The following is a 55,799-nucleotide window of genomic DNA, read 5'->3' as shown; positions in this document are numbered from 1 at the left end:
CGCGATCGGAATGCCCTCGTCGACCAATGCCGCCGCCTGCTCGGGCGTCGCCCGGCCGTGGATCGGCCGGGCGTCGGCATCGCCGAGGTGGATCGCGCGTGCCTCGTCGGCGAAGCGGTCACCGACGCTCTCGCTTTTCTCCAGCAGGCTCTTCTGGATCGCGGCGGCCGCCGCGAGCATCGCCTTCACCGCCTGCGGATCGGCCATCGCAAGGCCGGGAGCGTCGGCGCGCGCTGCAGGCGGAGCGGACGTCGGCGCCGGTTGGCGCGCGTTCGACTTGGCGGACACGGCGGGCGCCATCGGCGCCTTGCCGATCTCGCCCGATCCGCATAGCGGGCACGAGACCAGGCCACGCGCGCGCTGCTGCTCGTAATCGCCGGAGGAACCGAACCAGCCTTCGAAGACGTGTCCCTGCGGCGCGCATTTCAGGTCGAAGACGATCATCCCCTGATCCGCTCGACCGGCGGGATCGGGCGGCGATGACGGATTGCCGGCAGGCGGCTGCGTACCTCGGCGACATGGCCGAGGTCGATCTCGGCAAAGCCGACGCCCTCACCTTCGCCCATGTCGAGCAGGATCTCGCCCCACGGGTCGACGACGAGGCTGTGGCCGAAGGTCTCGCGCCCGTCCTCGTGGCGGCCGCCTTGTGCGGCAGCGACGACGAACACGCCGGCCTCGATCGCGCGCGCCCGCATCAGCACGTGCCAGTGGGCCGCCCCCGTCGGCACCGTGAAGGCCGCGGGTATGCCGAGGATTTCCGCGCCGGCGTCGGTGAGGCTGCGGAACAGGTCCGGGAAGCGCAGATCGTAGCAGATGGCGAGGCCGAGCGGCCCTGCCGGTGTGTCGACTACCAGTGCTCGCTCGCCCGGCGCGTAGCTTGCCGACTCGCGCCAGCTCTCGCCGGTCGCGAGATCAACGTCGAACAGGTGGAGCTTGTCGTAAGAGGCGCGGATCGCTCCGGCATCGTCGATCACGAACGCCCGATTGTTCAGCCGTCCATCCTCTCGCCTGACCGCAAGCGAGCCGAGGTGAACCCAGATGCCGGTCCGGGCGGCCGCATCGCGGACCGCCGCGAGCACGCCATCCTCGGCCTGCGAACGGTAGTTGGGCGCCGCCCGGGCGCGGTCGCGATCGAGCATCCCGCTCATTTCCGGCGTGAACAGGATGGCGGCGCCGCCCGCCGCAGCCTGTTCGACGGCCGCGACGAGCGCGTCGGCATTCCTCGCCGGATCGATCCCGGTTCGGGCCTGGTAGAGGGCGATCTTGGTCATGGCGCCGAGGTGCGGCGCGACAGACCCGCTGTCAATGCCGGCCGATTGCGATACCGCTTCAGCCCGCCTGCAGCAGGGGATCGAGCTCGCCCTGCCGATCGAGTTCGTGGAGGTCGTCGGAGCCGCCGATGTGACGGCCATCGATGAAGATCTGCGGCACGGTGTGGCGTCCATTGGAACGCTCGAGCATCTCGTCCCGCTTGCCCGGGATCTGGGTCACTTCATATTCTTCGTAGGTCACGCCCTTCTCGTCGAGCAGGCGCTTGGCGCGGAAGCAATAGGGGCAGGTGAACTTGGTGTAGATCTCGACGCGTGCCATGAAGATGTCTCGCTGCTGGATATGCGGGCGCAGTGCGGCGACACGCCCGCGCCTGTCAACATGAACACGCGCGGGCGGGAAAATGTCCATTGGGAGGCGCGCGCCCGCCGGAGCGGGCGCCCATGTTTACAAGACGAAGTCGGCGGCGCTGAGCTGATAGCCTGGCGTTGCGACGACCAGGATCGAAAGATCGCCGATGCCGTCGCCATTGACGTCGCCTTCGACCAGCCAGCCGTTCGGAATGCCTGTCGCGGCGCTGGCGCGAAGCTCGCCGGCGCTGTGGCTGAACGCCGCCGCGCCGATGAAGCGGAAAGCGCTGTCGCCATTGCCGGCAGCGCCGTCGGCATCGATCGCCTGAAGCAGGATCTGGTCGCCGGCGGCGAAGTCGCCGATCCGGTCGCGCGCAGCGGCGGTGGAGTCGCTCGCCGCGCGATAGTCGAACAGGTCCTTGCCGGCGCCGCCGGTGAGGAGATCGGCACCGCCATTGCCCCAGATCCGGTCGGCACCGGCGCCAGTGACGATCGTATCGCCGCCGCGGCCGCCCTGGACGCTGTAGCTGCCGTCGGTTTCGCCGGCACCGTTGAAGCTCAGCACCTCGCCGGCGAGCAGCGCCTCGGCCGCGACCACCAGCTGCTGGCCGGCGGCGACGTTGGCGTTGTTCATGACGATGGCATAGGTGTAGGGCGCCGCCGCATTGCCGGAGCTGTCGAGGATCAGCTTCTCGATCGAGACGAGATCGTCGGCCTGGAGGGTGAGCGCGTAAGTGCCGGTCAGCGACACCGTGTCGTTGCCGGCGCCGCCGTTCAGCGCATCGCCATTGCCGAACGCCGCCCCCATGTAGAGGAAGTCCGCGCCGCCGCCGGCATTGACCTGGTCGTTGCCGCCGTCGTCGAGCACGAGCAGGTCGTTGCCCATCAGCACCCGCACGACATTGTCACCAGCATTGAGGCGCACGCCCTGCCCCGTCGTCGAGGTGCCGGTGAAAGTCTCGACATTGGCGGCGAGCACGTAGAGCTGGCTGAAGTCGGTGCGGCTGCCGAGCGCGGTGCGGACTTCGTCCACACCCTCCCCGGCCGCTTCGACGACAACGTCGCCCAAATTGTCGATCAGATAGATGTCGTTGCCGCCGAGCCCGACCATCCGGTCGGCACCGAGGCCGCCGTCGATCAGATTGTTCGCCGTGTTGCCGGTCAGGACCTGGCCAGCGCTGCCGGTGCCGGTCACGTTCTCGAAATTGGCACCCAGGGTGAAGCTCGCCACCGCCACCCGGACCTCGTCGGTGCCGGCATTGGCCGCCTCGACCAGGCCGTCGCTGCCGTCGAAGAAATAGACGTCGTCGCCGAGCCCGCCCTGGAGGATGTCGCTGCCATTGCCGCCGTCCAGAAAGTCGTTGCCGCTGCCGCCCGTGATCGTGTTGGCGATGTAATTGCCAAGCAGGATCTGGCCGGTGGTGGCGGTGCCGACCAGTTCCTCGACATCGGCGGTGAGCGAATAGGACGCAAGCGCGGTGCGGACCCGGTCCGTGCCGTTGCCCGCAGCCTCGACGACGACATCGCCGGCGCCGACGATGTAGACGTCGTTGCCGCCATTGCCGCGCAAGGTGTCGCTGCCGCCGAGGCCGTTCAGGATGTCGTTGCCGGCACCGCCGTCGATCAAATTGCCGAGCTCGTTGCCGTTGAGCGTCTGCCCGGTCGCCGACGTCCCGGTCAGGATCTCGACGTTCGCGGCCCTGAGCGTGTACGCCGCGAGCGAGACGCGGACCTGGTCGGTGCCGGCATTCGCCGCCTCGACCACGATGTCCTCGGCATCGACCAGATAAATGTCGTTGCCAAGGCCGCCGCGCAAAGTGTCGGCGCCCGCACCGCCATCCAGCGTGTCGTTGCCGGTGCCGCCGGTGATGACGTTGGCGCCCGCATCTCCAGTCAGCGCCTGGCCAGCCGCCGACGTGCCGGTGAGGTTCTCGATGTTCGCGGCCGCCAGCGTATAAGCGGCGAACGACACGCGCACCTCGTCGGTGCCCGCATTCGCAGCTTCCAACAAAGCATCGCTGCCGTCGAAGAAATAGATATCGTCGCCGAGCCCGCCCTGCAGGATGTCGGCGCCGCCCGCGCCGTCGAGAATATCGTTGCCGCTGCCGCCGGTGATCGTGTTGGCCAGAGCGTTGCCGGACAGCCCCTGCCCGGTTGCCGCCGTGCCGACCAGTTCCTCGACATTGGCGGCGAGCGAATAGGAAGCAAGCGCGGTACGCACCCGATCGGTGCCGTTGCCCGCCGCCTCGACCACGACATCGCCGGCGCCGACGATGTAGACATCGTTGCCCGCATTGCCGCGCAACGTGTCGGCACCGCCAAGACCATTCATGATGTCATTGCCGGCACCGCCGTCGATCAGATTGCCCACTTCGCTGCCGTTTAGCGTTTGGCCGGTGGCCGACGTTCCAGTGAGAACTTCAACATTGGCTGCCAAGGTATAAACGGCAAGCGCAGTGCGAACCTCATCGGTCCCCGCGTTGGCGGCCTCGACGATCACGTCCCCCGAATTGTCTACGTAGTAGGTGTCGTTACCGCCGAGTCCGACCACTCGATCCGCTCCGGCGCCGCCATCGATGACGTTGTCACCTGCGTTTCCGGTAAGCACCTGTGCGCCGGTGCCGACACCCGTCAGCTTTTCGACATTTTCACTCAGGGTGAAGATTCCTGCAGCAGTACGAACCTCATCCGTTCCCGCGCCGGCAGCTTCCAATATGGAGTCGGCCTGATCGGCGACAAAAATGTCGTTGCCCGCCCCTCCTACAAGCGTGTCGGTACCTTCGCCCCCGTCAAGGATGTCGTCTCCCGCCCCGCCGAGCAGGCGATCGTCGCCGCCGAGCCCGTAGAGCGTGTCTCCGAAAGCGCCGCCACTTATCGTCTGCCCGCCTGCGGACCCCGTCCGGGTCACAGCTGCGGTCGGCATCAAGCCGTAAACCGCGTAGACAATCGATTTTGAACTATCCCTGGCCGCCGCCCCGATAAGGATGTCGGCAAAGCCATCTCCGTTGAGATCACCAGCTTTGGCGACCCTGTCTCCGGCCCACTTCTCGGCGCTCGCACCTTGGATGAAGAAGCCGGCACTATCGGGCAGGCTGGCGAGATCTACGGAGTTCGCAGCGGCCTTGCCAAATATGACATAGGCCCCCCCAGTGTCTTTCCCGGAGAGCCAGTTTTCCCTCGCACCGACAATCAGGTCGTCGAAGCCATCGCCGTTCACATCCCCCGCACCTGCTGCTTCGGTGATGTCACGATCAAGCGGCGAGTGAAGAGCAAACCCACCGGAACCAAGGTTTGAAGGATCGATAGAACCGCCGCCGCGTCTGCCAAACACGACATAAGCCTCATGCTCACTGTTCGTGGCGATCATATCCTTGATGCCGTCGCCGTTGACGTCACCCGCAGCGGCTATCCTGTAGCCATCGACGAAGTGAAAGCCTTGCGATGCGGCAAGTGCTTCGACACTAAGATTACTGAACGGCAACTGCTTTCCAAAGATGACATAATTGTTGAACGCGAAGTCGTCGATAGCGTCACCATTTACGTCCCCGACTGAAAGGAGCTCGGGACTTGCAGCCATATTTGGATCATTGTATCGGGATTCACCCGCAATCATGAAACCGTCTGTGGGCTGAAGCGCGTCGAGATCAACATCCTTTAGCGCACCTTCTTTGCCGTAGACGACCCAAGCACGGTTGAGGATGCTGCTTACCAGAACGTCGTCGTAGCCATCGTTGTTGATGTCGCCGGCCGAGGAAAGGCTCACGTTGAATATATAGGGCACCCCTGCCTTGACACTGCTGTCCATGACGATGCCGGCACCATGCGGAGCCGGAAGGCTCAACGTTCCAGAGTTGGATGGCGCACCGCGGATGAGGTAGGTGTCCCCCGCACTGCCGTTCAGCCATGCATCACCGATAAGCATGTCATCGTACCCGTCTCCGTCGAAGTCTCCGGCAGAAGCGACCTCCACAGAGAAAGAAGGCGATTGCATGAAAAATCCGTCTGTGGCAGCCAGATTGGCAAGGTCGATACCTGCCACCCCCCCCTCCCTGCCGAAAAGGAGGTAAGCGCCGGCAAGTTCGTTTGCTCCGGTATTGCCTTTGCCGGCGACAAGAACATCGCCGAAGCCGTCTCCATTCACGTCGCCAGCAGCAGCAAACGCGTAGTCGAGTTTATCATTGCGCAGAACGGCGCCGCCCGAGCCGAGGCTCGACAGGTAGATGGTCGTCACGAACCGGTTACTCCCCCGGATAGAGGGGCCAAGTAGCAGGAACGTCCACGCGGCGGACACGGTAAATGCCGCTCCGGCGCTGCTCTCGGCGCCAGACGTGCCAGAATTAGACTTCGTTCTCTCTGACGACCCGCGCCCAGCACAGCACCTCGACCTCCGCCGCTCCGGCTCGCTTCAAGGCCTGTGCGCACGCCCCGGCGGTGGCGCCGGTGGTGAAGACGTCGTCGACCAGGATGATGCGGCGCCCGGCGAGCGCAGCCTCGGCTCCGGGCGCAAGTGCGAACACGCCGCGCACCGCTTCGGCGCGCTCGCGGCGGCCGAGGCCGCGCAGCGGCGGCGTGTGGCGGGTGCGGCGGAGGAGGTCGTTGGCGGCGGCGATGCCGGTCCGCTTCGCCAGCGAGGCGGCGATCAGCGCCGACTGGTTGTAGCCGCGGCTCCAGATCCGCCAGCGGTGCAGCGGCACCGGCACGAGCAGCGTCTCCGATCTTTCCACGGACGGCCGGACGTGGCGGACCATCAACGCAGCAAGGGTACCGGCGATGCCTGGGCGGCCGCTATATTTGAGTTTCAGCGCCACCTTGCGTGCAATCTCGCCATAGGCCACGGCCGCGCGGAGGCGGTCGAAACGCGGCGGCTCGCCGAGACAGCCGGCGCATTCGGCGTCGCTTGCGACCGCGAAGGCGAAAGGAAGGCCGCAGCGTCGGCAGCACGGATCCCCGAGAAAGTGAAGCCCGCTCCAGCACTCCAGGCAGAAGCGATTGGGATCGGGAACGATCACGCCGCACGCCGGGCACCGCGGCGGCAGCGCGAAATCGAGCAGCCCTCGAGCGGCAATCGCAGCGCCGGTGCGGACGGCTCCCGAAATTGTCATGGAACCCTTGTCTCTCTGAAGCGCATTTGCCGCAAGCCCCCGATACAGCCTCGGTTCAGCCGAATTTGACCACCCCCGACCCCTCCGAACGAGAAGAACCCGAAAAGGTAGTCCCGCGTGAATTCTGATCTGTTTCTGCTTGCGATTGCTGCCGCCTCTCAGACCGTGTCCGGCCAGGACGCCCCGCCGGAACAGCCGTCGAGCGCGGAATCGCCGACCGTGGGCGTGACCGCTGCGCCGGAGAGCGGCACCGATGTCGGCGCGGCGGCCGCCCCCCAGGCAAGCGCGCCGCCGGCAGAGCCGGCGCCGCAGGAGCCGGATGCGGAGGAAGAAGAGGAGATCGTGGTCACCGGGACTCGGGCCCGCGGCACCGTGGACACCGACATTCCGGCAGAGGTGACCCTCGATCGCCGCGACATCAGGGCTTATGGCGCGAGCAACATCGGCGAGTTGCTGGAGGCGCTTGCGCCGCAGACGTCCAGCGGACGCGGACGGGACGGCGGCAGCCCGGTCGTGCTGCTGAACGGCCGGCGCATCTCCGGCTTCCGCGAGATCCGCAACATCCCCCCGGAAGCGATCACCAGGGTCGAGGTGTTCCCGGAGGAAGTCGCGCTGCGTTACGGCTATCGGGCAGACCAGCGCGTCGTCAATTTCGTGCTGCGTCGGCGTTTCCGCGCGGTCACGGCCGAGCTCGAGGCGGGAGTCGCGACCGAAGGCGGGCGGCCGAGCCATGAAGCCGACATCAACGTCCTGCAGCTGAACGACAATGGCCGCTGGACCGTCGATGCCGAATATTCGAAGCAATCGCCCTTGTTCGAGAGCGAGCGCGACATCGTCCAGGCGACGGCCGGCACGGGCGATCCCGCCGTGCCGAGCCTGGCGCCCTACCGCACCCTGCTCGGTGAGACGGAAAGCTGGGAAATGGCCGCGACGCTCAACCGGACGATCTTCGGCAACGTGTCGGCGACGCTCAACACCAGCCTCGACATCAACAGCAGCGAAAGCCGGTTCGGCCTTCCCTCGATCACGCTCGACGTTCCGGCGGGCAGCCCGTTTGCGCAGCCCGGCGCTGACACCGTTTTCCGCTACCTGCCGACCGCGGGCCCGCTGCGCCGGCTGAACGATAGTCGCGCATTCCACACCGGGCTCGCGCTCAACGGCGACGTCGACCGCTGGCGCTGGTCGTTCACCGGCAACTACGATCGCAACAGCAGCGACAACGTCACCAACCAGGGCATCCTGCCGACTCTGATCCAGGAACGGATCCTCGCAAACGATCCGAACGTCGATCCGCGCGGCGATCTCAGCGACACCCTGTTCCTGGCGCGGCCGAGCGACCGCACGCGCTCGCTCACCAACATCGGCTCCGCCGAGGCGGTGGCGAGCGGCCCGTTGTTCCTGCTGCCGGGCGGGGAGATCAATGCCAGCCTGCGCGTCGGCTTCGACACCCGCGATCTCGAGAGCGAGTCGCTCCGCGCCGGAATCGTCACCACCCGCGATCTCTCCCGCGACCGTACCCACGGCCAGGCCAATATCGACATCCCGATCGCCAGCCGGCGCGAGGGCTTCCTGGAGGCAATCGGAAACCTCTCCCTCAACGCCAATGCCGAGGTCGAGCATTTCTCCGATTTCGGCACCCTGCGCACGCTCGGTGCCGGGCTCAACTGGTCGCCGATCGACATGATCAGCCTGATCGCGTCGATGACCGACGAGGAAGGCCCGCCGAGCATCAGCCAACTGGGCGATCCGGTGCTGCTCACGCCCAACGTCCGCGTGTTCGATTTCGTGCGCGGTGAGACGGTCGACATCAGCCGGCTCGAAGGCGGCAACCCGCAGCTCGTCGCCGACAATCGACGGGTTTACAAACTGGGCGCGACGGTGCGGCCGTTCACCGGCCAGAAGGATCTGACCGTGTCGGCCAATTACACGGACACCAGGATCGACAATCCGATCGCATCCTTCCCGACGGCGACGGCCGAGATCGAGGCCGCGTTCCCGGACCGGTTCGTGCGCGACGCCGACGGCCGGCTGCTCCGCATCGACGCGAGGCCGCTCAATTTCGCCAGGTCCAAGCGCCGCGAGCTGCGCTGGGGATTGAACCTGTCGCTGCCGTTCGGGCCGCAGCCGCAGCCGCGGCAGGGCCGTCGCGGCAGCCGCGACGGCGGACCGCCCGCGGCGCCGGGGGCGGCACCGGCGCCGGGCACGCCGGCGACCGGCGGCACGCCGCCACCGCAAGGGCGCTCCGAGGGCGGGCCGCCGCAAAATGCGGGTCAGGGCCCAGGCGGCGGCCGCGGACCGGGTGGCCGTGGCGGGTTCCGGGGCGGTCGCGGCGGCTTCGGCGGAGGCCCAGGCGGCGGCCGCATCCAGCTAGGGCTGTTCCACACGTGGCGTTTCGAGGATTCGGTGCTGATCCGGCCCGGTGTTCCGGAACTGGATTTCCTCAATGGCTCGGCGGCCGGCAATCGCGGCGGCACGGCGCGGCACCAGATCGATCTCGATGCCGGCGTCTTCCGCAACGGCTTCGGCGCGCGCATCAATGGCAGCTGGCAGAGCGGCACCAATGTGCTCGGCGGCCCCGTCTCCGGCGGCGGCACCCGCAGCGACCTCGCTTTCTCCGATCTCGCGACGATCAACCTTCGCCTGTTCGCCGATCTCAGCCAGCAAAGATCGCTGGTTCGCAAGGTGCCGTTCTTCCGTGGCGCGCGGGTGTCGCTGTCGGTCGACAACGTCTTCAACAGCCGTCCGCGCGTCACCGACGCAAGCGGCACGACCCCGCTCAGCTATCAGCCGGATTATCTTGATCCGCTTGGCCGTTCGGTGCGTTTGAGTCTGCGCAAATTGTTCTTCTGATGGAGGCGAAGATGAAGCTGCTGCTGCCATGGCTCCCTCTCGGGCTCGCCCTCGTCGGCTGCGCCGGACAGGGGGATCCCGCGACCACGCGCGATCAGGAGGCGTTTGCGGGCGAGATCGCCGATCGCACCGCCGGCCCGCCGCAGAGCTGCATCCCGACGCGGCAGAGCCAGGGTCTGGCGATCGTCGATCGCCGCACCATCGTTCGCCGGGAAGGCCGCACCATCTGGGTCAACCGGCTGGAGGCGGACTGTCCGGGGCTGCGGCCGCTGAACACGCTGATCATCGAGGCGCATGGCAGCGAATATTGCCGCGGCGACCTGGTACGCGGCCTCGACCCCGGCACCAGCATCCCGGGCGCCGCCTGTCCGCTGCGCGAATGGGTACCCTACCGCGCCCAGGCCGACTGAGCGGAACTCGCTCCGCGGCAGAGTTCCGCGCGGCTGCAGGGACCGCATGCCCTGCATCGCGGATCACGTACAAATACGCACGTACATCTCCTAGCGTGTGGCCACAGGCGGTCCGCGCTATCCGCATCCCGGTACCAACGAGTGTTTGTTCGGTGCGAGTTGCGTAAGGGAAGCGGTGAGCGGTGCGGCGTATCGGCATCGCTTCTTGGCGGGCCAAGGTCGATCTCGCATCGGCGCGCCCGTGCCGCCTTCCCCCTTCCCTGCTCACGCGTCTGGCCGCCCTCCTTCGGCCTGGCCACGCCGGCAGCGCTCTTCCGCTCCGACCACCGGCGAGGACGAACGATGAAGTTGCTATGCGCGCTCGGCGGCCATGAAGCGGGCGAAATCCACGCCTACAGCGGCGGATATCATTTCAGCCAGTGCCGGCGCTGCGGCACCGCAATGATCCGTCTCGGTGCCGCCTGGCAGGACATTCCGGACGGCCATGCGGTAGTGTGGCGCTCCGGTGTCCGCGTCGAGCGACTTCGCGATGCGGTTGACGCAGATGCGAGCGTCGCCACGACCATCCCGGACCGCGACGGCACGCGCTCGAATGCGGCAAGGCACCCCGCGCCGCCGGCCACGGCGTCTCTTCCCGCCTTCGCGCTTGCAGTCGGCTCCGGCGTCGGGCGCCTGCTCGGCACCCACGGCGCGGCAGAGGTGAAGCCCGAGCAGCGGCTGAACCGTGGCTGACCACTCCATTCAGCCGGAACTCAACCGAATCGCAGGATAAGCAGGCATCGACGGCGGTCGATCTCCCCAGTTGCGTAGCGGGGGTGAGGCCGGTCTTCTCGCGGGAGGGCCGGCCTCTTCGCGTGCTTAGCCGGTTGGCGGAGCATGGCTTTCGCTGCCAACCCCCTCTAAGGCTGCGCGATGAGTCAGGACACGCCGTTCGATCGCCGGCTACGCAGACTTCGCCGCGATCGTGCCGCCGGCCGCTTTGCCGGCGCGGACTATCTTCATCGGCTGATCGGCGAGGATCTGCTCGATCGGCTGGACAGCGTCACCCGCAGCTTCGGACATGCGCTGGTGCTCGGCGCGGCCGACCCGGCGTTCGGTGACGGGCTGAGTGCCCGCGGACTCGCGGTGACTTTCGCGGATCCCTCTTTCGCCTTTGCGCGGGCCGTCGAAGGCGTGCAGTGCGACGAGGATCGTCTGCCTTTTGCCGACGGCGCCTTCGATCTCGTCGTGTCGATCGGTCTGCTCGACACGGTCAACGATCTTCCGGGCGCGCTTCTGCTGATCCGGCGGGCGCTCGTGCCGGACGGGCTGTTCCTCGCCGCCTTCGCGGGCGCCGGCACGCTTCCCAGGCTGCGTGCCGCGATGATGGCCGCCGATGAGGCTGATGGTGGGATTGCGGCGCGCGTTCATCCCCAGATCGACGTGCGCGCGGCGGGCGACCTGCTGAGCCGGGCCGGCTTCGCCCTTCCGGTGGTCGACAGTCACGGCGTAAACGTACGTTTCTCAGGCCTGATGCGGCTGATTGCCGATCTGCGTGCAATGGCCGCGACCAATGTCCTTGCCGCGCGGGCGGGCCGGCCGATCAGCCGCTATGGCCTGGCTGCCGCGATCGCTGATTTCGCGGCGCACGCGGAGGGCGACGGCAAGACGACCGAACGTTTCGAGATACTCCACCTGCTCGGCTGGGCACCGGCGCCGAGCCAGCCCAAGCCGGCGCGGCGGGGCAGCGCCACGACCTCGCTGGCCGCGGCGCTCAAGCCGCGCTGAGCGGCAGCAACGCCTTCAGGATCGGGATCAGGGGAATGTCCGCCGGCGGCATCGCCAGCGCGCGCATGTCGTCCGGCGATACCCAGTCGATCGCCGTCGCATCGAGCGCTTCGGGGGTGCCCCGCCAGCGGCGACAGACATAGAGCAGGAGCAGCATGTGCCGGCGATCATTGTCGGCGCTGGCGAAGGTCGCAGGCGCCAGATCCGCCGCATCGACCCGGATGCCGAGCTCTTCGCCGAGTTCCCGCACAAGCGCGGCCTCCGGCCGCTCGCCGGGCTCGACCTTGCCGCCGGGAAACTCCCACAGGCCGGCCATCGCCCGGCCCGGTGCGCGTTGCTGGAGCAGGATGCGGCCGTCGGCGCGCACAAGGGCGGCGGCAACTACCGTCATCGTCGGGATTTTTTCCGGCAAGCGTCGCCTTCCTAGGAAAGTGTTAACGTCGCTGTTCTATCCCGATACGCGAATGCATGCGCGCAAAAGGATGCCGACGTGAAGCGCTGGGTAGCAAAGCTGGTCCGGGACGAGAAGGCGGCAACAGCCATCGAATATGGCATGATCTGCGCCCTGATCGTCGTCGCCGGCATGGTGGCGATGGGCTCGGTCGGCGGCAGCACGATCAGGATGTGGAACACGGTGTCCAACAACGCCACCCAGAACATGTAGTCCGTGCAGGACCGGGGTTCGCGCTAACGTTTTCGAAACCTTCACTCCCTAAAAACGCAGCATGCCCACGTGATTACGGGTCGGGGGCATGGAAGTGTGGACTTCCGAGCGCTTTGGAACAGGAGACCGGACATGATGTTTATTCGTAAGCTGATCAAGAACAACAAGGGCGCGACCGCCATCGAGTACGGCCTCATCGCCGCCCTCATCGCCGTTGCCGCCATCACCGCGATGAAGAGCGTCGGTGGCAGCGTGACCAGCACGTTCAACAACGTGAACAACGGCCTCAAGAACACCTAATGGTGTCGGCGGCGGCGCGGCCGCCGCGGGGCAAAAGAGGGGGCGGCGAAACTTCGGTTTCGCCGCCCTTTCTCGTTGAAGCCTCGGTAGCGAGGATCGCCCAGCGTTGCGCGGTCAGCGCGTGCCGTAGACCACCAGTTTGACCTTCTGCCCCGGCGAGAGGCTGCTGTTAGCGGCGAGCCCGTTCAACACCCGAAAACGCTCGAGCTTGAGATCGTCATAGGCCATGCGATTGGCCAGGCTCTGGACGGTGTCGCCCGACGCTACCGTGACCACGTCGATCACTCTCGGCCGGATCGCCGCCGCTTCCGCCGCACTCAACCGGCCCACCGACTGGACCATCGCTTCGAATGGCCCGATCCCGGCCCCCGCAGGCGTGATCAGGGCAAAATGATAGGCGCTGTTCGCGCTCCATTGATAGGCGACGATGGTGAGGTCGACCTCGCCCGACTGTGTAGAGACGCGGGCCGTGGAATAGGCGGCCGGAATGCCTCCGATCGTGGTGGTGCGGGGTTGGCTGAAATTGACCCTTCCCTGCTGGCCGACGACCGACTGGAAGGCGGCGGCGACGTAATTGGCCATGCTGCCGTTGAACGCGCTGCCGGTGAACTGGGCCTGGCCGCCCTGGCCGACGATGCTGAGCGCATTGGTGCCGTTCTGCATGCCGTATCCGTCCGGCACGGTGAAGCGGAGCCGAAGATCGGGATGGCGGAAGGTGCGGCCATCGATCACGCCCTGCCGCGGATCGTCGTCGACCATGATGCCGTCGATCTGGGCGAGGAACTGGTCGCGGTTGCGCAGGCCCGTTGTGCGTCCGGTGGCGCGGGCCTTCTGTGTCGCGCGAGTCACCCGTTCCGAGCTCAACGGATGGGTTCGCGCCCAGCTCGGCGTCGAGCGTTCATCGTTGCGGCCGGAGGCGCGCGCCTCGAGCGAGGTCGCTGCCCCCAGCGAGCCCAGGAACTGGGCGGAGGCGAGCGGATCGTAGCCGGCGGCGGCGATATAGCGGACGCCGAGATCGTCCGCTTCGAGCTCCTGGCTGCGCGAATAGCTCAGCACCAGCCCCTGGCTCACCTGTCCGGCGAGCTGGCCGAGCTCGCTCGATCCGGTCAGCACCGCAGCGCCCACCGAAAGGATCTGGCTGAGGATGCTGGCGCGCTGGCGCTGCTTGCTGTGGCGCGCGGCGACGTGGCCGGCCTCGTGGCCGAGCACGGAGGCAAGCTCCGCCTCGTCGTTCATCAGCCCGATCAGCTGGCGGGTGACGTACAAATAGCCGCCGGGTACGGCGAACGCGTTCATCACGGGCGAATTGAGCGTGGTGATGCGGAAGGCGTTGCCGCCGCCCGTGATGTTGCTCTGTGCGGTCACCCGGGAGCCGACCGAGCGGACGTAAGCGGATCGCGCACTGGTGTCCTCACCGCCGAATTCGGCGACGATCTGTGGATGCTGCTGCGCCGCCTGCGCCGCGGAACTCTGCGAGATGCTCCGGGTGCGGCCCTGCGACTCGGCGCCGCTCGCGACCAGAGCCGTCACCGAGACAGCCGTCACCGACAGCGTCATCAGCGCCTTCACCTTCATCCTCTCCCTCCTCACGCATACCGACAATTCGTCGCAAACGAACGGGGCAGAGCAGGAGAAGGTTCCTTTCGCCGCCGGAAGGAGTCCGGGCTCAGCCGATTGCGAGATATTTGGCGCGGCGGTCGGCGAGCAACTGCTCCGGACTGAGCGCGCTGAGAGCGTCGAGTTCCTCGCCGAGCGCGCTGCCGAGCGCCGCGATCGCCTCGGCTGGGGCGCGGTGGGCACCGCCGAGCGGCTCGGCGACGATCCGGTCGATCACGCCCAGTTGCTTGAGATCGGCGGCGGTGACCCGCATCGCTTCGGCGGCATCCGGCGCCTTCTCGGCGGTGCGCCACAGGATCGATGCACAGCCTTCGGGCGAGATCACGGCATAAACGCTGTGCTCCAGCATCAGCACGCGGTTCGCGGCAGCGATGGCGATCGCGCCGCCCGACCCGCCTTCGCCGACGATCGCTGCGATGAGCGGCACCTTGAGCGACAGGCAGCGCTCGGTCGAACGGGCGATCGCCTCGGCCTGGCCGCGTTCCTCGGCCTGGACGCCGGGAAAGGCACCGGCGGTATCGACCAAGGTGATCACGGGCAGGCCGAAACGGTCAGCGAGTTCCATCAACCGGATCGCCTTGCGATAGCCCTCGGGCTTGGCCATGCCGAAATTGTGCTTGAGCCGACTGGCGGTATCGTCGCCTTTCTCGTGGCCGATCACCACCACCTTGCGGCCGCCGAGACGGCCGAGCCCGCCGATGATGGCTTCGTCCTCGCCGAAATTGCGGTCTCCGGCGAGCGGCATGAAATCGTCGATCAGGGCCGCGACGTAATTCTTGAAGTGCGGCCGCTCCGGGTGCCGCGCGACCTGGGTCTTCTGCCAGGGTGTCAGCTTGGCATAGGTCTCGCGCAGCATCCGGTCCGATTTGGCGCGGAGGCGATCGATATCCTGGTCGATATTGATCTCGCTGTCCTGAGCCGTCTCCCGCAGCTCGTCGATGCGGGATTCCAGTTCGGCGATCGATTTTTCGAAGTCGAGATAGCTTGCCATAAGCGGCCGGGAGTTAGGGCGCGCCGGGCGCCGCGTCAACGCGTGCGTCCGGTGCGACGAAGTGCGGGAGATCGGCGCCCGTGCATAGGGCAGGAACGGCGCCGCCGTCCCCGCCCTCCGCTTCCAGTCTTACATCTTCACGGTCGCCCGGGCGTAGAGGTAGCGTCCCGGGAGATCGTAGACGGTCGGATCGAAATTGTTGATGTCGCAGGTCACGCAGCCCGGCGCCTTGGTGTCGAACACATTGTTGACGCCGAGCGCGAAGCCGAACCGATCATCCTCGCCGGCGCTGATCCGGAGCTGGAAATCGGTGTAGAAGCGCGCCTTCATGACGTTGCCGCCCGCCTCCTTCAGCTTCGACACGTAGCGACCGGTCAGCGAGACGCCGTAATTGGCGAGATCCCAGTCGAGGATGCCGACCGACTTCCATTTCGGGAAACCCTGTGACGGGCTGCCCTGCTCGGTGCCCTCGCGGCTGATCACCTGAACGCCGTCGGTGATCGGCACGATCACGTCGTAGTTGAGCAGGAAGGTGTTGTTCCAGGTGATGCCGAAGCGCCCTGCCCCGGTCTCGCCGGTGCGATAGGCGAGATTGACGTCGATGCCGTCGGTTTCGACCGCGGCGATGTTCTGCAGCAGCCCGAGCACCTGGGTCAGCTGACCCGCACCGGCGCGGGTAACGAGCGCGCAGGCGGCGGGATCGTTGTCGACGATGCAGTTGGTGACGGTGACTTCCGCATCGACGGTCTGGACCGCCCCCCGGATCTTGATGTCGTAGTAATTCGCCTCGAGCGAGAAGCGCGGCAGGAAGGACGGGCTGAACACGCCGCCGAACACCCAGCTCTTCGAGGTTTCCGGCTTCAGATCCTCGTTGCCGCCGACCAGCACCGAGATTTGCGGGTTGGCCTGCTGATAGGATCCGTTGGCGGGAACGCCGGCCGCGATGCAGTTGGTGCGCACGGTCGCGTCGTTGGCGAAGTGGCGCGCCGCGGTATTGTCGGGGTGCGAGGAGCAGGGATCGTCGAGCTGCTGATCGAAGCGCGACTGGGTGCCGAATAGCTCGCCGATCGACGGTGCGCGGAAGCCCTCGGCATAGGAGGCGCGCAGGCGCAGGTCCTTGATCGGCTTCCAGTTGACGCCGCCCTTGAACGTCGTCGTCGATCCGGATGTCGAATAATCGGAAAACCGGACGGCGCCGTTCAGCTCGAGCAGCTGGAAGAAGGTGCGGTCCGACAGCAGCGGCGCGTTGAGCTCGGCATAGCCCTCCCAGACCGAATAGCTGCCACGGGTGGGACGGGCGGGAATGTCGGAACTGAAGCCGGCCGCGACGATCGGATCCGGATCGAAGCGCCCGCTGAGATCGCGATATTCAACGCCCGCAGCAAGGCCGAGCGGGCCGCCGGGGAGATCGAACAGGCTGCCCGAAATGTTGCCGGTGAAGTCCCAGGTCTCCTGCTCGCTGCTGTCATTCTGCACGAAGGTGACGAAATCGAGCATCGGCTGGGTGATCGATCCGGCCCCGCCGAACAGGTTGAACGGCACGCACGGCGCGGTGCAGGCGGCGAGCGGACCGAGGGCCTGGCGAAGCTTGCTCGAATCGATGTTGCCGAACATCTGCTGCTTGGCCTTGTTGCGGCCGTAGGTTCCGTTCAGGTCCCAATACCAGTCGCGCTCGCCGATCTGGAACTTGCCGTCGAGCGTCGCCACGCCGTAGATCGTCTCGACCTTCTGGTTGAAGCGGCGCGGCCCGCCTTCGACGAAGCGGCGATAGATGAAGTCGGTGTTGGTGGCGTCGAGTGTCACTCCGAACGGATTGTAGGGATTGGTCGCATCGACGGTGGTGGCGTCGAGCACCGGCGTGATTCCCGCCGCGACTCCGACGCCGAACGGCAGCGGCGCCGCTCGGTTGCTCGACTTGCGTTCGTTCCAGATCCCGCGCAGCGAGAAGTTGATGTCCGGCGTCACTTCATATTTCAGATTGGCGAAGGCGCCGTAGCGCTCGATCGGGATCTGCAGATAGTTGAACGGACCGAAGTTGAAGCGGTCGTCCGGGCTCACGAACGGCCGGAAATCGCCCGGTGTTGCGGGGCGCCCGAGGACGGGGGCGTTGAGCGTCAGATCCTGACCGAACACGGCGTAGCGTCCGTTCGGCAGGAAGCCGGAGCAGCCGCCGTCGGCGCAGCTGTTCGAATAGGGCGCCGGGAAGCGCGAGATGTCGCGGGCACCGGCGGAGATGCCGCCCGACTTGACGTAATTGCCGCCGACGACGAGTTGCAGCGGGCCATCGCCCTTGTTGCCCCAGCTCAGCTGATAATTCTGGGTGGTGCCGTCGCCATGGTCGGTGGTGCCGATCTGGGCCGAGGCGAGGAAGCCGTCCTGACGCTTCTTGGTGATGATGTTGACCACCCCCGCGATGGCGTCGGAGCCATAGATTGCGGAGGCGCCGTCCTGGAGCACTTCGATCCGCTCGATCGCGCTTTCAGGGATTGCATTGAGGTCGGTCGAGCCGGGGACACCGCTGGCCGAGGCGCCGTTGACGAAGCGGATGCCGTCGACCAGCACCAGCACGCGCCGCGAGCCGAGATAGCGAAGGTCGATCTCGGCCGCACCGGCGCCGACGCCGCCGCCGTCGGGCGGGTTGCCGAGATTGCCGCTATTGTTGAACTTGCCGTTGAGGCCGCCGCCGGAGCTTGGGAGGCGCTGCAGCACGTCGTTGACGGAGTTGAGCCCGGTCTTGGCGATGTCCTCGCCGTCGACGAAAACGATCGGCGAATCCTGCGACAGGGGATCGCGGCGAATGCGCGAACCGGTCACCACGATGGCGTCGCCCGATTGCTCCGCGCTGGGCCCCGCCCCGCTTTCGGGATTTTCGGGCGGAAGCGTCGACTGTGCGAACACGGTCGAAGGCACGGCAAGGGTTCCGGCGATGAGTGCGAGCGAGGCGCAACCGTAACGCAGATGCTTAGGCATATACTCTCCCCAAGGGCTTTACCGCCGGCGGATCGGCGAAGCTCTGGATGTAACACGCGCAGGGGGAAGGTACGGAAGAGCAACGCGACCGGCCGGGTGCAATGTGCGGCACTTTTGCTGCGCATTGTTGCGCTAAAGTGACAGTTGCGCTTCAAGACCAAAAGTCGATGTCAGTTGCGGATGCTTGCGCGCATTTGCCTAGCAGCGATACTGCACGTCTCTTTGGAGGCAAGGGCAAGTCTTTGCGGAGACACGATTATTCCTGACATTCACCGGAATTGGATCGTGTCTTGAGAGCAATCTCGGACTAGCCTGCGGGCACAACGCCGGCTTCATCCTCTTCTTGCCGGCGACCTGCCGCCTTGCCGGCCCCGGCCATGGCATCGGTGAGCGGGTGGCGGCTGTTGACCAGTTCGACGAGCCGCCGGCTGTCGACATGGGTGTAGATCTGGGTGGTGGCGATATCGGCATGGCCGAGCAGCAGCTGCAAGGCGCGAAGGTCGGCCCCGCCCTCCAGCAGGTGGGTGGCGAAGGCGTGGCGAAGCACGTGCGGGCTGATCCGCTCCGGCGGCACGCCGGCGGCGGCGCCGAGCGCCTTGATCAGCTGATACAGGCGGACGCGGCTCAGATGCGACTTGCCCGACGGAAACAGCCACAGGCTGTCGCGCGGCACGTGCGCCGCCCATTCGGCGACGGCTTCATGGGCGCGGTCCGAAATCGGCACCAGCCGTTCCTTGGTGCCCTTGCCGCGCAGGATGAGATAGGGCCGACCAGGCTGCAAGGCATGGCGCGGCAACGACACCAATTCGGTCGCACGAAGCCCCGAGCCGTAGAGCAATTCGACGAGGGCGCAGAGACGCAGATCGAGTGTTCCGCCATGCTCCCGCTTGCGCCGCTCGAGCTCCGCGAACAGGGCGTCTATCGCGCCATGATCCAGCACCTTGGGCAGCGGCCGCGCGCCGCCGGGGCGCGGCAATGCGGCGGAGGGATCGTCGGCGCGGAAGCCTTCGTCCTGCAGGAAGGCGAAGAAGCGCCGCAGCGCCGCCGACTTGCGCGCCACCGTGGCGCGCTGAAGATCGAGCCAGGCCTCGGCGAGGGTGTTCAAAGCCGCCGCATCGGCAGCCGACAGCCGGCCGTGAAGCAGCTGCGAGGCCCCGCGCAGATCCCGCTCATAGGCGAGCAGGGTGTTGCGCGCGGCGCCCGCCTCCGCCGCCATCATCTCGAGGAAGGCAGCGATCAGCTGCCGATCCTCGCCGACCTGGCTCACAGGCGGGTCATCGCCTCGGCCGCGATCATCCGCGCTTCGTAATCCAGGCCGACCGCACGAAGCGCGTGCACGATCTGGTAGAGATGCCGCGGCGGCACGCCCTGCCAGCCGCCGGTCTGCATGCCGATCGCGGCGAGCAGAGCGACGGTGCCCGGCTGCCGGTTGCGTGCCGCCGCGGTGATCATCTGCGCCCAGCGGTTGCGCGGGGCCGGATCGACCCCGAGCGCTGCGGGATCCTCGAGCCGGCCGAGGCCGGCAAGCGCGGCGACCAGCATCTGTCCGCGGACGCTGCCCTGATCGTCGATATAATCCTCGACCCGGCTGCGGCTGGTATCGACCACCGGCCCCGGCGCGCCGACCGCCAGGATCGACCAGGCGCGATTGCCGTCGCTGCCCATCCCGTCGACGATGCTCGCCCAGGCCGAAGCCCGCCGATCGAAGCCGGCGCTCATTGCCGACGCGATCAGATCGGCGGCCCGATCGCTTTGCGACGGCAGCGCCGGGATCTGGGCGGCGGCGGCGGCGGTCAGGATCAGCCGGCCGTAACGATCGCCGCCGATCGCCTCATTGTCCCACAGGCCGCGGATCGCATCGATGCGCGCATCATAGGTGCCGGCGACATAGGCCTGCCGCAGCCGGCCAGACACGCTTCCCTCGATCTCGGAGGGATCGAGGCCGTCGCCGATCAGGCTGTAGATGTCGACTAGAGCCGCGTTCGAGAAGACGCCGATGGTGGCGGCGGTCTGCGCGGCCTTGAGACGCTGATCGAGCGGGACCATCGGCGCCCGCGCTTCCCAGGCGCTGACGTGCGCGCCCGCGCCCTGCATCAAATTGTCAGGAATCTTGAGGCCGGTGGCGCTGGCCAGGCCGAAGCGCCAGCTGTTGATGCCGTCGACCCCGTCCCACTGAATGGTGACGGCCCGCCGCGTGTCGGTACCGGCGCCGACCACCTTCTCCGCCAGCAGCAGATCGATATTGTTGCCGCCGAGCCGCCGCCGCTGCTGATCGATCAGCTGGCTCGCCCGTGACGCCTCGCCGCCGAGCGCGGCGCACATCGCGTCGGCGAGCGGCCAGAAGCGCTCTTCCGTGACGTTGCGGCCGGGGCCGATCAGCGGGCAGAGCGCGGCCGGATCGGCGGTGGCGAGCGCGGTCTGTACGGCGACCGTGAACATGCGCGGCGTGTAGCGGTCGACGTCGACCGCCTGGACCAGCATCCGCGCGCTGTCCGCCTCGCCCATCCGCAGCAGCAGCCAGGCACGCTCGGCGATCCAGTCGACGTCGTTGATCTGACGCGGCGTCGGCACTTCGGAGAGCAATGCCCGTCGCAGCAGGATCGACGTCCAGCGCGACGGCAGGGGCGCGTTGAGCCGGCCCATCAGACCGGTCAGCAATCGGCCGTGCGCCGTGCCGAACGCCTCGAAGCCGAGCCCCCAATTTTCGGCGCGAAGCGGGCCGACGACGCTGGTCGGCCGCCGCGATTCCTCGGGGATCTCGATCGGCGGCACGATCTCCTGCGCGGCGAGATCCTGGAGATCCTGCGCGGCGGCATTCTCGACCACCGGAGCATCGGTGGTCGCAACCGTGGATTCGCGCGCCACGGGCGGCGGGGTTCCGGCCGGCGCGCCCGATTCCTCTGTGCCGGGCGCCTCGTCCGGCGGTGTCGCCGGCTGCGTGCCGGGATCGCCGAAGCCCGGGGGCAGCAGCGATTCCGGGCTGCCGCGCTGGCCGAGCGCCGGGATCGCGAAGGCGAGCCCCGCCGCGCCGGCGGCCAGCAGAACTTTACTGCGCCAGCGCTTCATTCGTGACGTCCTGCTCGATGCGCTGCGTCGGCACTTCGGTATCGACGGTGCTGAGCCAGACGAGAAAGCCCACCAGAAGGACCAGCAGAGCGATGAGGATCATGGGAAGCGGCGACTTGCGACGGCGCGTCGGGGCAAAGGAGGATCTGCGCATGGGCGGCCTTTTGCCCCACGAGGCGGGGGCATGTATAGCCCCCGACGCCATGCCGGATACGCTTCCCCGTCCCGACCGCTGCATCGTGCTCGTCGGTTTGATGGGCGCGGGGAAATCGACTGTCGGCAAGAGGTTGGCGAAACGCCTCGGCCTCGGCTTCGTCGATTCGGACGAGGAGATCGAGCGCGCCGCCGATCGCACCATCTCGGAAATCTTCGAGCGATTCGGCGAAGCGAGCTTCCGCGACGGCGAGCGCCGGGTGCTTGCCCGTCTGGTCGCCGGCCCGCCCAAGGTGATCGCAACCGGCGGCGGCGCGTTCATGGACGATCGCACCCGCGGCCTTATTCTGGAGAGGTGCATCGCCATCTGGCTCGATGCCGATGTCGCCACCCTGGTGGATCGGGTCGGCCGCCGCGACACGCGCCCCCTCCTCTCCGGCAAGGATCCGGGCGAAGTGCTGGAAAAGCTCGCCGCGATCCGCAACCCCGTCTATGCGCAGGCCCATCTTCGCGTCCGCAGCCAGGCGATGCCGCACGAGCGGACGGTGGAGCGGATCATCGAGGCGTTGAACGAGCGAGAGGGCGGGAATTGAGGCAGGTCGAAGTCGGGCTTGGGGAACGCAGCTATCCGATCGTCATCGAGAACGGGCTGCTCGATCGCGCCGCCGAAATGCTCGGGCCTTATGCGCGGGGCGGCCGTCTCGTCGTCGTCGCGGACGATCGGGTGTGGGCACGCCAGGGGCCCCGCCTCCAGCAAAGCGGCTTCGAAATCGATCTCGTCACCATTCCGGCCGGAGAGGGCAGCAAGAGCTGGGAGATGCTGTCGACTTTGGTCGATCGTCTGCTCGAACTCGGGGTCGAGCGCTCCGATCACGTGCTTGCGCTCGGCGGCGGCATGGTCGGCGATCTCACCGGTTTCGCGGCGTCGATTCTGAAGCGCGGCTGCAATTTCGTTCAGGTGCCGACGACCCTTCTCGCCCAGGTCGATTCCTCGGTCGGCGGCAAGACCGCGATCAACACGCCGGCCGGCAAGAACATGGTCGGCGCCTTTCACCAGCCGGCCGCAGTGCTGATCGATCCGGCCACGCTCGAGACCCTCGATCCCCGTCAGCTCCGCGCCGGCTATGCCGAGGTGGTCAAATACGGCCTGATCGGCGATGCCATATTCTTCGACTGGTGCGAGAAGAATGCACACGCCCTGCTCGCCGGCGACGTCGATGCGCGGCTGCATGCGATCGAGACGTCGGTCCGCGCCAAGGCGGCGATCGTCGGCGAGGACGAGCGCGAATTGAGCGGCCGACGCGCCTTGCTCAATCTCGGCCACACGTTCGGCCATGCCTTCGAGGCGGAAGCCGGCTTTTCCGACCGCCTGCTGCACGGCGAGGCGGTGGCGCTCGGCATGGCGATCGCCTTCCGCTTCTCGGCCGAGCGCGGCCTCTGCCCCGCGGCCGATGCCGACCGGGTCGAAGCCCATCTCGCCGCGATCGGCCTGCCCGTCCGCAGCGATCTCGGCACGCCCGCCGGCCTCGTCGCCCATATGACTCACGACAAGAAGAAGAGCGGCGGCCGGGTCCCCTTCATCCTCGCCCGCGGCATCGGCCAGGCGTTCGTCGACAAGAGTGTCGAGCTCGCCGAAGTGGAGGATTTTCTGAGGCGCTGGCGCGGCTAGGCTGCCTGGGAATTGTCCTACTGCGAGTGCCCGAACACCCAGCGTCGATGAATGCCGAACGTAAGCAGCGGCGTCACGAGCACGCAGGGGAGCAGCGGCAGCCAGACGGGCCCGTGCATGGGACCGGTGATCGTCCAGGTAAATGCGGCATTGAGGAGCATCCCACCGGCCTGAACGAGCAGGAAGCGAACCGCGCTCCCGGAGGTGCCGCTGCGATTGCCTGCGAAACTCCACCGCCCGTGCAACACGAAGCCGAATGCGGCGGCGGCGAGGAAGGCGGGCGGCACGGCGGCGGTCGCCCATGACGGTGGCAGCAAACCAGCAAGCCAGAGATAGACGCCGGAATAGAGTATAGAACTCAGGCCGCCGACAATGCCGTAGCGGATCAGTTGCGCGGCAAGAGGGGTCGTGGAGCTCTTCACACCCGCTCGGTCGAAGCGCTCACCCGTCGACGACCTGTGCCGCCGAGTCGACTCCCTTCTCGGCGTCGGCGAGGCGATTGTCCGGCGTGAACATGCGTTCGCGCAGCGCGTGGAGGTTGCCGGATCGGCTCTGGCTCTCCAACCGCTCGCGGTCGCGGTCGCGATATTCCTGTTCGACGCGGCTCACTTCATCGGGCTCGAACCCGAAGGCGGTCAGCGCCTCGCGGCCCATCAGCACCGCCGATTCGAACACTTCGCGCACGGCGAACTTGATGTCGGCGGCACCCATTTCCATCAGATGGAGGCGATCGAACGCGCGCACGAAGATCGCGGCTTGTGGAAAGGCTTCGAGGATCGGCTCCAGCCGATGCGCATTCAGCCATTTGCCGTCGAGGCAGAACAGGATCGCCCGCACCTCATTGGCGCCGGCGAGACGGAGCAGGTCCAGCCTGGTGCCGTCGCCATAATAGACTTTGAGCCCGAACGAGCCGCTGACCTCGATCTGCGACGGCTTCGAATCGATCAGGGTAACGCTGATCCCCTTGGCCATCAGCATCTGGGCGACGGTCTGGCCGAAGCGGCCATAGCCGACCACGATCGCACAGGAATCGGGCGAGCCCTCGGGGCCGTCGAGCCCGTCGCCATCGCCGGCGCGGCTGCGTCGGTCGAGCCAGTCGTTGACCATCATCAGGAACGGGGTGGAGGCCATCGACACGGTGACGACGGCCGCGAACAACGTCGCGGCTTCGGGCGCGATCAGCGCCGCGCTCTGCGCCGCGGCGAACAGCACGAACGCGAATTCGCCGCCCTGGCTGAGCAGCAGGCCGAGCTTCAGCGCCTTTCTGCGCTCGACCCCGAACAGACGGGCGAGGCCGAACAGCAGCACCGCCTTCAAGGTGATCAAGGCCAGCGCCATGCCGATCACGAACAGCGGCCTGGCGGCGATCGCGTCGAGATCGAGCAGCATGCCGACCGCGACGAAGAACATGCCGAGCAGGATCGATCGGAACGGATCGATGTCGGCTTCGAGTTCGTGCCGGTAGGGCGAGTCGGCGAGCATCACGCCGGCGATGAAGGCGCCGAGGGCGGTCGACAGGTGCAGGCTCTCCATCACCGCCGCGCTGGCGAGGACGATGAACAGGCCGGCGACGATGAACAATTCGCGCTCCGCCACCCGGCCGACGAGGCGGAACAGCGGATTGATCAGGAAGCGCCCGGCAGCGACCAGTCCGACGATGGCGCCGATCGTGTAGCCGGTCAGCTGCAGGCCGGTCGGAGCGTTGGGATCGACCGGGGCCCGGGAGAGCGCGGCGATGATCGTGATCAGCGGCACGATCGACAAATCCTGAAACAGCAGTACCGAGAAGGCGCGCTCGCCGTCCGGCGTGTTGATCGTGCCGTCCGAGCGAAGGCTCGGCAGCACCTGCGCGGTCGAGGAGAGCGCCAGCGGCAGCCCAATCGCGAGCGAAGCGGCGACGCTGAACCCGGCCGCCACGTAGATGAGGCCGCTGATCGCCAGGCCGCAGACGGTGACCTGGAGCAGGCCGAGCCCGAAGATATCCTGCTTCAATCGCCACAGCCGTGCCGGATTGAGCTCGAGCCCGACCAGGAAGAGGAGCAGGACGATGCCGAAATCGGCGATGTGGAGCATCTCCTCGGGCGCGCTGATCAGGGCGAGGCCGTCGGGGCCGATCAGAGCCCCTGCGAGTAGATAGCCGAGCACCGCGCCGAGGCCGAAACGGCGGAACACCATCACGAAGACCAGCGCAGCGCCGAGAATGATGACGCCGTCCCGAAGCACGAGCTCGGCGGCGGTGGCGGCCTGGTGCGCTTCCATCAGGCCGCTCCCGCCGCTGCCGGCGCTGCCGCCGCGGCCTCTTCTGCAGCAGCGGCGGCGGCCTCGAAGGCGAGCAGGATCGAGGCATGGCGGGCGGCGAACGGCCGCGCCACGGCGAGACTGTCGAGGCCGGGCCAGGCGCCGGGATCGCCGCGATTGCCGGCGAGAAAGGCGGCCAGCGCGTCGCGCGCAGCAGCGAGCTCGGCCGGCGTTGCGCCGACAGCATGCGCGCCCATCAGCGCCGCCGAGGCCTGACCGAGCGCGCAGGCCTTTACCTCCTGCCCCAGAGCCCCGATCCGGCCGTCCGGCCCGAGTTCCACGTCGACCACCACTTCGCTGCCGCACACAGGCGAGCGCCGGCGCGCGCTCGCCTGCGGCCGCTCGAGCCGACGCTGGTGCGGAATGGAGGCGGCAAGCCGCAGGATGTCGCGATTGTAGAGAGGCGTGGTCACCCGCCGGCTATAGAATGCCCCCGGTTGCGGCGCCACCCGCCCAAAGGTGTAAGGATCGCGCTCCCCCGCGACAAACGCCGAAATGCCGTTATGCTCCCCGCACAGACCAGGGAGATCGCATGCACCGCAAGCTCGTCATCGCCGCCGTCCTTGCAACCCTTGCCGCCGCGGCGCCCGCCGCGCCGCGCGAGGTGGCGATCGACAGCGGCCGAATTCGCGGCGCGGTGGAGGGCGGCGTGGCGTCGTGGAAAGGCATTCCTTTCGCGGCGCCGCCGATTGGGGACCTGCGCTGGCGGGCACCGCAGCCCCCGGCGAAATGGACGGGCGTGCGCGACTCCACCGCTTATGGCCATGATTGCATGCAGCTCCCCTTCCCCAGCGATGCCGCGCCGCTCGGAACCGAACCGGCCGAGGATTGCCTGGTCGCCAACGTCTGGGCGCCGGCGAACGCCAGGGCCGGCGGGAAGCTGCCGGTGATCGTCTGGATCTACGGCGGCGGCTTCGTCAACGGCGGCTCCTCGCCGCCGACCTATTCCGGCGCCAACCTCGCCCGCCAGGGCGTGGTCTTCGTCAGCTTCAATTACCGGCTCGGCCGGTTCGGCACCTTCGTCCATCCGCAGCTCGGCGCCGAGGGCGAAAGCAACGGCAATTTCGGCTTTCAGGACCAGCTTGCCGGCCTTGAATGGGTGAAGCGCAACGTCGCTGCGTTCGGCGGCGATCCCGGCAACGTCACCCTCATCGGCGAAAGCGCCGGCGGCATGTCGGTCAACACGATGGTCACCTCGCCGCAGGCGAAAGGCCTGATCCACCGCGCGGTGGTGATGTCGGGAGGCGACGGCAGTGCGCGGGCCGAGGGCGGTGCGGCCGCGGCGCAGGCGGCGAGCGTCGCCTTCGCCGCAGCGAAGGGTATCTCCGCCGACGATCCGCAGGCGCTCGCGAAGCTGCGGGCGCTGCCTGCGGCCGACATCGTCGACGGCCTCAATCTCGAAACCTTCTTCGCGCCCAAGGCGCCGCCCCGCCCCTTCGCGAGCCCTTATGTCGACGGCACGCTCGCGGTCGATGTCGGCGTGGCCTATCGCAGCGGCGCATTCGCCCGCATCCCGATCATGATCGGCGCCACCAGCAACGATATCGGCGGCCCCATCGGCTACATGATCGCCGGGGCCCGCAGCCTGGCGGGCACGATCGCGGCCCATCAGGTGCCAACCTACCATTACCGTTTCTCCTACGCGGCGGAGTCGCTCGGCAAGACGGGTGCCGATCATGCCAGCGACATCCCCTTCTTCTTCGACACGCAGGCGATCAAATATGGCGACAGGACCAGCGCGCGCGACAATCGGGTCGGCAAGACGATCAGCGCCTATCTGGTGAACTTCGCCAAAACGGGTAATCCCAACGGCGCCGGCCTCCCGCAATGGCCGGCTTATGATCGGGCCGACGACCGGCTGCTCGATTTCGGCGCCGACGGCCGCGCAAGCGCAGCGAAGGATCCGCTCGCAGCGCAGATCGACGCCGCCGTTCGCTGAGCCGCCCTCAATTGCCGGCGACGTCCTCCAGCGGCCCGCCCATGCCGTTATATTGGCCGTCGCCGCGGACCATCGCCAGCGCTTCCCCCGCGGCCGGCGAAAGCTCGATGACGTGAACCGAGGCACCGACCTTGGTCACGCCGAACAGCAAACGTGCAAATTCCTTGGGCAGGCGGATGCAGCCGTGCGAGGCGGGATGTCCCGGGATCTGGCCGGCATGGAGGGCGACCCCGTCCCAGGTCAGCCGCTGCATGAACGGCATCGGCGCGTTGTTGTACTTGTTCGAATAATGCTCGCGCCGTTTCTCAAGGATGTCGAACGTGCCGACCGGGGTCCTGTGACCCGGCTTGCCGGTCGAAACGGTCGACACGCCGATCAGGCTGCCGCCGCGATAGACGAAGGCGCGCTGCAGCGGGATGCTGACCACGATCTCGACCGGCCCAGCAGAGGCGCGCTCCGGTGCCCACAGGAACTTGCCGGGACGCAGCGACGCTTCTTCCTCGAACGGATCGGGCGCGACGGGTGGAACGGCAGCAATCGGGGCCGCTGCGATCGGGACGACCGGCGACGGCGCGGCGGCGGCGACGCCCGGCTGCGGCATGTTCGCCACGACGGGACCGGCCGTCTGGGGTGATGCCGACACCGGTGCTGATGGGCTCAGGGAAGCCGTGTCGCCGGGTTCCTCCGTGTAGGCGGCGTAGATGGGAGTGAAACTCAGCAACATGGCGGCGATTGCGGCGAAACTGCTTTGAACGACGACCTGGCTCATCTTGTGATCTGCAAGCGGGTCTTCGTCCCCGCCCCTTTCCTGCGGCCGGAATGGCCTTGGGCGGGGGCTCTAGGCGCGAGTCGTTGCGGCGTTGTGCCGCGCAACATCCATAATGGTTTCGATTGTTTCAGAGCCGGGTCGAGCGCCTGCTCAACCGCGCCCCGCCGCTGTCCTCGCTACAGCAGAAGCGGCGCTTGCGACTTCCCGCTCCGCCTGGGTGAAGCCATAAGCCGGGACGATCTCGCCGGCGCGGTCGACCACGCTGCTCCACTCCGTCGCCAGCTGCTCGCCCGCGTCTACGCCGCCGCCAATCTGCACGCCCTGGGTCAGCGTCACATGCGCGGCGGCGAAGTGGCCGGCGCCGGCGCAAAGAATGGCCCGGCTGGGCGCCTCGTCGCCAACCAGCGCCATCAGGCCCGGGCTGACCAGTTCGGGCGCGAGCAGCCGCAGATCCTCGTTGGGCAGCACATCCTGGGTCATCCGGGTGGCGGCGGTCGGCGCCAGGCAGTTCACCCGGATGCCGTATTTCTCACCCTCGATCGCCAGCGTCTGCATCAGTCCGACCAGCGCCATCTTGGCCGCGCCGTAATTTGCCTGGCCGAAATTGCCGTAAAGACCGGACGAGGAGGTCGTCATTACGATCCGTCCGTGCCGCTGGGTGCGCATCGTCTCCCAAACTGCCTTGCTGCAGACGGCAGCGCCGATCAGATGCACGTCGACCACCAGGCGGAATTCGTCGATGCTCATCTTGGCGAAGCTCTTGTCGCGCAGGATGCCGGCATTGTTGATCAGGATGTCTATCCGGTTCCATCGGGTGAGGGCCGCTTCGACCATCTGGGCCACTCCAGCCTCGTCGGTCACCGAAGCGGCGAACCCCAGCGCATCGCCGCCTGCCGCGACGATCTCGGCAACGACGGCGTCGGCAGCCTCCTGCGAAAGATCGTTGACGACGACCCGCGCGCCCTGCCGCGCCAGGTAGAGCGCATGGGCACGCCCGAGACCGCAGCCTGCCCCCGTCACGATCGCAACCCGTTCCGCCAGTCCCATCTTCACCTCCCATGCGTGATCTCGCACAGTTAGCCGCCGATATGTTCACTATCAAGAGAGCTAATATCACGCGCGCGCCGACGTGGTTGGAGCACGCCCTACTTCTTGCAGATGGCGAGAAAGCCGGCGGCCATGAACGAGGCCATGCGGTCCTTGACTGCGACGAAGTCGTCGGAATGGGCGAGGCCGCCCGATAATTTGTCGATCCGTCCGGTCCTGGCGAGCGTCAGCATCAGCGCGCCGGTGACGAAATGATAGCCCCAGAAGATGTCTTCCTCGGCGCAATCGGGCAGGGTGCGTTTGAGCAGCCCGATCAGCCGCAGCACGACCGGATCGAAATGCGCGTCCATCAGGTCCGCGCCCCAGTGCGGCGTGTTCGCGACCTGGGCGGTGAGCTGGGCGTAATTCTTCCAACCCTCGCCGCCCTCGATATAGGTGTCGAGATCGGTGTCGAGAAAGGCCCTTAGTGCCCCTTCGACGGTGGGTCTGGCGCCCGCCTCTTTCTCATAGGCGTCGAGCGCCTGCATCCGGCGCTCGCTGGTGACGATCGCGCGGCGTGCGAACACGGCGTCGAACAAGGCTTTCTTGTCGTCGAAATAATAATTGAGCAAAGTGTGGTGGACGCCCACCTTCTTGGCGACGTCCTTCAACGTCACGCCGTAAAGGCCGTGCTTCGAAAACAGATCTTCCGCCGCATCGAGGATCTGCTCCATCGTCTCGGCGCGTTGTTCGGCCTTTCGCGACCGGCGGATTGGGGTGGCACTGTGCGTCACGTCCACGTCTTTCCCGTTTGCCGCCGGAGACGTCAACCCGCCGCAGATGTTCACACGCTTGATAGTGTACGTTGACACGCGCCGCCCCCCGCCACATGATGCAGGCAACGACAAGACGCGGCCGCCGCGGGAGAGAGGAAGCGTGGAGATGGAGGCGCCCGACCGCCGACGCTGGATCGTGCTCGTCACCCTGACCTTCGTCTACGTGCTCAATTTCCTCGATCGGCAGCTGATCGGAATTCTCGCCAAGCCGATCCAGGACGAGCTCCAGGTCAGCGACGGCCAGCTCGGGCTGATCGGCGGGCTCTATTTCGCCTTCTTCTATTGCTTCATCGCGATCCCAGTCGGCTGGCTCGCCGATCGTACCAATAGGGTGGGCGTGCTGTCGCTCGCCTGTGCGATCTGGAGCGGCGCGACGATCGCCTGCGGCCTCGCCGCCTCCTATCCTCAGCTGGTCGCGGCACGCATGGTGGTCGGCTTCGGCGAGGCGGGCGGTGTGCCGCCCTCCTACGCGATCATCACGGACACCTTTCCGCCGGGCCGGCGCGGCACCGCCTTCGGCGTCTTCAATCTCGGGCCGCCGATCGGCGCCGCACTCGGCATCGCCTTCGGCGCCTCGGTCGCCGCGGCGTTCGACTGGCGCGACGCTTTCGTCGCGATTGGCATCGTCGGCATCGTCGCCGCGATCGGCGTTCGCCTGATCGTCCGCGAACCACGGCGCGGCGCGACCGACGCCGCGCCTGCCGACGCCGCGGCGGAGAAGGCGCCGTTCGTCGGCACGATGAGGATGTTCTTCACCCACAGGCTGCTGATGCTCGCCGCTCTGGGCAGCGGCGCCACCCAGTTCGTCACCTACGGCCTCGGTAATTTCGCGGTGCTCTTCCTCATCCGCGAGAAAGGCATGACGTTGGAGCAGATTGCGATCTGGTACGCGCTCGTCGTCGCGATCGGCATGGGCGCCGGCATGATCGTATCGGGGCGGGTGATCGATCGCATGACCCGGGTGACGCGCACCGCTTATGCGACCGCCCCTGCCGTGTCGCTGGCGATCGCCCTGCCTTTCTACCTCGGCTTCGTCTGGGCGCCGGACTGGCCGCTGGCTTTGGTGCTGCTGACCGTGACCATGTTCTTCAACTATTTCTACCTGTCGTCGGCGGTGGCTCTGGTGCAGGAGGAGGTCGCGCCCAACCAGCGCGTCCTTGCCGGCGCGCTGCTGCTGCTGGTGATGAACTTCATCGGCCTCGGCCTCGGGCCGACCTGGGTCGGCGCGGCCAGCGACTGGTTCGCGGCGCGCGGCACGCCGCACCCGCTACAGGCCGCGCTCTACACGCTGACCCCCTTCTACGGCGTCGCCATCCTGCTCTTCCTGTGGCTGGCCCGCAATCTTCGCATCCGTGACCGTCTCTCCGGAAAGGCACAAGCATGACTCGTACGCTCGCCAGCCTCCTCTGCCTCGCTTTGGCCGCCCCGGTCGCCGCCCAGGCAGCGCCGCAGGTGGATGCGCCTTCGGGCGCGGTGCAAGGCACGATCGAGGGCGACATTCGCGCGTTCAAGGGCATCCCCTATGCGCTGCCGCCGGTGGGGCCGCGGCGCTGGCAGCCGCCGGCGCCGATGCCGCGCTGGCAGGGCGTCCGCGCCGCCACCCAATTCGGCGCCGCCTGCATCCAGCCCGAGAATCGCGTGCCGTCGGTCTATTCCCCCGACGTGCCGCTGCCGACCAGCGAGGATTGCCTGACGCTCAACATCTGGGCGCCCGCCGATGCGCGCAAGGCGCCGGTCTTCTTCTGGATCCACGGCGGCGCGCTCGTCTCCGGTTCCAGCCGCGAGCCGATGTACGACGGCCGTCGGCTCGCCGAGCAGGGGGTGATCGTGGTCTCGATCAACTATCGCCTCGGCGTGCTCGGCTGGCTCGCCCATCCGGCGCTCAGCGCCGAGACGAAGCAGCGCGTCTCCGGCAATTACGGCCTGCTCGATCAGATCGCGGCGTTGACCTGGGTGCGCCACAACATCGCGGCGTTCGGCGGCGATGCCGGCAACGTCACCATCGCCGGGGAATCTGCGGGCGCGCTCAGCGTCATGTACCTGCTCCAGTCGCCGCTGGCGCGCGGCCTGTTCGCCAAGGCGATCGCCCAGAGCGCCTACATGATCTCGATGCCCGAACTGAAGAAGAGCGTGCACGGCGCGCCGTCGGGCGAGGCCGCCGGAACCATGCTGGCGAGCGCCCTCCAGGCGCCCGATCTCGCCGGCCTGCGCGCGATCGACGCCCAGAATCTCGCCAATCGGGCCGCCGCCGCCGGGTTCATGCCCTGGGGTGTGGTCGACGACATGGTGCTGCCGGAACAGATGGTCGACACCTTCGATGCCGGACGCCAGGCACCGGTGCCTTTGCTCGCCGGCTTCAACCAGGGCGAGATACGCTCGCTCACGATCCTGGCGCCGCCCCCGCCCGCCACGGCTGCCGTCTACGAGAAGGAAATTCGCGCGCGCTACGGCGACCTCGGCGACGCATTCCTGCGCCTCTACCCGGCCGCCAACTACAAGGAGAGCATCCTCGCGACGACCCGCGACGCCCTCTACGGCTGGACCGCCGAGCGGCTCGCCCGCAAGCAAAGCGCGCTCGGCCAGCAGGCTTTCCTCTATCTTTGGGATCACGGCTATCCGGCGATGGACGAACCCGGCCTCCATGCCTTTCATGCCAGCGAGCTTCCTTATGTGTTCGGCACGCTCGACGGCACCCCGCCGCGCTGGCCGAAAGTGCCCGACGCCGATCGCCCGCTGTCCGATGCGATGATCGGCTATTGGACGAGCTTCGCCCGCACCGGCGTGCCGCAGGCGCCGGGTGCGCCGGCCTGGCCGGCTTACGGCAAGGAGGGCGCCTACATGCGCTTCGCCGCCGCGCCCGAGCCCGCCATTGGTCTGATGCCCGGAATGTACGACCTCAACGAAGAGGTGATGTGCCGCCGCCGCGCCGAGGGGAAATACGGATGGAACTGGAATGTCGGTCTGGCCGCGCCGAAGCTTCCGCCGAAGCCGGCAGCCTGCGACTGATCGGTCAGCGCACCGCCGTCGCCGCGATCCGTCCCTCGGCAAAGTCGGCGCGCAGCCGGTTCTTGTCGATCTTGCCCGATGCGGCGAGCGGCATCGCGGCGACTTCGGCGACCTCGGCCGGGATCCACCAGTCGGCGACTTTGCCGCGGAGCAGGTTGAGCAAGAGGCCCGGATCCTGCTTCGGCCCGGTCTCGACGATCAGCACCGGCCGCTCGCCCCATTTGACGTCGGGCCGTCCGATCACGGCGACGTGGCGCACCGCCGGATGCGCACCGACGATCGATTCGATCTCGGCCGGATTGATCCATTCGCCACCGGACTTGATCAGATCCTTGGCGCGGCCGCCGATGGTGAGATTGCCCTCCTTATCGATCACCGCGAGATCGCCGGTGTCGAAATAGCCCTCGGCGTCGAGCAGGTCGGCATCGCCGCGAAAATAGCCGTCGGCGACGCTATGTCCCTTGACCTTGAGATGGCCGAGCACGCCGCGCTGCGGCTCCAGCCTGGTGCCGGCGGCGTCGGTGAGCTTGAGGTCCAGCCCCAGCGGCGGTCGCCCCGCACCCGCCCCGCCCGCCGGGGGCGCGATCGTTCCAATCGGCGACAATTCGGTCATTCCCCAGCTCGTCTGCACCGCGGCGCCGAGCCGCGCCTCCAGCCGCCGCAACAGGGCGTCGGGGCAGTTCGAGCCGCCGATCAGCACCCGCTCCAGGCTCGGCAGGCTCTCGCCGCTTTGCTCGAGATGGTCGGCAAGACCGAGCCAGATCGTCTGCACGCCGACCCCGACCGTTACCCCCTCGTCCCGGATCAGCCTGGCGAGGCTGGCGCCGTCGATCGCCCGCCCGGGCAGCACCAGCCTGGTGCCCGCGGCCGGTGCGGCGAAGGGCATGCCCCAGCCATTGGCATGGAACATCGGCACCGCCAGCAGCAGAACGTCGCGCGCGGTCAGCGCCACAGCATCGGCCTGTAGGGCCCGCAAGGTGTGCAGATAATTGGAGCGATGGGTGTAGACGACGCCCTTGGGGCGACCGGTCGTCCCCGACGTGTAGCAGAGACCGGCGGGTTCGTTCTCGTCGAACCCGCCCCAGCGAAATGGGCGTCCGCGGGTCTCGAGCAGCGTCTCGTAGCGCCAGAGCAAAGGCGGCTGCGGCGCCAGCGAGGCCGGCGACGGCGCCGCGTCCATGACCACCACATGGTCTACCGACGGGCAGTGGGGCAGTATCGCGCGCAGCAGCGGCATCAGATCCTCGGCCACGGCAAGCACCTTGTCCTCGGCCTCGTCGACCATCGCCGCGAGTTGCGCCGCGGTCAGCCGCGGATTGAGCGTATGGCAGACGAAGCCCGCCCCCATTGCCGCATAATAGAGTTCGAAATGATGCAGGCTGTTCCAGCCGAGCGTCCCGATCCGGTCGCCTTGCATCAGCCCCAGCGACGCGAGCGCCCCCGACATCCTGTTGCTGCGCGCGCACAAGGCATCATAGGTGGCCCGCTCGATGACGCGCCCGCCGTCGGCCTCGACGACCTCATGGCCGTTGAACCACTTGGCGGCATGGTCGAGGAATTTGTCTACCGTCAGACCGTAAGGCTGCATGAATACTCGGACGTTCGGGGGAGGAAGCGGCCGCCGTTACCGCGGAACCGGCGGCCGGGGACGGATCAGAAGGTCTTCAGCAGTTTCACGCCATATTGGCGCGGCGCGCCGGCGAAATAGAGGCCGCTGTTCAGCGAGGCTGGGTAATGCTGGTTGGTGAGGTTGGTGCCGTAGGCGGTCACCGTCCAGGTCCCGTGCTGCCAGGCGAGCTGCGCGTTCAATATGTTGCGCGCCTCGAGCCGGTCGCCCCGCGCCGGATTCTCGAACAGGGTCGCCCACTGATTTCCGATATGGCCGAAATTCGCCCGCGGGGTAAGACGATCGCCATTGCCGAGCGCGATCACATATTCCGCGCCGATGTTGAACGTGACGTTCGGCGCATAAGTCTGCCGGCGCCCTTCCAGATCGATGCAGGTGATGCTCTCCGGGCCCGTCTGCGGATTGCAGGGAAGCACGCTCGGTCCCCGCGGATCGGTGGCGAAGAAGCTGCCGAGATCGCTGTGCAGCAGGTTGACGCCCGCATCGAGCGTCAACCCGCCGAACCGGAATTCGGCCTCGGCCTCGAAACCGTAGATCCTCGTCTTGTCCTCGACGTTGAGCTCGATGCCGAAGGTCGGAAAGGTCGGATAGCCGATGATGACCTGGAAGTTCTTATAGTCGTTGTAGAAGCCGTTGATCGTGGTGCGGACGTGCCCGCCCGCCCAGTTCGCCTTCCACCCGGCTTCGTACGAGGTCACCTTCTCCGGCTTGAAGGGATCCGGAAGGCCGAGCCCGACGGGGACGTTGAGGCCGCCGGGCCGGAAGCCGGTGGCGACGAAGCCGTAGAGATAATGGTCCGCCGTCGCCCGCCAGCCGAGCGAGACCTTGTAGGAAAAATCATCCGACTTGGTGGTCTGGTCGTCGCGGATCGGCACCCCGAATTGCAGCACGTCGACATGGTTGGTCGATCGGCTCGCCGTGTAGCGGCCGCCGATGTCGAGCTTGAGACTCGGCGTGATCGCGAAGCCGATCTGTCCGAAGGCCGCCAGCGAGCGCGTCGGGTTGGTGCCCTGCAGGGCATATTCGGTGAGCGGATTGCCGGGCGGCGTGCCGATGATGAACTGATAGGGTTCGAGGAAAAAATATTTGTTCCACAACCCGAACGCACCGGCAAGCCAGGTGAAGCGCTGATCGTCCGGTGAGATCAGGTTGAACTCCTGGGTAATCTGGCGCTCGTCGACGCTGTCGAAGAAGGTGTTGTTGCCGGTCGCGGTGCCGTCGAGGTCGGCCCGGTACATCGTGTTGGCCTTCTGGTAGCTCGACACCGAGCGGAGCTTCAGCCGGCCTGCCGTCTCATATTCTATCTTCAGCACCGAGCGGATGAACTTGTCCCGCGCCGCCTGCGGCGTATTGGCGGTGATGTCGAACAGGTCGCGATAATTCGGGTTGGGCGTCGCACTGCCGACCGGCAGGAACTTGAACTGGTTGCTGAACGGGCTCGCCGGATAGGCGCCGAAATCGAGATAGCCGAGATCGGTCTTGGACAGGATCGACAGCCGGTCGGTCGGCTTCCAGAGCAGGCTCAGCCGACCCGCTGCGATACCGAGCTTGCCCTTGTTGTAGGGGTACGCTGCGCCGCCGGGACCGGTGATGTCGTAGAAACTGTCGCGGCGCTGCCCGTAGACGGAGACCCGCGCCGCCAGCGTGTCGCTGATCGGAAGGTTGACCGCGCCCTGGGCGCCGGCGTCGTTGTAATTGCCGTAGCTGACGTTGACATAGCCATGGACGCCGCCGCCGATGATCGGGTCGTTGGTGTTGACGAACACCGCGCCGCCGGTGGCATTCTGGCCGACGATCGTGCCCTGCGGCCCCCGCAGCACCTGGATGTTGGCGATGTCGTAATAAGGCTCGCCCTGAACGTAACCGGGAAAGGTCGGCACGCCGTCGCGATAGGTGATCACGCCGGTGGTGGTCTGCGTATTGTGCTCCGCCTTGCCGATGCCGCGGACGTTGAAGTCGTTGCCCTGGCCGAAATTGTTCACCACGAGGCTCGGCATCGCGAATTGCAGCGCGTCGACATTGACGACGCCCTTATTCTCGAGCTGCGATCCCGACAGCACCGACGCCGAGATCGCCGTCGTCATCAGATTCTCCGCACGCCGCTGCGCGGTGACGATGATCTCGTCGTCCTCGACGGCCGCGGGCGCCGCTGCGCTCTCGTCCTGGCCGAAATCCGCCGAACGCTCCGCCGCGCCGGATCCGCCAGGCTGCGCCGACGCAGCCCCGGCCCAGGCAATCGCAAGCGCTGAAACGCCCAGCCAAACGCCACGATCGTTCATGACACCCTCCCTTGCTTCTCTCTCCAGCCGCGCTCTTCGGCACGTTCCGGAAAGATGCAGGAAAGCGATCTCTTCCGCAACACTAATTCTCTTCTGAGTGAATATCCGCACGCCACCAGGAGACTGAACCTCGGTGCCACCCGCGGCCACGACCTTCTTGTTCGGGCGGTTCCTCTGTCGCCGAACGCTTCGGCAGCACCTCGACGCAACCGCGCGAACGCCGGTGAACAACGAGATTTCTCGCGCGCCGCGCACCAAAATCCACTAGTATTGGAGGCTGCCAAGGGCGCCGTTCGGACGGTACGCCGACGCAACCGGGACGAGGAGCGATGTCATGAACGGCATGGGCGCACCGGATCGCGCCAAGTGGATCCCCTCCCGCTACCACAAGCGGGGTCATGCTCTGACGCCTCTCCGCCTCGCGGCGGCGCTCCTTGCGCTGGTCGCCGGCCTCGGCGCTCCAGCCGTCGCGGCCGCGTCGTCGCCCCAGACCTTCCGTGATTGCCGTGATTGCCCCGCCATGGTCGCCCTTCCCGCGGGACGGCTCGCGATCGGATCGCCGGAGACCGAAGTCGGGCGGCACCGCAATGAAGGCCCGCAAAGAGAGCTGCAGATCCGCGGGCTCGCCGTCAGCGAGACGGAAGTGACCAGGCGGCAGTTCCGCGAATTCGTCACCGCGACCCGGCGCAAGGTGCGACCCGGCTGCGACACCCATGGCGACGGGCGCAATGGCAATTGGGATCCGGTGCCTACCGCGTCCTGGATCAATCCCGGCTTCGCCCAGAGCGACGACCATCCGGTCGTCTGCGTGGCTTGGCATGATGCGCGGGATTATGCGGCGTGGATCGCGTCGAAATCGCGCCAGCCGTACCGGCTCCTGCGCGAAGCCGAATGGGAATATGCGGCGCGCGCCGGAACAACGAGCGCCTTCTTCTAGAGCGACGTGCAGGATGCCACGTGCCGATACGCCAATGGCGGAGACCGCAGCCTCGTCACCACCCTGCCCGCTTGGTCGCAGGCGATCGCCGTCGCACAGGCGGAAGGCGAACCGGGTGCGAGGCTGCTGGACTGCACGGACGGGTTCGGCTTCACTGCCCCGGTCGGCCAGTTCGAGGCCAATGCATTCGGGCTGCACGACATGCTCGGCAATGTCTGGGAATGGGTCGACGATTGCTACCGGGAGGGCGCCTACGAGCATCTCGCCTCGGACGGCACCCCATCGTCACGGCCGAACTGTGAAAAGCACCGGACTCGCGGCGGGTCCTGGGACGACTATCCCATCGACCTGCGCGCCGCCCGGCGAACCATCGGGCTTGGTGCCGAGGCGAGGCGGAACGACACCGGGTTCAGGATCGCGCGCGACCTCGGGCGATGACGAATGGCGCACGCACCGCATCCGCACCCGGGCGTAGCGCGCTGTTCTCGCATCGAACCCGCGGCCCGTGCAGCGCAGCAACCCGGACAAAGGAGGAGGCCTGGAAATGACAGACGAGCGTGGCCCGGTCCTTGCTCTGTATGAATCCCTGATCGGCGCCTGGAATGAACGTGACGCAGGGGCCATGGCCGCCCTCTACGCGCCGCATGGAAGCCAGATCGGCTTCGACGGCAGCGCCTTCGACGGCCCGCACGCGATCGAAGCGGCGCTCGCCCCGATCTTCAGGGACCATCCGACCGCCCGTTTCGTAACGATCGTCCGCGAAATTCGCGCGATCGGCTCCGACGCGCTGCTGTTGCGCGCCGTCGCCGGAATGATCCCGCCCGGCGCACGGCAGATCAAGCCCGAGGTCAACGCCATCCAGTCGCTCGTTGCCCACAGGCACAATGGAGCCTGGAAGATCGAACTCTTCCAGAACACGCCGGCGGCATTTCACGGCCGGCCGGACGACGCTGCGGCCCTGACCCGGGAGCTCCAGCAGGCCGCCGATCACCCGCCGCCTGAGCGCCCTAAACGGGGACATCATACGGATTAGCGTCGCACGGTCGCGAAGGCCGTTGCGGCGCACGCCTGCCGGTTGAAGCGCTGAACGCCTTTTGTCCCGAAGCGCGGCCGCAGCCGCTGCCCCCGCACGCAGGCGGAAGGAAGACCCGCCTAGCGGCCCTTGCGACCGGCCTCGGCTGGGCTGGCGATGAACGGCGACACCTGGCGCAGCGCCCGCCGCATCAGCAGGATCGCGAGCAATGCCGAAAACAGCGCCGGCCACAGCGGATTGTCGACGAGCAGATCCATCGATCCGGTGCTGCCGGCCGCAATGATCGAACCGATGAGATAAGCGCGTTCCATGCGCTTCTGATCGCATACTTCTGGTCACGAGTTGGTAACGCCGGAAATCCGTAGCATTCCGTAGGCTCCTGCGTGCTTGGCGGTCCGCAGCAGTCTGACGTCGCTGCGCCCGTGACCCTGAAAAGTTCGGTCAAAGGTAGCCGGAAGCGTCCAAAGCGGCTGCGGTGCGGCTGCAGGCCCTCGCAAGCTGATCTTGCCAAAGCGACCTGTTTGTCGCGGACACAGGTCCGCCGCTGTCGAAGGGTGCGCGTGAAAAAAGTGGCCGAGCGACACGAATGTCGCCCGGCCGGCACGCTTACAAGGTCGATACGCTTACAGGGTCGACACGCGCGACCGCCGCGAGCTGTGGCCGCCGTTACGGTACAGGATGTCGCTCGCGGTTTCGGGAGCAAGGTCAGCGGCGGCGGAGTCCACGGACACGAGGATCCCGCCCCGGCCGAGGCGTTCGCCGTAATAATCGGCGTCTTCCTGATCGATGCCATGCTTCATCAGGGTCTCGTTCAGGGTTCCCGCAGCGGCGCCGGCGGCAGCACCGATCGCCATCGCACCTGGTACGGCGGAGGCGGCGATCGCCCCCGCGGCGACCAGCGGGCCGACGCCGGGGATCGCAAGCGCCGCCACCCCCAGCCCGGCGCCGAGCGCACCGCCGCCCAGGATCCCGCGCAGTACGTTGCCGTGGTGCGCGTGCGATGCATCATCGCTGCCCTCCGGACCGTCGGGCAGGCCGTCGGCACCGGTAACGACCGAGAGCGCCCGATCGGGAACGCCGGCGCTGCGCAGCTCCGCGATCGCGCGTTCCGCTTCGGCGTGGCTGTCGAAGATGGCCGAGGCCAGATGCTTGCTCATGATCTTGTCTCCAGAAATCAACGAACCGACCCGCGGCGAAAAAGGTTGACGATCGCGAGCAGCACGACCGCGCCGATCAGCGACACGAGGACGGACTGGATGCTGAGCTCGCCGCTGGTGATCGGCGCGCCGCCGATCAGCGGGGTGACGATGAAGCCGGCGAGCAGAGCCCCGACGATGCCGACGACGACATTGAGGATGATCCCCTGTTGCCCGTCGGTGCGCATGATCAGGCTCGCAACCCAGCCGATCAGACCACCGACGACAAGAAGCAGAATGATGCCCATGAATGTTCCCTTCGCATGGTGCGTGATGGCGGTGGAAACGGGCGCCCTCGATCGAATGTTCATGGCAGGCAGGATCGTCAGCCCACGGATGTAGTGCCACAGCACCAGGGCCGCTGGTATTCTCCGCCGGAACAGCAGCTGAAGTCGAGCGCTTAGCCTCGATGCCGCCTTCGTCTCCCGTCCGCCACCAGCCGACTTTGCGCCACCTCGAGCAGCTTATGGCCCAGCTGCTCGACGGGGTGATTCTGATCGATCTCGCAGGCACCATCCTCAGTGCCAATGACGCGGCGCTGCGCATGCACGGCGTTCGAACGCTCGAAGCTCTCGGGACGACCGCCGAAGATTATGCGCAGCGTTTCGCATTGCGGTCACGCGAGCATCGTCCGCTCAAGCACCGCGAATATCCGCTCTTCCGCCTCCTGGCAGGCGATAGTTTCCCCGATCTGATCGTCCAGGTGTCCCCGGCGGGTGACGATCAGGTGCGATGGGTCCATCAGGTGCGCGACGTCGTCATGGATGTGGACGGCGGCGATCCGGACTATCTTGCCCTCGTCATCACCGACATTTCCGAGCAGTTCGATGCCGAGGTCCGCTTCAAGGCGATGTTCAACGCCAATCCTGCGCCCGCGATCGTCGTCCGGCTTAGCGACCAGCGGATCATCGAGGCCAATCCCGGCTTCATCGCACTTACCGGCTTCACTCCGGAGCAGCTCAAGGGCAAGACCCTGTTCGGGCTGGATCTGCTCGGATCCGTCTCCGACGCGGAGGGGTTCAGGCAGCGGGTCGACGCCGGTGAGGTCGTGCCGCAATCCACATCGGAGCTGCTCACCGCCGACGGGTCGCGGCGGTTGGTGCTGTTCGCGGGACAGCCGATCGACGTGACCGAGGAGGATGCGCTTCTTCTCACCTTCGCCGATCTCGAGCCGAGGCGTCAGGCGGAGGCGGCGCTCGCCGCCAGCGAGCAGCACTTGGCCGCCGTGTTCGAAATGGCCCCGGTGGCGATGATGGTGACCCGCGACGCCGATCACCGCATCTCCAGGGTCAATGCCGCATTCCGACGCCTCACCGACTATGGCGGCGACGACGCCGTCGGCCGCACCGCCCATGACTTGCAGCTTTGGGAAAGTTCCACACGCCGCGAGGCGCTCGAACGAGCACTGAGCGAACAGGGAAGCATCCGCAACGCGGACGGGCGCCTGGTGTCGCGGAACGGCGTTCCCGTCGACTGCACCGTGTCGGCGGAAACGATCAGCGTCGAGGGCGCACCCTGCGTGCTCTGGCTTTACCAGGACGTTACCGAGCGCCGGCGCAGCGAAGCCGAACTCGCCGACGCGATCGACGAGGTGATGAAGGACGCGAGCTGGCTCAGCCACGCCATCCTCGACAAGCTGGCGACCCTGCGTCGCCCCGAGACTCGCGCGGCCGCGATCGAGCTCAGTCCCCGGGAGCGCGAGATCCTCGATCTGATCTGCGACGATCTGGACGACGATGCGATCGCCGAGCGCCTCGGGATCGCGCGCAACACGGTGCGCAATCACGTCGCCAGGCTCTACGCCAAGATCGGCGTCAATCGGCGCAGCGGCGCCGTCGTTTGGGGTCGCGAACGCGGCATGGGAACGCGTGGGTGAGCGGCAGGATCGACGATCTTGACCCGGTTCGCTTCTCAGGGGCCGGTTCGGCGCTCACCCTTCCCAAATCCGTTGCTGCGTCTTGCCGGACCTATCCGATTGATGATGCGCGGTGTCACAAAGCCTGTGTAAGCCGGTGCGCATGCACCTGAACCTGCTCCAGTCGATCAGCCTCGCCGGCCATGTCGGCACGCCCAATGACGACCGTGTCGGCGCCGCCCGCCAGCACGCCTGGGTGATCGACGGCGCCACCGATCTCGGCCCGGCCGGGCTGGTTGGAACGCAGGGTGGCGCGGCCTGGCTTGCGGGAGAGGCGCAGGCGGCATTTGCGGCGTCGCACGCCCGCTCGATCAAGGCACTGTTCGGCGATGTTGCCGCCCACGTTCTTGCCGCCTGGGGCCGCGACCGCCGGCGGGAGCCGGAAGGCCGATGGGAATTGCCCCTCGCCTCCGCCCTTGCGATCCTCGTCGGCGAAAGCGGCCTCGCGATCGGCTGGCTCGGGGACTGCGCCGCCTTGCTGTGGCGCGACGGCACGGTGATCCGGCTTGGCCCGGCGGCGGACGGCCGTGCGGCCGAAGCCGCCCGTGCCGCAAGCCTTGCCGAGCACGGTCTCGGCAGCGTCAAGCGCTCCGAGCCCATCCTCGAGAATTTGCGCGCGACCCGCGGCCGCCCTGGCCTGCGCGTGCTCAGCGTCGACCCCGCTTTGATCCGGCCCGAATTCGTCCACCTGCCCTGCGCCCCCGGCGACGAATTGCTGCTGATGAGCGACGGCTACGCGACCCTGATCGACGATTATGCCGCATTCGACGCCGCTGGCCTGTTCGCGGCGGTCCGCGCCCGCGGTCTCGCCCAGGTCGGCGTCGAGCTGAGAGCCATCGAGCAGGACGACACCGCCTGCACCCGCTATCCCCGGTTCAAGTCCTCCGACGACGCCACCGCCCTCTGGCTGCGCATCGGGGCTTGAGACACTTCGGGCCCAAGCGCGCAAGCGCATTGCGGTTCGGGACGATAGACGCAATCATGCCGGCAGAAAGCTGCGCACGGGAGTTTCGAACCATGCCGGACGAACCGGTCAAAGGACCTGCCTCTTACTTCCCCTCGATCGAGAAGAAATACGGCCGCCCGATCGCCGAGTGGCAGGCGCTCGTGCGTGCGAACATGCCTGCCAAACATATGGAGCTCGTCGCCATGCTGAAGAACGAGCACGGCATGGGCCATGGCCATGCCAACGCGGTGGTGGCGCACACGCTCGCCGCAGACAAGGCCTGAGCCGCGCTGGATCGGCAGCAGACGGGGACGCTTTATCGTCGGCTCCTCCGCCTTGCTGCCGCCCGAGTTCGGCCGGAGCGGTTCACACCATTTCGCAGCCCGTCGTTGAACAGACATTAGCCGCCGATCCGGTTTGCTCGGTCATTGCTGCGCCCTCACCGATCAGCGCCATGATCTCTGCGCCGAGTTGGAGGTCGGAGAGATGGCCAAAGGTCTGGCGCCTCAAGCGGCCATCCCGATCGATCAGAATCGTCGTCGGAGTCCCCTGCAGGCCGTAGGCGCGCATGGTCAGCGGCGTCGGATCGCCGCCGCCGCCGGGCCGGTCGATCCCAACCGGAAAGCCGACGCGGTATTCATGCAGGAACGCGCGCAAGGATGTCGGCCCCATCGCGTCGTGATGCTCGAAGACGGTGTGGAGCCCGATCACCGCCACATCGCCTGACGGGAACAGGTCATGGACGCGTTTCAGCTGCGGAATGCTGTGCTCGACACAACCTGGGCAGAGCATCTGGAACGCACCGAGCACGATCACCCGTCCGCGCAGCGCGTCGAGCACGAGCGGCCGTTCGGTGTTGAACCATTGGACAACGTCCCAGGGCGGTGCTGCCGTGCCGGCGCCGGTCACCTGATCTCTCCGGCGACACGCCAATACTCATTGGCGGCGGCAATCGTCTGGAAGTGGGTGGCCGTGACCTGACTGGCCGCGATCAGTTGCTCGCTGTCCTGTTCGTAGGCCGCGCGCAGCCGGGTGCGGATTTCGGGAGAAGGCTGTGTCATCTTCACCGCCAGCCGGGCGAGCCGGACCGCGAGGTCGAAACCCGCTTCCGGAGTTGGAGTGATCAGGGTGAAAGGATCGGAGCCGCTCATGATATGCCTCGCTTCGACAGGAATGGATTGATGGTCGCCGGAGTGACGGCCCTACTTCATCACGCGCCCCGGCAGACTGAGGTCGCCGCTAGCAATGTCGAAGACATCTGCGACGCAGGCCAGCGGCGCATGAACCGAAGCGTTGATGCGCAGCCCCGCGGTGACTCCATCGAATCGAATGTCCTTGGTGTCTCCAAGCGCCGCCGCAGGCACCCGCACGACGACTCTCGCGCCGGCAAGATCGGGTTTGTAGGCGGGGCTGTCGATCAGGATCGGAAGGCCCGGCCAGGTGCTCGGCAGCCTCGGTTTGGCCCCTTCCTCGATGTCCCGGATCTTGAGCGCGCCCTTGCCGCAGCTCTCGTCCGGCACCAGCACCACCCAGTGGCTGTGCCAGAGGTTACCGTCATTGGCTTTGTCCCCGTCGCCATTCTCGTCGTAGAGGGGGGTGTCGTCGAAATCGGGGTGAGAGGTGACGGCGAAGGCGAGGATGCCCTGATCCTCCTCAAAGCCGATCGCGCCCGAATTCAGGCTGGTCGGCCACACGTAGGAATAGACGCTGGAACCGGCGAGCTTGCCCGATGGGGTCGGACGACTTGCCCCGGCCTTGCCGCTCACCGCCATGCTGAACACGAGATCGTCGCCGGCGCGCGTGATGCTGGTGTGCACGATGTCGAAGTCGGGCTTCGCCGCATTGCCCTTCGTGCCCTTGATGTCGTGGGCGGAGACGCCCGCCGCCAGAGCGAGGCTCATGATCGCACCGGCCCTCGCCGAGCGTCGCGCGTTCAAGAATCGAGTCATCGTCTTCTCCCTGCTTGCCGAACCGCATCATGCGTCGACACGATCGTTAGGAGTGCTAATACTCACCGCCTGATGTGCATGCAAGTAGATTGTTAGGAGTCCGAACATTGACCGCCATTTTCGACTCGATAAGCGAACCTTTGTCCCGCCGGGTCACCGCGGGCCTGGCCAAGATCGGGCTGGTGCTGCGCAGTCGCGCCTGGAAGGGTGCGGGATCGGCGGGGGTAACGCCGACGCAGGGACAGGCACTCGCCCTGCTTCGCGAGGCGCCGCAGGGCATGAAGCTTGCGGCCCTCGCGCATCTTCTCGGCGTGTCTGCCCCGACCGCGAGCGAGGCCGTGGCCGCGCTCGTTGCCAAGCAACTCGCCGAAAAGGCGGCCGGCGCCGATCGCCGCTCGCTCACCCTCAAGCTGACCGCTCAAGGAGAGGCCGTCGCGCTCCGCACCGCGGACTGGCCAGATTTCCTCGTCGATGCAGTCGAGACTCTGGATCCGCAGGAGCAGGCGGGGTTCCTGCGCGCGCTGGTCAAGATCATCCGGGCCCTCCAGGAAAATGGCGACATTCCGGTGCAGCGTATGTGCGTGACCTGCCGGCATTTCCGGCCCTACGCCCATCCCGGATCGCCGACGCCGCACCATTGCGCCTTCGTCGACGCGCCCTTCGCCGACCGGCACCTGCGCCTCAACTGCCCCGAACAGGACCAGGCGCCCGCCGAGCAGCGCGACGAAGCCTGGGCGCGCTTCACTGCGCCGGCAGGCGCGTAGTTCGGAACTTTTGGATAGACGAACGTCACGACGGGGCTCCGACGTGACCGGCGCCGCAACCTAGCGCGTCAGGCGCGCCGCTCTGCGAAGGCGCCCACACCGTCGAGAATCCGGTCCAACCCAAAGGTGAACATGTCGCCGAGCGACATGTCCTCGTCGGGGCCGTTGGCGTTCCGCGCCAAGGCGGCGAGCATCGGAAACGAAGCGTCTGCCGAGACGCGCTGAACCATGTGGCCGAAATCCGCAGCCCATTCAGGGGATGCCTTGATCCCAAAGCGAAGCCGCGCCGCAGACCGCAGATGGCCGTCGATCAGGGTCAGGACCGCCAGCTTCTCGCCGGTGCCGAGCTTCAGGGCCCGCATTCCGGCGAGGCCCGCCTCCAGCCAAGCGGTCCAGCCCGGGCCCACCGACCGGATCGACCCGACCAGCTCGATCATCCAGGGATGGCGTTCGAGGCTTTCGAAGCTTGCCGCAGCCCAGCCTTTCAACGCCTGGCGCCAATCGTCGTCCGGCAACAGCGGGGCTGCACCCAGGGCGGCATCCCACATCAGCTCAGTCAGCGCCTCCTTGCTTGGAACATGCCGGTAGAGCGTCATCGGCTTCGAGTTGAGAGCCCGGGCAAGCCGCTGCATGGTCACCGCCTCGAGGCCCTCCCGGTCGGCGACATCGATTGCCGCCGCGACCACAGCCTCGCGCGTCAGCCTCGGCTTGGGGCCGCGCTTCCGTCCGCGATCCGCCGCCCAGAGGAGATCGAACACGGTCGAAACACCCTCCTCCGCCATGTTCTCGTTCATCCCATTCTCCCCCACACGATCTGGACGAGCGATCGGCGACGGGCAACATCAGGATTGACCCTTAATGGCGTATGATATACGCATTTAGCAGTCAGGAGGGCCATCGATGCGGGAAGTGCGAGGACTGACGGCAGTCGCCGGCCTGTTCGCGGTGATCGTCACTGTCGCCACCATTGCGCTCTACTTCGCCCATGCGGGGGCACCGCCTTCCGGGAACGTGCTCGCCCGCACCTTCCTCGCGCTGCTCAGCTTCGCCGCGATCATCGTCTTCATGGCCGGGTTCCACCATCTGCTCAGCACGGTGACGGCGGAGGCCACCTTCGCGCTGTCACTCAGCCGCAATGCCGGGTTGCTGTTCGTGGCGGTCGGCCTGTTCGCGCTCTGCAACGAGGCGGGTGTGGTCTTCGCCGATCCGTCCGGCACCGTCGATCCGACCATCGACGGGCCTCTGGCGGCTGCCAACATGCTGGCCCACGGTTCGGTGAAGCGCCTTCTTACCGCTTTGTATCTCGTGTCCGTCAGCCATGCCGTCCTGCAAAGCCGAGCCTTCCCAAGCTGGCTCGGCTGGCTCGGGCTGGCGATCGGCGCCGTGAACCTCGGCTTCCTGCCGTCGCTCTTCTTCGGCACCGATCCCACCCACTTCTACTCTGCCCATGGCTGGGGCAATTCGGCGCTCGCCGGCAGCCTGATCATCTGGTGGATCCTGGCGGCGAGCGTCTGCGTGCTTCGCAGGAGCACTGACGTCCCGCAGAGTGAGAGCGGTCGGACGAAGCACCCGCAATCTTCGCAAGCTGGTTAGAGCTCCACAGCCGCCAAGCATGTTGCCGCCGACGCGCAATCTTATGTTGCGATATTCGCATGTTTGTGCTAGGAGTCGGTTGAAGCCCTGTGGAAATCGTCTCGCATTCTTTGAAGCTGTGAAAAGAAGGCCGTGCGGCGGCAGGCGAAGTCTGCCGCCGCCGCCGTGCCGTGGCTGGGCTTCAGACACGGCACGTGTCTGCGAGGGTTCGGACCGACATCAAAATCTGCCGTATTTACGGTCATTACGGTCGCCGGTTTACGGACCGTGGCTTCGTTCCTTTGGTCAGGCCCGCCGCCAGGTCGTTCCGCCGGCGCCGTCCTCCAGCAGAATGCCCTCCGCCGCCAGCGCGGCGCGGATGCGGTCGGCCTCGGCGAAGTCACGCGCCTTCTTTGCTTCGGTCCGTGCCGCGACCAGGGCGTCGATGCGGGAATCGCCCTCGCCCTGGAACCAGGCGGAGGCGCTGTCGGTGAGCAGGCCGAGGAGATTGGCCGAGGCCTTGAGCGTTGCCGGGTCGTCGAGCGCGGACAGGCGCGACAGCGCCAAGGGGGTGTTGAGATCGTCGGCGAGCGCGGCCAGCACGCCCTCGTCGATTGCGCCCGGCGCAGCGTCGCCCGCAGCGCGGTAGAGGCGGTCCAATGTCGACTTACTCTGGGCGATCAGCTGCGCCGACCAGTCGAGCGGCTGGCGATAATGGGCGGAGAGCAAGGCAAGACGCAAGGCTTCGCCCTTATGCCCTTCGCCGAGCAGATCGCCGACCAGCACGACGTTGCCGAGGCTCTTCGACATCTTCTCGGAGCCCGCCATCGACAGGAAGCCGTTGTGCAGCCAGTAACGGGCGAGCGGCGCGCCCCGGTGGGCGCAGCGGCTCTGGGCGATCTCGTTCTCGTGGTGGGGGAAGATGAGGTCGAGCCCGCCGCCATGGATGTCGATCGTCTCGCCGAGATGGCGTTCGATCATCGCCGAGCATTCGATATGCCAGCCGGGACGTCCCCTGCCCCACGGGCTCTCCCATCCGATCACCTGCGGGTCGGACGGCTTCCACAAAACGAAGTCGGCCGGATCCTTCTTGTAGGACGCGATCTCGACGCGCGCGCCGGCAATCATCGCCTCGCGGTCGCGGCGTCCGAGCGCGCCGTAATCGGGATCGGCGGGGACGTGGAAGAGGACGTGGCCGTCGGCCTCGTAGGCGAAGCCGTCATCGATCAGGCGCCCGATCATCGCGATCATCTCGCCGATATGGTCGGTGGCGTGCGGCGCGATCGTCGGCGCGCGAACGCCGAGCGCGCCCATGTCGCCCAGATAATAGCGCTCGAAGCGATCGGTGATGACGGCCGGCTCGACACCCTCGCTACGCGCCGCATCGATGATCTTGTCCTCGATGTCGGTGACGTTGCGGGCGTAGACCAGCTTCTCCTCGCCATAGACGTGGCGGAGCAGACGGGCGAGAACGTCGAACACGACCGCTGGGCGGGCGTTGCCGATATGGGCCCGATTGTAGACGGTCGGCCCGCAGACATACATCGTCACGCGTTCGGGATTGGCGGGGACGAAGACGCGCTTCTCGCGCGCCATCGTGTCGTGGAAACGAAGCTCGATCATTGGCTTTCCGCGCTCTCGTTGGCCGGCGCCTGCTTGTAGCGCGGGTCGACCGGACGGCCGCGCCGCCACTCGACGAAGTCGACGATCGCCCGCCCGCTCGCCGACAGCAGGGGATAGGAACGCGACTTCGCCATCCATTCCGGCCGCACGGACTCGCGGCCCCAGATCGTGTCGTAGACGAGGTTGGCGCCGAGATAGAGCAAGGTGCCGATGATCAGCCCCTTCAAGGCGCCGAAGCCCGCCCCGAGAAACCGGTCCACCGGTCCGACCACCGACTTCTTGACGCCGCCGCCGATCTGACGGGCGACGAGCTTGCCGATCAGGAAGGTGATCCCGAACACCAGTGCGAAGGCGAGCACGGCGGCGCCCGAATGCGTGCCGACGCTGCCCTCGAGCGCGTTGGTCACCGGCTCGTGCAGCAATTTGAGGAAGACGATGGCGACGACCCACGCGGCCAGGGTCAGCACTTCGCCGACGAAGCCCTTGAACCAGCCCGTGACGAGGCCGCCACCGACAAGGAGAAGAATGACGATGTCGAGCGCGGTCATGCTGCGGTTGCTAATCGAGGAATGCGGCAAGGGGAAGGCTTACCTCCTCCTCTTACCTTCAGGGGAGAGGAGGCCTCAACGCCCGAGCAGAGCGTCGACCATTTCGCCCAAAGTTCGGAAGCCGGTCAGCGCCAGCCCGCCTTTCTCCTCCTTCAGCGTCGACGGCACCCAGGCGCGCTCGAAGCCGAGCTTGGCCGCTTCCTTGAGCCGCAGGCCGCCGTGGGAGACCGGGCGCAGTTCGCCCGACAGGGCAACTTCGCCGAACGCCACCGCCTCCGCCGCAACCGGGCGTTCGGACAAAGCCGACACCAGGGCCGCGGCCACCGCAAGGTCGGCGGCGGGGTCGCTGATCCGGTAGCCGCCGGCGATGTTGAGATAGACTTCGGCGGTCGAGAAGCTGAGCCCGCAGCGCGCCTCCAGCACCGCAAGGATCATCGCCAGCCGCCCCGAATCCCAGCCGACCACCGCACGCCGCGGGGTCGCGCCGCTGGCGAGACGCACGGTCAGCGCCTGGATCTCGACCAGCACCGGGCGCGTGCCTTCCAGCGCTGGGAACACCACCGCGCCGGAAACGGACTCGCCGCGGTGCGTGAGGAACAGCGCGGAAGGGTTGCCGACTTCGTCGAGGCCATCCTCGCCCATCGCGAACACGCCGATCTCGTCGGTCCCGCCGAAGCGGTTCTTGGCGGCGCGCAGGATACGATATTGGTGGCTTCGCTCGCCCTCGAAGCTCAGGACGGTATCGACCATATGCTCGAGCACCCGCGGCCCGGCGATCGATCCGTCCTTGGTGACATGGCCGACGAGGACGACGGCGGTGCCGGTCTCCTTGGCGAAGCGGATCAGCTCGCCGGCCGAGGCGCGGACCTGGCTGACCGTGCCGGGTGCCCCTTCGATCAGATCGGAATGCATGGTCTGGATCGAATCGATGACCAACAAGGCCGGCGGCTTGCCCTCGCTCAGGGTGGTCAGGATGTCGCGCACCGAGGTCGCCGAGGCGAGCCGCACGGGGGCGCCGCCGAGGCCCAGGCGACGGGCGCGCAGGCGCACCTGGTCGGTGGCCTCCTCGCCCGAAATGTAGGCGACATCGAGCCCGCGGCCCGCGATCCGCGCCGCCGCCTGCAGCAGAAGGGTCGATTTGCCGATGCCCGGATCGCCGCCGATCAGGGTGGCGGAACCCGGCACGATGCCGCCGCCGAGCGCGCGATCGAATTCGCGAATGCCGGTGCTGGTCCGCTCCGGCAGCGGGATGTCGGAATCGAGCCCGACGAGCTGGACGGTCTGACCGCCGCCGCGCAGATTGTGCCGCGCCGAGAAGGGCGTCACGACCCCGCCCGCATCCTCGACGAGCGTGTTCCATTCGTTGCAATCGGGGCATTGGCCCTGCCAGCGGCTCTGGACGGAGCCGCAGACCTGGCAGACGTAGCGCTTCTTGGGTTTGGCCATGTCCGAACGGTTAGCCGCGCCGGCTGCCTCCAGCCAGCCCTTTCGAGGGAACGCCCACCCCCTCCTCCGCATTCACACCCTACCAGCAATGGAGAGTGCGCTTGTTCATTCAGATCCACGCCGACAATCAGATCCCCAGCGACAATGATCGCGACACGAGGCTCGAGGAGCAGATCCGCCAGCGTCTCGCCCGCTTCGAAGGGCGGATCACCGACGTCGAAGTCCATGTCTCCGACGTCAACGGCCCGCGCGGCGGCAATGCCGATCTGCGCTGTTCCATGGAGGCGCGGATCAACGGCATCCCGCCGGTCGCGGCGATCGACGAAGGCGCCGATTTCGATCGGGCTGTGATCGGCGCGGCCAAGAAGGTGGTGCGTGCCATCGATCACCAGCTCGGCAAGCTCGGCGATCGAAAGGGCCACTGAGATCATCGTCCGGGTTGCGAAGCCGCGCCGCCGACGTCATCAGGACGGCCGATGATCCGCGTCGCCAGCTACAACATGCGCAAAGCGATCGGCACCGATCGCCGCCGGCGGCCGGACCGCACGATCGACGTCTTGAACGAACTGGATGCCGATGTGATCGCGCTGCAGGAGGCGGACCGCCGCTTCGGCGCCCGCGCAAGCGCGATCCCGTTTCACCTGCTCGACGAGCATAGCGACTACAAGCCGGTGCCGTTCGAGGCCCGCGACGGCAGCATGGGCTGGCACGGCAACGCCCTGCTGGTGAAGAAGGATGTGGAAATCGTCGACAAGTCGATGCTGCATCTGCCCTCGCTGGAGCCGCGTGGTGCGGTGCTCGCCGAAGTCCGGCTGGCGGGCGAAACGCTGCGCGTCGTCGGCATGCATCTCGATCTTTCGGGCCTGTGGCGGCGGCGCCAGGCGCATACGGTGCTGGAGCATATCCATGCCCGCGAGGGCACGATGCCGACGGTGCTGATGGGCGATCTCAACGAGTGGAGCCGGCAGAGCGGCTGCCTGCGCGACTTCGCCCAGCATTGCCGCTTCGCCGATACGGGCCGCAGCTTCCACGCCCGCCGACCGGTCGCGCAGCTCGACCGGATCATGGTGACCAAAGGGCTCGGCATCGCCGAATGCGGCGTCCACGACAGCGCCACATCGCGAAAGGCGTCCGATCACCTGCCGGTGTGGGCGGTGCTCACCGTCGGCGACGATCCCGCGGAGGAGAGTCGACCGCACCATCCTGCGCGGATCGGCGCGTTCAGCCGTCTGCTCGGCACCGCCCGCAGGCACCGCGCCGCTTTGGCGGCGGCGAGACTACCGCGCCGGCAGCGCTGAGCGATTGCCTCAGTCGGCGCCCTGGGCGCCGTTGCCGACCGCTTCCGGCGCCGGCTGTGCGGGCGTCTCGCGCCCGTCGACGCCGAGCCAGTCGCGCGGTTCGAGCCGGTAGAGCATGTCCATCACCTCGAATTCGAGCCCGCCCGGCTGGTTGGTCGAGCTGTTCCAGAGCGCGACCACGCCCGATTTGAGCGCCGGATCGAACATCACCAGCGAACGGTAGCCGCGCACGCCGCCGCGATGGCCGACGACCTTGTGACCGGCATAATCGTAGATCCGCCAGCCCATGCCGTAACTCGCCGTCTTCAACCGTTCGCGGAACTTGCGCATGCGGCCGAGCTCGCCCGGCGTCGACACACGCGGCGACTGCACCGCTTCGAGCGCACGGGGCGTCAGCACGTTGGGCGCCAGGCCCATCTGCGCCTGCATCCAGATTGCGAGATCCTTGATCGTGCTGTTGACCCCGCCCGCCGAGGGCACACGGTAATATGGCTCGGTCACTTCGACCGGCTTGGAATGCTTGCCGCCGACATGCGGACGCGCCCAGCTCGCGGCCGTCACCAGCCCGTCGCGGCTCATATTGGCGCTGGTCATGCCCAGCGGCCGGAACAAGCGGTCGCGCACCGCCTGCTGGTAAGGCGTGCCGGTGACCTTCTCGACGACGTCCGAAGCGCCGTCATAGGCGACATTCTGATAGGCATGGCACTGGCCGGGCGCGCAGATCAGATTGAGCGAGGACAGAGCACCGCGGAGCATGCGGGGATCGGCGCCTTCCTCGAGCTTGTTGTCATAGGCATGGCCGGCGAGACCGAGGCTGTGGGACAGCATGTCGGCGACGGTCGCGCGCTGCTCGATGCCGCCCGGCAGCCGCATCCAGGGCGAATATTTGCCGATCGGCTCGTAGACCGACAATTTGCCCTCGTCAGCAAGCTTCGAGACCATGTCGCCGGCGACTCCCTTCGACACCGACGCCCAGCGAAACAGGGTGCCGACGCCGACCGGATCGGTGGTGCCGGCGGTGGTGACGCCATAGCCCTTGAGGAATCGGATCTGGCCGTTCTCGACGATGCCGACCGCCATGCCGATCATCTGGTCTTCGGCGATCAACGCCTGCAGCCGGCGGTCGAGCCGGGCATAATCGATCACCGAATCCGCCGCCTGCTGGCGCTCCTCGATCCGGGCGATCTGCTGATTGGAGATACCGACAGCGGAGTCGGCCCCACTTGCTTCCTCCTGTCGTGCCGGCCGCGTCGCCACCCACAGCACGAGACAGAGAAGAAGCAGGACGAGGACGAGGCCGCCGACCAGCGGCTTCGAAACGCCGGCGGGCCGCGGCTTGGACACTTTACGCTTCGGCAGCTTGCGCACTCCGATCGAACGAGAAATGAGGAAGGCCGACGGCAGCTGCCGCCGGCCTCTCCCCTATCGGACCCCCGACGCCGGGATCAACCCATCGGGCGACCGCGGCCGGGACACGGACTTACCAGATCCGGATACGGTCTTCAGGCTTCAGGTACAGCTTTCCGCCTTGAACCTTGAACGCCTTGTACCACGGATCGAAGTTGCGGACGACGTTCGGGCGAACGTGGCCCGGCGAGTGCGGATCGGTGGTCAGCAGGTTGAGCAGCAGCGGATCGCGATACTTGTTCCGCCAGACCTGGCCGAAGCCGAGGAAGAAGCGCTGGTCGCCGGTATAGCCGTCGATCACCGGTGCCTCCTTGCCGTTGAGGCTCAGGCGATAGGCATCATAGGCGATGTTGAGGCCGGCGAGATCGGCCATGTTCTCGCCGAGGGTGAGCTCGCCATTGACCTTGCTGCCGGGCAGCGGCTCATATTCGCCATATTGCTGGACGACCTTGGCGGTCATCGCCTTGAACCGCTCTACGTCCGTCGGCGCCCACCATTCGGCGAGATTGCCCTTGGCGTCGAACTTGCTGCCCTGATCGTCGAAATGGTGGGTGATCTCGTGGCCGATCACCGCGCCGATGCCGCCGTAATTGACCGCGTCGTCCGCATTCGGATCGAAGAAGGGCGGCTGCAGGATCGCCGCCGGGAACACGATCTCGTTGAGCAAGGGATTGGCGTAGGCGTTCACCGTCTGCGGAGTCATGCCCCACTCGCTACGATCGACCGGCTTGCCGATCTTGCCGAGCTGACGGAGATACTCGAACTCGGTCGCGCGCAGCGAATTGCCGACCGGATCGCCGGGCTTGACGACCAGCGCCGAATAATCCCGCCATTTGTCGGGGTAGCCGATCTTGGGCGTGAAGGCGGCGAGCTTGGCGCGCGCCTTGGCCCGGGTTTCCGGTGCCATCCACTCCAGCTTCTCCAGGCGGGCATCCATCGCCCGGATCAGGTTGCGGACGAGCTCGTCGGCCTTGGCCTTGGCGGCCGGCGTGAAATATTTGGCGACGTAGAGCTCACCCACCGCCTCGCCCATCGCGCCGTTGACGACGTCGGCGCCGCGCTTCCAGCGATCCTTCTGCTTGGGCGTGCCCGACAGGGTGGTGCCGTAGAAGGCGAAATTCTCGTCGGAAATCGCCTTGGGCAACATCCCGGCGGCGGCGGACAGGGTGCGGAAGGTCAGATAGTCCTTCCAGGTCTGCAGCGGCTCGCTCGCGACCAGCTTCGCCTCGCCGGTGAGGGCGCTCGGCTGGGTCGCGATCACCTGCGGCAGGCGATCGAGGCTCGCCGCCTTGAGGTAGGCCGCCCAATCGAAGCCGGGCATGCGCTCGCCGAGCCCATTGGTCGGCACCGGATTGTAGAGCTTGTCGATCTGGCGCGATTCGGCGCGGGTCCAGTGAGTCTGGGCGATCTTCTTCTCGAGATCGTAGATCCGCTTCGCCTTGCCTTCGCCGTCGGGAATGCCGGCGAGGCGGAACATGGTCGCGACGTGCGTCTGATATTTGGCCCGGGTCTCGACGAACTTCGGGTTGGTGTCGTCGAGATAGTAATCGCGGTCGGGCAGGCCGAGGCCGCCCTGGCCGAGATAGACGCCATATTGGCTGTTGTCCTTCAGATCCTGCTCGACGCCGGCGCTGAACGGAGTGGAGATGCCCATGCGATTGGCCTCGCCGAAGGCGCGGGCGAGGTCGCTCGGCGTGGCAATCGCGTCGATCTTGGCGAAGAAGGGCTTGAGCGGCGTGAGGCCGGCCTTCTCGATCGCCGCTTCGTCCATGAAGCTGGCGTAGAGATCGCCGACCTTGCGCTGGACGCTGCCCGCAGGCGCGTTGGTCTTCGCCGCCGCCTCGACAATGTCGCGGGTGCGCTGATCCGACAGATCGCGCAGCACGCCGAAGCCGCCCCAGCTCGAGCGGTCCGCCGGAATCTCGGTGGTGCGGTTCCAATTGCCGTTGGCGTAATCGTAGAAGCTGTCGCCAGGATTGACGCTCTTGTCCATGCCGGTGAGGTCGAAACCCCAGGCGCCGAGCTCCGGCGCGCCCCTGGCGGCGGCCGCCTGCTGGGCGGCAGCGGGAACGGCGGCTCCGGCGAGTGCGAACAGCGCCGCGCCGGACAACATCATGTGCTTGATCATATTGGGATTTCCCCACCCGATTTGCGATGGGGGTGGTCTAGCCAGCAGCACTCGCCTTGGAAAGACGCCGCGCGAAGCT

52 protein-coding genes and 3 pseudogenes (1 of these 55 cut by a window edge) are annotated in these 55,799 nt (G+C 67.0%); 22 read left to right on the top strand and 33 right to left on the bottom strand.

Annotated features, from left to right (window positions below):
- The 5 genes and pseudogenes from ETR14_RS21840 to ETR14_RS29775 all read right to left on the bottom strand — a co-directional run.
- On the bottom strand, positions 1-444 hold the 5' portion of the coding sequence (locus ETR14_RS21840; RefSeq protein WP_129388923.1) for a DUF1178 family protein. Its footprint begins 42 nt before the window's first position; 444 of the gene's 486 nt are visible here — the first part of the coding sequence; the start codon lies at positions 442-444; the stop codon falls past the left edge of the window.
- Entirely contained in the window at positions 441-1,271 is an 831-nt protein-coding gene (locus ETR14_RS21835) for a carbon-nitrogen hydrolase family protein (RefSeq protein WP_129388920.1), read from the bottom strand. Before ETR14_RS21835 ends, ETR14_RS21840 begins: the two co-directional genes overlap by 4 nt.
- A 58-nt stretch (positions 1,272-1,329) precedes the next feature.
- A complete protein-coding gene (gene grxC, locus ETR14_RS21830; protein WP_129388917.1) occupies positions 1,330-1,590 on the bottom strand; it encodes a glutaredoxin 3 in 261 nt (86 codons plus the stop codon).
- Between the two features lie 126 nt (positions 1,591-1,716).
- Complete coding sequence (locus ETR14_RS21825) at positions 1,717-4,542, bottom strand: calcium-binding protein (RefSeq protein WP_305851955.1); 2,826 nt, start codon at positions 4,540-4,542, stop codon at positions 1,717-1,719.
- 63 nt (positions 4,543-4,605) lie between these two features.
- Positions 4,606-4,986 (bottom strand): annotated as a pseudogene (locus ETR14_RS29775) (integrin alpha); the annotation flags it as partial.
- Here ETR14_RS29775 and ETR14_RS29395 point away from each other — a divergent pair.
- Positions 4,963-5,172 carry a hypothetical protein gene (locus tag ETR14_RS29395; protein WP_243455631.1) on the top strand — a complete coding sequence of 70 codons (210 nt, stop codon included), beginning with the start codon at positions 4,963-4,965 and terminating at the stop codon, positions 5,170-5,172. The pseudogene ETR14_RS29775 and the gene ETR14_RS29395 overlap by 24 nt on opposite strands.
- Positions 5,173-5,604: 432 nt before the next feature.
- On the top strand, positions 5,605-5,886 hold the full coding sequence (locus ETR14_RS28565; RefSeq protein ID WP_165356568.1) for a hypothetical protein: 282 nt from the start codon (positions 5,605-5,607) through the stop codon (positions 5,884-5,886).
- A gap of 70 nt (positions 5,887-5,956) precedes the next feature.
- On the opposite strand, the gene ETR14_RS21820 is transcribed toward ETR14_RS28565, so the two are convergent.
- Positions 5,957-6,721 carry a ComF family protein gene (locus ETR14_RS21820; RefSeq protein WP_129388911.1) on the bottom strand — a complete coding sequence of 255 codons (765 nt, stop codon included), beginning with the start codon at positions 6,719-6,721 and terminating at the stop codon, positions 5,957-5,959.
- 117 nt (positions 6,722-6,838) lie between these two features.
- On the opposite strand from ETR14_RS21820, the gene ETR14_RS21815 reads away from it, so the two are divergent.
- The 4 genes from ETR14_RS21815 to ETR14_RS21800 all read left to right on the top strand — a co-directional run bounded on the left by ETR14_RS21815 (position 6,839) and on the right by ETR14_RS21800 (position 11,748).
- Positions 6,839-9,571, top strand: a complete 2,733-nt coding sequence (locus ETR14_RS21815) for a TonB-dependent receptor plug domain-containing protein (RefSeq protein WP_129388908.1) — start codon at positions 6,839-6,841, stop codon at positions 9,569-9,571.
- A gap of 11 nt (positions 9,572-9,582) precedes the next feature.
- The gene (locus tag ETR14_RS21810; protein WP_129388905.1) at positions 9,583-9,981 is read left to right on the top strand and encodes a hypothetical protein; all 399 of its coding nucleotides are present in this window, start codon (positions 9,583-9,585) and stop codon (positions 9,979-9,981) included.
- A gap of 342 nt (positions 9,982-10,323) precedes the next feature.
- Entirely contained in the window at positions 10,324-10,713 is a 390-nt protein-coding gene (locus tag ETR14_RS21805) for a hypothetical protein (RefSeq protein ID WP_129388902.1), read from the top strand.
- A 180-nt stretch (positions 10,714-10,893) separates the two neighbouring features.
- The gene (locus ETR14_RS21800) at positions 10,894-11,748 is read left to right on the top strand and encodes a methyltransferase domain-containing protein (protein ID WP_129388899.1); all 855 of its coding nucleotides are present in this window, start codon (positions 10,894-10,896) and stop codon (positions 11,746-11,748) included.
- Here ETR14_RS21800 and ETR14_RS21795 read toward each other — a convergent pair.
- Positions 11,735-12,139: a (deoxy)nucleoside triphosphate pyrophosphohydrolase gene (locus ETR14_RS21795; RefSeq protein WP_129388896.1), complete on the bottom strand. Its 405-nt coding sequence runs from the start codon at positions 12,137-12,139 to the stop codon at positions 11,735-11,737. The genes ETR14_RS21800 and ETR14_RS21795 overlap by 14 nt on opposite strands.
- A gap of 99 nt (positions 12,140-12,238) precedes the next feature.
- Here ETR14_RS21795 and ETR14_RS21790 point away from each other — a divergent pair, with 99 nt between their 5' ends.
- Together ETR14_RS21790 and ETR14_RS21785 are read left to right on the top strand one after the other, a co-directional pair.
- A complete protein-coding gene (locus ETR14_RS21790) occupies positions 12,239-12,412 on the top strand; it encodes a Flp family type IVb pilin (protein ID WP_129388894.1) in 174 nt (57 codons plus the stop codon).
- 132 nt (positions 12,413-12,544) lie between these two features.
- Positions 12,545-12,712: a Flp family type IVb pilin gene (locus ETR14_RS21785; RefSeq protein WP_129388892.1), complete on the top strand. Its 168-nt coding sequence runs from the start codon at positions 12,545-12,547 to the stop codon at positions 12,710-12,712.
- 114 nt (positions 12,713-12,826) lie between these two features.
- On the opposite strand, the gene ETR14_RS21780 is transcribed toward ETR14_RS21785, so the two are convergent.
- The 6 genes from ETR14_RS21780 to ETR14_RS29585 all read right to left on the bottom strand — a co-directional run bounded on the left by ETR14_RS21780 (position 12,827) and on the right by ETR14_RS29585 (position 21,459).
- The gene (locus ETR14_RS21780; RefSeq protein WP_129388889.1) at positions 12,827-14,287 is read right to left on the bottom strand and encodes a M48 family metalloprotease; all 1,461 of its coding nucleotides are present in this window, start codon (positions 14,285-14,287) and stop codon (positions 12,827-12,829) included.
- 91 nt (positions 14,288-14,378) lie between these two features.
- Positions 14,379-15,320: an acetyl-CoA carboxylase carboxyltransferase subunit alpha gene (locus tag ETR14_RS21775; protein ID WP_129388887.1), complete on the bottom strand. Its 942-nt coding sequence runs from the start codon at positions 15,318-15,320 to the stop codon at positions 14,379-14,381.
- A 129-nt stretch (positions 15,321-15,449) separates the two neighbouring features.
- Positions 15,450-18,290 (bottom strand): TonB-dependent receptor, encoded by a 2,841-nt coding sequence (locus tag ETR14_RS29685; RefSeq protein ID WP_129388885.1) that lies wholly within the window; start codon positions 18,288-18,290, stop codon positions 15,450-15,452.
- A 307-nt stretch (positions 18,291-18,597) separates the two neighbouring features.
- The gene (locus ETR14_RS21765; protein ID WP_243455944.1) at positions 18,598-19,509 is read right to left on the bottom strand and encodes a tyrosine-type recombinase/integrase; all 912 of its coding nucleotides are present in this window, start codon (positions 19,507-19,509) and stop codon (positions 18,598-18,600) included.
- A gap of 44 nt (positions 19,510-19,553) precedes the next feature.
- Complete coding sequence (locus ETR14_RS21760) at positions 19,554-21,356, bottom strand: hypothetical protein (protein WP_129388879.1); 1,803 nt, start codon at positions 21,354-21,356, stop codon at positions 19,554-19,556.
- Positions 21,337-21,459 (bottom strand): hypothetical protein, encoded by a 123-nt coding sequence (locus ETR14_RS29585; protein WP_256370188.1) that lies wholly within the window; start codon positions 21,457-21,459, stop codon positions 21,337-21,339. Before ETR14_RS29585 ends, ETR14_RS21760 begins: the two co-directional genes overlap by 20 nt.
- Before the next feature lie 100 nt (positions 21,460-21,559).
- Here ETR14_RS29585 and ETR14_RS21755 point away from each other — a divergent pair, with 100 nt between their 5' ends.
- Both ETR14_RS21755 and aroB read left to right on the top strand, forming a co-directional pair.
- Positions 21,560-22,102, top strand: coding sequence for a shikimate kinase (locus ETR14_RS21755; protein ID WP_206186116.1), 543 nt, complete (start codon positions 21,560-21,562; stop codon positions 22,100-22,102).
- A complete protein-coding gene (gene aroB / locus ETR14_RS21750) occupies positions 22,099-23,178 on the top strand; it encodes a 3-dehydroquinate synthase (protein ID WP_129388874.1) in 1,080 nt (359 codons plus the stop codon). Before ETR14_RS21755 ends, aroB begins: the two co-directional genes overlap by 4 nt.
- A gap of 17 nt (positions 23,179-23,195) precedes the next feature.
- On the opposite strand, the gene ETR14_RS21745 is transcribed toward aroB, so the two are convergent.
- Genes ETR14_RS21745 through ETR14_RS21735 form a run of 3 tightly spaced genes read right to left on the bottom strand, consistent with a single transcriptional unit; the run spans position 23,196 to position 25,889 of the window.
- Positions 23,196-23,600, bottom strand: coding sequence for a GtrA family protein (locus tag ETR14_RS21745; protein WP_129388872.1), 405 nt, complete (start codon positions 23,598-23,600; stop codon positions 23,196-23,198).
- Between the two features lie 19 nt (positions 23,601-23,619).
- Positions 23,620-25,437, bottom strand: a complete 1,818-nt coding sequence (locus ETR14_RS21740; RefSeq protein ID WP_129388868.1) for a cation:proton antiporter — start codon at positions 25,435-25,437, stop codon at positions 23,620-23,622.
- The gene (locus ETR14_RS21735) at positions 25,437-25,889 is read right to left on the bottom strand and encodes an iron-sulfur cluster assembly scaffold protein (protein WP_129388865.1); all 453 of its coding nucleotides are present in this window, start codon (positions 25,887-25,889) and stop codon (positions 25,437-25,439) included. The genes ETR14_RS21740 and ETR14_RS21735 overlap by 1 nt, the downstream gene beginning before the upstream one ends.
- A gap of 119 nt (positions 25,890-26,008) precedes the next feature.
- Between ETR14_RS21735 and ETR14_RS21730 the strand changes: the two genes are divergently transcribed.
- Positions 26,009-27,415, top strand: a complete 1,407-nt coding sequence (locus tag ETR14_RS21730; RefSeq protein ID WP_129388862.1) for a carboxylesterase/lipase family protein — start codon at positions 26,009-26,011, stop codon at positions 27,413-27,415.
- A gap of 7 nt (positions 27,416-27,422) precedes the next feature.
- Here the strand turns inward: ETR14_RS21730 and ETR14_RS29770 are convergent, their stop codons facing one another.
- The 3 genes from ETR14_RS29770 to ETR14_RS21715 all read right to left on the bottom strand — a co-directional run bounded on the left by ETR14_RS29770 (position 27,423) and on the right by ETR14_RS21715 (position 30,004).
- Positions 27,423-28,184 carry a L,D-transpeptidase family protein gene (locus ETR14_RS29770; RefSeq protein WP_371416721.1) on the bottom strand — a complete coding sequence of 254 codons (762 nt, stop codon included), beginning with the start codon at positions 28,182-28,184 and terminating at the stop codon, positions 27,423-27,425.
- 150 nt (positions 28,185-28,334) lie between these two features.
- Complete coding sequence (locus ETR14_RS21720; protein ID WP_371416720.1) at positions 28,335-29,237, bottom strand: SDR family NAD(P)-dependent oxidoreductase; 903 nt, start codon at positions 29,235-29,237, stop codon at positions 28,335-28,337.
- A 92-nt stretch (positions 29,238-29,329) separates the two neighbouring features.
- The gene (locus ETR14_RS21715; RefSeq protein WP_371416718.1) at positions 29,330-30,004 is read right to left on the bottom strand and encodes a TetR/AcrR family transcriptional regulator; all 675 of its coding nucleotides are present in this window, start codon (positions 30,002-30,004) and stop codon (positions 29,330-29,332) included.
- A gap of 148 nt (positions 30,005-30,152) precedes the next feature.
- On the opposite strand from ETR14_RS21715, the gene ETR14_RS21710 reads away from it, so the two are divergent.
- Both ETR14_RS21710 and ETR14_RS21705 read left to right on the top strand, forming a co-directional pair.
- Positions 30,153-31,430 carry an MFS transporter gene (locus ETR14_RS21710; protein ID WP_129388856.1) on the top strand — a complete coding sequence of 426 codons (1,278 nt, stop codon included), beginning with the start codon at positions 30,153-30,155 and terminating at the stop codon, positions 31,428-31,430.
- The gene (locus ETR14_RS21705) at positions 31,427-33,052 is read left to right on the top strand and encodes a carboxylesterase/lipase family protein (RefSeq protein WP_129388853.1); all 1,626 of its coding nucleotides are present in this window, start codon (positions 31,427-31,429) and stop codon (positions 33,050-33,052) included. The genes ETR14_RS21710 and ETR14_RS21705 overlap by 4 nt, the downstream gene beginning before the upstream one ends.
- 4 nt (positions 33,053-33,056) lie before the next feature.
- Here ETR14_RS21705 and ETR14_RS21700 read toward each other — a convergent pair whose 3' ends face one another.
- Together ETR14_RS21700 and ETR14_RS21695 are read right to left on the bottom strand one after the other, a co-directional pair.
- Entirely contained in the window at positions 33,057-34,640 is a 1,584-nt protein-coding gene (locus ETR14_RS21700) for an AMP-binding protein (protein ID WP_129388850.1), read from the bottom strand.
- Between the two features lie 65 nt (positions 34,641-34,705).
- Positions 34,706-36,958, bottom strand: coding sequence for a TonB-dependent receptor (locus tag ETR14_RS21695; RefSeq protein ID WP_129388847.1), 2,253 nt, complete (start codon positions 36,956-36,958; stop codon positions 34,706-34,708).
- A gap of 334 nt (positions 36,959-37,292) precedes the next feature.
- Here ETR14_RS21695 and ETR14_RS29375 point away from each other — a divergent pair.
- Together ETR14_RS29375 and ETR14_RS21680 are read left to right on the top strand one after the other, a co-directional pair.
- Positions 37,293-38,333 (top strand): annotated as a pseudogene (locus tag ETR14_RS29375) (formylglycine-generating enzyme family protein).
- 106 nt (positions 38,334-38,439) lie between these two features.
- The gene (locus tag ETR14_RS21680; RefSeq protein ID WP_129388838.1) at positions 38,440-38,928 is read left to right on the top strand and encodes an SgcJ/EcaC family oxidoreductase; all 489 of its coding nucleotides are present in this window, start codon (positions 38,440-38,442) and stop codon (positions 38,926-38,928) included.
- A gap of 119 nt (positions 38,929-39,047) precedes the next feature.
- Here the strand turns inward: ETR14_RS21680 and ETR14_RS21675 are convergent, their stop codons facing one another.
- From ETR14_RS21675 to ETR14_RS21665, 3 genes are all read right to left on the bottom strand, one after another.
- Complete coding sequence (locus ETR14_RS21675; RefSeq protein ID WP_129388835.1) at positions 39,048-39,239, bottom strand: hypothetical protein; 192 nt, start codon at positions 39,237-39,239, stop codon at positions 39,048-39,050.
- A gap of 312 nt (positions 39,240-39,551) precedes the next feature.
- Positions 39,552-40,085: a hypothetical protein gene (locus tag ETR14_RS21670; RefSeq protein ID WP_129388832.1), complete on the bottom strand. Its 534-nt coding sequence runs from the start codon at positions 40,083-40,085 to the stop codon at positions 39,552-39,554.
- Positions 40,086-40,102: 17 nt separating this feature from the next.
- Entirely contained in the window at positions 40,103-40,372 is a 270-nt protein-coding gene (locus ETR14_RS21665; protein WP_129388829.1) for a GlsB/YeaQ/YmgE family stress response membrane protein, read from the bottom strand.
- Positions 40,373-40,533: 161 nt separating this feature from the next.
- Between ETR14_RS21665 and ETR14_RS21660 the strand changes: the two genes are divergently transcribed.
- The 3 genes from ETR14_RS21660 (at position 40,534) to ETR14_RS21650 (ending at position 43,269) form a co-directional block, all read left to right on the top strand.
- Positions 40,534-42,000, top strand: coding sequence for a PAS domain S-box protein (locus tag ETR14_RS21660; protein WP_129388826.1), 1,467 nt, complete (start codon positions 40,534-40,536; stop codon positions 41,998-42,000).
- 142 nt (positions 42,001-42,142) lie between these two features.
- A complete protein-coding gene (locus ETR14_RS21655) occupies positions 42,143-42,964 on the top strand; it encodes a protein phosphatase 2C domain-containing protein (RefSeq protein ID WP_129392242.1) in 822 nt (273 codons plus the stop codon).
- Positions 42,965-43,056: 92 nt separating this feature from the next.
- Positions 43,057-43,269: a DUF4287 domain-containing protein gene (locus ETR14_RS21650; protein ID WP_129388823.1), complete on the top strand. Its 213-nt coding sequence runs from the start codon at positions 43,057-43,059 to the stop codon at positions 43,267-43,269.
- Positions 43,270-43,351: 82 nt separating this feature from the next.
- Here the strand turns inward: ETR14_RS21650 and ETR14_RS21645 are convergent, their stop codons facing one another.
- From ETR14_RS21645 to ETR14_RS21635, 3 genes are read right to left on the bottom strand one after another with little or no spacing between them, the layout of a single operon-like run.
- The gene (locus ETR14_RS21645) at positions 43,352-43,894 is read right to left on the bottom strand and encodes a TlpA disulfide reductase family protein (protein WP_129388820.1); all 543 of its coding nucleotides are present in this window, start codon (positions 43,892-43,894) and stop codon (positions 43,352-43,354) included.
- On the bottom strand, positions 43,891-44,136 hold the full coding sequence (locus ETR14_RS21640; protein WP_129388817.1) for a hexameric tyrosine-coordinated heme protein: 246 nt from the start codon (positions 44,134-44,136) through the stop codon (positions 43,891-43,893). The genes ETR14_RS21645 and ETR14_RS21640 overlap by 4 nt, the downstream gene beginning before the upstream one ends.
- 51 nt (positions 44,137-44,187) lie before the next feature.
- Entirely contained in the window at positions 44,188-44,934 is a 747-nt protein-coding gene (locus tag ETR14_RS21635; protein WP_129388814.1) for a hypothetical protein, read from the bottom strand.
- A gap of 107 nt (positions 44,935-45,041) precedes the next feature.
- Here ETR14_RS21635 and ETR14_RS21630 point away from each other — a divergent pair, with 107 nt between their 5' ends.
- Positions 45,042-45,698 (top strand): MarR family winged helix-turn-helix transcriptional regulator, encoded by a 657-nt coding sequence (locus ETR14_RS21630; RefSeq protein ID WP_129388811.1) that lies wholly within the window; start codon positions 45,042-45,044, stop codon positions 45,696-45,698.
- Positions 45,699-45,766: 68 nt separating this feature from the next.
- On the opposite strand, the gene ETR14_RS21625 is transcribed toward ETR14_RS21630, so the two are convergent.
- Positions 45,767-46,492, bottom strand: a complete 726-nt coding sequence (locus ETR14_RS21625) for a TetR/AcrR family transcriptional regulator (protein ID WP_129388808.1) — start codon at positions 46,490-46,492, stop codon at positions 45,767-45,769.
- A gap of 106 nt (positions 46,493-46,598) precedes the next feature.
- On the opposite strand from ETR14_RS21625, the gene ETR14_RS21620 reads away from it, so the two are divergent.
- Positions 46,599-47,291 carry a hypothetical protein gene (locus tag ETR14_RS21620; RefSeq protein WP_129388805.1) on the top strand — a complete coding sequence of 231 codons (693 nt, stop codon included), beginning with the start codon at positions 46,599-46,601 and terminating at the stop codon, positions 47,289-47,291.
- A 285-nt stretch (positions 47,292-47,576) separates the two neighbouring features.
- Here ETR14_RS21620 and cysS read toward each other — a convergent pair whose 3' ends face one another.
- From cysS to radA, 3 genes are all read right to left on the bottom strand, one after another.
- Complete coding sequence (cysS, locus tag ETR14_RS21615) at positions 47,577-48,893, bottom strand: cysteine--tRNA ligase (RefSeq protein WP_165356566.1); 1,317 nt, start codon at positions 48,891-48,893, stop codon at positions 47,577-47,579.
- Entirely contained in the window at positions 48,890-49,441 is a 552-nt protein-coding gene (locus ETR14_RS21610; RefSeq protein ID WP_129388802.1) for a CvpA family protein, read from the bottom strand. Before ETR14_RS21610 ends, cysS begins: the two co-directional genes overlap by 4 nt.
- Positions 49,442-49,516: 75 nt before the next feature.
- Positions 49,517-50,887 (bottom strand): DNA repair protein RadA, encoded by a 1,371-nt coding sequence (radA, locus tag ETR14_RS21605; RefSeq protein ID WP_129388799.1) that lies wholly within the window; start codon positions 50,885-50,887, stop codon positions 49,517-49,519.
- Between the two features lie 101 nt (positions 50,888-50,988).
- Here radA and ETR14_RS21600 point away from each other — a divergent pair, with 101 nt between their 5' ends.
- Together ETR14_RS21600 and ETR14_RS21595 are read left to right on the top strand one after the other, a co-directional pair.
- Complete coding sequence (locus tag ETR14_RS21600) at positions 50,989-51,312, top strand: HPF/RaiA family ribosome-associated protein (RefSeq protein ID WP_129388796.1); 324 nt, start codon at positions 50,989-50,991, stop codon at positions 51,310-51,312.
- Between the two features lie 51 nt (positions 51,313-51,363).
- A pseudogene (locus ETR14_RS21595) lies at positions 51,364-52,053 on the top strand (endonuclease/exonuclease/phosphatase family protein); the annotation flags it as partial.
- Positions 52,054-52,194: 141 nt separating this feature from the next.
- On the opposite strand, the gene ETR14_RS21590 reads toward ETR14_RS21595, so the two are convergent.
- Together ETR14_RS21590 and ETR14_RS21585 are read right to left on the bottom strand one after the other, a co-directional pair.
- Positions 52,195-53,553 (bottom strand): serine hydrolase, encoded by a 1,359-nt coding sequence (locus ETR14_RS21590; RefSeq protein WP_129388790.1) that lies wholly within the window; start codon positions 53,551-53,553, stop codon positions 52,195-52,197.
- A 112-nt stretch (positions 53,554-53,665) separates the two neighbouring features.
- A complete protein-coding gene (locus tag ETR14_RS21585) occupies positions 53,666-55,720 on the bottom strand; it encodes a M13 family metallopeptidase (RefSeq protein WP_129388787.1) in 2,055 nt (684 codons plus the stop codon).
- Between the last annotated feature and the right edge of the window lie 79 nt (positions 55,721-55,799).

This window comes from Sphingosinicella sp. BN140058, from assembly GCF_004135585.1.
GTDB lineage: Bacteria > Pseudomonadota > Alphaproteobacteria > Sphingomonadales > Sphingomonadaceae > Allosphingosinicella.
The sequence above is the reverse complement of the archived record's forward strand: the minus strand, read 5'-3'. Positions and strand labels throughout refer to the sequence as shown.

Excerpts from the sequence above, each read along its gene's own strand:
- ETR14_RS21730 (WP_129388862.1), top strand. The coding sequence starts at position 26,009 with ATGCACCGCAAGCTCGTCATCGCCGCCGTCCTTGCAACCCTTGCCGCC.
- ETR14_RS21660 (WP_129388826.1), top strand. The coding sequence starts at position 40,534 with ATGCCGCCTTCGTCTCCCGTCCGCCACCAGCCGACTTTGCGCCACCTC.
- ETR14_RS21620 (WP_129388805.1), top strand. The coding sequence starts at position 46,599 with ATGCGGGAAGTGCGAGGACTGACGGCAGTCGCCGGCCTGTTCGCGGTG.
- cysS (WP_165356566.1), bottom strand. The coding sequence starts at position 48,893 with ATGATCGAGCTTCGTTTCCACGACACGATGGCGCGCGAGAAGCGCGTC.
- ETR14_RS21765 (WP_243455944.1), bottom strand. The coding sequence starts at position 19,509 with ATGATGGCGGCGGAGGCGGGCGCCGCGCGCAACACCCTGCTCGCCTAT.
- ETR14_RS21785 (WP_129388892.1), top strand. The coding sequence starts at position 12,545 with ATGATGTTTATTCGTAAGCTGATCAAGAACAACAAGGGCGCGACCGCC.
- ETR14_RS21610 (WP_129388802.1), bottom strand. The coding sequence starts at position 49,441 with ATGACCGCGCTCGACATCGTCATTCTTCTCCTTGTCGGTGGCGGCCTC.
- ETR14_RS21795 (WP_129388896.1), bottom strand. The coding sequence starts at position 12,139 with ATGACGGTAGTTGCCGCCGCCCTTGTGCGCGCCGACGGCCGCATCCTG.
- ETR14_RS21755 (WP_206186116.1), top strand. The coding sequence starts at position 21,560 with ATGCCGGATACGCTTCCCCGTCCCGACCGCTGCATCGTGCTCGTCGGT.
- grxC (WP_129388917.1), bottom strand. The coding sequence starts at position 1,590 with ATGGCACGCGTCGAGATCTACACCAAGTTCACCTGCCCCTATTGCTTC.
- ETR14_RS29585 (WP_256370188.1), bottom strand. The coding sequence starts at position 21,459 with ATGATCCTCATCGCTCTGCTGGTCCTTCTGGTGGGCTTTCTCGTCTGG.
- ETR14_RS21705 (WP_129388853.1), top strand. The coding sequence starts at position 31,427 with ATGACTCGTACGCTCGCCAGCCTCCTCTGCCTCGCTTTGGCCGCCCCG.
- ETR14_RS29395 (WP_243455631.1), top strand. The coding sequence starts at position 4,963 with ATGCTCACTGTTCGTGGCGATCATATCCTTGATGCCGTCGCCGTTGAC.
- ETR14_RS21635 (WP_129388814.1), bottom strand. The coding sequence starts at position 44,934 with ATGACTCGATTCTTGAACGCGCGACGCTCGGCGAGGGCCGGTGCGATC.
- ETR14_RS21640 (WP_129388817.1), bottom strand. The coding sequence starts at position 44,136 with ATGAGCGGCTCCGATCCTTTCACCCTGATCACTCCAACTCCGGAAGCG.
- ETR14_RS21625 (WP_129388808.1), bottom strand. The coding sequence starts at position 46,492 with ATGAACGAGAACATGGCGGAGGAGGGTGTTTCGACCGTGTTCGATCTC.
- ETR14_RS21820 (WP_129388911.1), bottom strand. The coding sequence starts at position 6,721 with ATGACAATTTCGGGAGCCGTCCGCACCGGCGCTGCGATTGCCGCTCGA.
- ETR14_RS21760 (WP_129388879.1), bottom strand. The coding sequence starts at position 21,356 with ATGAAGCGCTGGCGCAGTAAAGTTCTGCTGGCCGCCGGCGCGGCGGGG.
- ETR14_RS29685 (WP_129388885.1), bottom strand. The coding sequence starts at position 18,290 with ATGCCTAAGCATCTGCGTTACGGTTGCGCCTCGCTCGCACTCATCGCC.
- ETR14_RS21805 (WP_129388902.1), top strand. The coding sequence starts at position 10,324 with ATGAAGTTGCTATGCGCGCTCGGCGGCCATGAAGCGGGCGAAATCCAC.
- ETR14_RS21700 (WP_129388850.1), bottom strand. The coding sequence starts at position 34,640 with ATGCAGCCTTACGGTCTGACGGTAGACAAATTCCTCGACCATGCCGCC.
- ETR14_RS21780 (WP_129388889.1), bottom strand. The coding sequence starts at position 14,287 with ATGAAGGTGAAGGCGCTGATGACGCTGTCGGTGACGGCTGTCTCGGTG.
- ETR14_RS21710 (WP_129388856.1), top strand. The coding sequence starts at position 30,153 with ATGGAGGCGCCCGACCGCCGACGCTGGATCGTGCTCGTCACCCTGACC.
- ETR14_RS21800 (WP_129388899.1), top strand. The coding sequence starts at position 10,894 with ATGAGTCAGGACACGCCGTTCGATCGCCGGCTACGCAGACTTCGCCGC.
- ETR14_RS21835 (WP_129388920.1), bottom strand. The coding sequence starts at position 1,271 with ATGACCAAGATCGCCCTCTACCAGGCCCGAACCGGGATCGATCCGGCG.
- ETR14_RS21675 (WP_129388835.1), bottom strand. The coding sequence starts at position 39,239 with ATGGAACGCGCTTATCTCATCGGTTCGATCATTGCGGCCGGCAGCACC.
- ETR14_RS29770 (WP_371416721.1), bottom strand. The coding sequence starts at position 28,184 with ATGAGCCAGGTCGTCGTTCAAAGCAGTTTCGCCGCAATCGCCGCCATG.
- ETR14_RS21810 (WP_129388905.1), top strand. The coding sequence starts at position 9,583 with ATGAAGCTGCTGCTGCCATGGCTCCCTCTCGGGCTCGCCCTCGTCGGC.
- ETR14_RS21665 (WP_129388829.1), bottom strand. The coding sequence starts at position 40,372 with ATGGGCATCATTCTGCTTCTTGTCGTCGGTGGTCTGATCGGCTGGGTT.
- ETR14_RS21680 (WP_129388838.1), top strand. The coding sequence starts at position 38,440 with ATGACAGACGAGCGTGGCCCGGTCCTTGCTCTGTATGAATCCCTGATC.
- ETR14_RS21825 (WP_305851955.1), bottom strand. The coding sequence starts at position 4,542 with ATGCCGACCGCAGCTGTGACCCGGACGGGGTCCGCAGGCGGGCAGACG.
- ETR14_RS21585 (WP_129388787.1), bottom strand. The coding sequence starts at position 55,720 with ATGATCAAGCACATGATGTTGTCCGGCGCGGCGCTGTTCGCACTCGCC.
- ETR14_RS21650 (WP_129388823.1), top strand. The coding sequence starts at position 43,057 with ATGCCGGACGAACCGGTCAAAGGACCTGCCTCTTACTTCCCCTCGATC.
- ETR14_RS21775 (WP_129388887.1), bottom strand. The coding sequence starts at position 15,320 with ATGGCAAGCTATCTCGACTTCGAAAAATCGATCGCCGAACTGGAATCC.
- ETR14_RS21655 (WP_129392242.1), top strand. The coding sequence starts at position 42,143 with ATGCACCTGAACCTGCTCCAGTCGATCAGCCTCGCCGGCCATGTCGGC.
- ETR14_RS21740 (WP_129388868.1), bottom strand. The coding sequence starts at position 25,437 with ATGGAAGCGCACCAGGCCGCCACCGCCGCCGAGCTCGTGCTTCGGGAC.
- ETR14_RS21695 (WP_129388847.1), bottom strand. The coding sequence starts at position 36,958 with ATGAACGATCGTGGCGTTTGGCTGGGCGTTTCAGCGCTTGCGATTGCC.
- radA (WP_129388799.1), bottom strand. The coding sequence starts at position 50,887 with ATGGCCAAACCCAAGAAGCGCTACGTCTGCCAGGTCTGCGGCTCCGTC.
- ETR14_RS21670 (WP_129388832.1), bottom strand. The coding sequence starts at position 40,085 with ATGAGCAAGCATCTGGCCTCGGCCATCTTCGACAGCCACGCCGAAGCG.